Source organism: Streptomyces sp. NPDC008163 (assembly GCF_042956885.1).
In the GTDB taxonomy this organism is placed as follows: domain Bacteria; phylum Actinomycetota; class Actinomycetes; order Streptomycetales; family Streptomycetaceae; genus Streptomyces; species Streptomyces drozdowiczii_A.
In genome coordinates, this window is record NZ_JBIBHG010000003.1 from 520 (window position 1) to 56,020 (window position 55,501).

Annotated in this window: 50 protein-coding genes, 1 tRNA gene, 1 pseudogene and 1 riboswitch (1 of these 53 cut by a window edge); of the genes and pseudogenes, 21 read left to right on the forward strand and 31 right to left on the reverse strand. The window is 72.4% G+C overall.

The window, feature by feature from the left end:
- Nucleotides 1-275: 275 nt before the first annotated feature.
- On the reverse strand, nt 276-800 hold the full coding sequence (locus ACFZAT_RS07910; RefSeq protein ID WP_391261736.1) for a DoxX family membrane protein: 525 nt from the start codon (nt 798-800) through the stop codon (nt 276-278).
- Between the two features lie 236 nt (nt 801-1,036).
- On the opposite strand from ACFZAT_RS07910, the gene ACFZAT_RS07915 reads away from it, so the two are divergent.
- Both ACFZAT_RS07915 and ACFZAT_RS07920 read left to right on the forward strand, forming a co-directional pair.
- Nucleotides 1,037-3,052 (forward strand): FAD-dependent oxidoreductase, encoded by a 2,016-nt coding sequence (locus tag ACFZAT_RS07915; RefSeq protein ID WP_391261742.1) that lies wholly within the window; start codon nt 1,037-1,039, stop codon nt 3,050-3,052.
- Between the two features lie 43 nt (nt 3,053-3,095).
- Nucleotides 3,096-3,632, forward strand: a complete 537-nt coding sequence (locus ACFZAT_RS07920) for a helix-turn-helix transcriptional regulator (protein ID WP_391261745.1) — start codon at nt 3,096-3,098, stop codon at nt 3,630-3,632.
- Between the two features lie 43 nt (nt 3,633-3,675).
- Here the strand turns inward: ACFZAT_RS07920 and ACFZAT_RS07925 are convergent, their stop codons facing one another.
- On the reverse strand, nt 3,676-4,611 hold the full coding sequence (locus ACFZAT_RS07925) for a hypothetical protein (protein WP_391261747.1): 936 nt from the start codon (nt 4,609-4,611) through the stop codon (nt 3,676-3,678).
- Complete coding sequence (locus tag ACFZAT_RS07930) at nt 4,608-5,423, reverse strand: phosphatase PAP2 family protein (protein ID WP_391261750.1); 816 nt, start codon at nt 5,421-5,423, stop codon at nt 4,608-4,610. The genes ACFZAT_RS07925 and ACFZAT_RS07930 overlap by 4 nt, the downstream gene beginning before the upstream one ends.
- Before the next feature lie 148 nt (nt 5,424-5,571).
- Between ACFZAT_RS07930 and ACFZAT_RS07935 the strand changes: the two genes are divergently transcribed.
- The 6 genes from ACFZAT_RS07935 (at nt 5,572) to ACFZAT_RS07960 (ending at nt 10,942) form a co-directional block, all read left to right on the forward strand.
- Nucleotides 5,572-6,201, forward strand: coding sequence for a TetR/AcrR family transcriptional regulator C-terminal ligand-binding domain-containing protein (locus tag ACFZAT_RS07935; protein WP_391261753.1), 630 nt, complete (start codon nt 5,572-5,574; stop codon nt 6,199-6,201).
- A gap of 208 nt (nt 6,202-6,409) precedes the next feature.
- Entirely contained in the window at nt 6,410-7,417 is a 1,008-nt protein-coding gene (locus ACFZAT_RS07940) for an SPFH domain-containing protein (protein ID WP_391261756.1), read from the forward strand.
- Nucleotides 7,414-8,313 carry a hypothetical protein gene (locus tag ACFZAT_RS07945; RefSeq protein WP_391261759.1) on the forward strand — a complete coding sequence of 300 codons (900 nt, stop codon included), beginning with the start codon at nt 7,414-7,416 and terminating at the stop codon, nt 8,311-8,313. Before ACFZAT_RS07940 ends, ACFZAT_RS07945 begins: the two co-directional genes overlap by 4 nt.
- A 67-nt stretch (nt 8,314-8,380) precedes the next feature.
- A complete protein-coding gene (locus tag ACFZAT_RS07950) occupies nt 8,381-8,887 on the forward strand; it encodes an NUDIX domain-containing protein (protein ID WP_391261762.1) in 507 nt (168 codons plus the stop codon).
- 50 nt (nt 8,888-8,937) lie between these two features.
- Complete coding sequence (locus tag ACFZAT_RS07955) at nt 8,938-9,432, forward strand: FBP domain-containing protein (protein ID WP_391261765.1); 495 nt, start codon at nt 8,938-8,940, stop codon at nt 9,430-9,432.
- A 43-nt stretch (nt 9,433-9,475) separates the two neighbouring features.
- Nucleotides 9,476-9,569, forward strand: a riboswitch (TPP riboswitch).
- The gene (locus ACFZAT_RS07960; protein ID WP_391261768.1) at nt 9,560-10,942 is read left to right on the forward strand and encodes a cytosine permease; all 1,383 of its coding nucleotides are present in this window, start codon (nt 9,560-9,562) and stop codon (nt 10,940-10,942) included. (Overlaps the previous riboswitch by 10 nt.)
- Nucleotides 10,943-11,141: 199 nt before the next feature.
- On the opposite strand, the gene ACFZAT_RS07965 is transcribed toward ACFZAT_RS07960, so the two are convergent.
- The 4 genes from ACFZAT_RS07965 to ACFZAT_RS07980 form a co-directional block, all read right to left on the reverse strand.
- Nucleotides 11,142-12,068, reverse strand: a complete 927-nt coding sequence (locus ACFZAT_RS07965) for a helix-turn-helix domain-containing protein (protein WP_391261771.1) — start codon at nt 12,066-12,068, stop codon at nt 11,142-11,144.
- Between the two features lie 460 nt (nt 12,069-12,528).
- Complete coding sequence (locus ACFZAT_RS07970) at nt 12,529-12,657, reverse strand: LPFR motif small protein (RefSeq protein WP_391261774.1); 129 nt, start codon at nt 12,655-12,657, stop codon at nt 12,529-12,531.
- A 167-nt stretch (nt 12,658-12,824) separates the two neighbouring features.
- Nucleotides 12,825-12,898: transfer RNA gene (locus ACFZAT_RS07975), tRNA-Pro, on the reverse strand.
- 50 nt (nt 12,899-12,948) lie between these two features.
- Nucleotides 12,949-15,582 (reverse strand): AAA family ATPase, encoded by a 2,634-nt coding sequence (locus tag ACFZAT_RS07980; protein WP_391261777.1) that lies wholly within the window; start codon nt 15,580-15,582, stop codon nt 12,949-12,951.
- Between the two features lie 110 nt (nt 15,583-15,692).
- On the opposite strand from ACFZAT_RS07980, the gene ACFZAT_RS07985 reads away from it, so the two are divergent.
- Entirely contained in the window at nt 15,693-16,223 is a 531-nt protein-coding gene (locus ACFZAT_RS07985) for a DUF309 domain-containing protein (protein WP_391261780.1), read from the forward strand.
- Between the two features lie 43 nt (nt 16,224-16,266).
- A complete protein-coding gene (locus ACFZAT_RS07990) occupies nt 16,267-16,638 on the forward strand; it encodes a hypothetical protein (RefSeq protein ID WP_391261781.1) in 372 nt (123 codons plus the stop codon).
- A 12-nt stretch (nt 16,639-16,650) separates the two neighbouring features.
- On the opposite strand, the gene ACFZAT_RS07995 is transcribed toward ACFZAT_RS07990, so the two are convergent.
- From ACFZAT_RS07995 to ACFZAT_RS08005, 3 genes are read right to left on the reverse strand one after another with little or no spacing between them, the layout of a single operon-like run.
- Nucleotides 16,651-17,862, reverse strand: coding sequence for an FAD-dependent oxidoreductase (locus tag ACFZAT_RS07995; protein ID WP_391261784.1), 1,212 nt, complete (start codon nt 17,860-17,862; stop codon nt 16,651-16,653).
- On the reverse strand, nt 17,859-19,283 hold the full coding sequence (locus tag ACFZAT_RS08000; RefSeq protein ID WP_391261787.1) for an FAD-dependent oxidoreductase: 1,425 nt from the start codon (nt 19,281-19,283) through the stop codon (nt 17,859-17,861). The genes ACFZAT_RS07995 and ACFZAT_RS08000 overlap by 4 nt, the downstream gene beginning before the upstream one ends.
- A 28-nt stretch (nt 19,284-19,311) precedes the next feature.
- The gene (locus ACFZAT_RS08005; RefSeq protein ID WP_391261790.1) at nt 19,312-20,745 is read right to left on the reverse strand and encodes an FGGY family carbohydrate kinase; all 1,434 of its coding nucleotides are present in this window, start codon (nt 20,743-20,745) and stop codon (nt 19,312-19,314) included.
- A 329-nt stretch (nt 20,746-21,074) separates the two neighbouring features.
- On the opposite strand from ACFZAT_RS08005, the gene ACFZAT_RS08010 reads away from it, so the two are divergent.
- Together ACFZAT_RS08010 and ACFZAT_RS08015 are read left to right on the forward strand one after the other, a co-directional pair.
- Nucleotides 21,075-22,061 carry a hypothetical protein gene (locus tag ACFZAT_RS08010; protein WP_391261794.1) on the forward strand — a complete coding sequence of 329 codons (987 nt, stop codon included), beginning with the start codon at nt 21,075-21,077 and terminating at the stop codon, nt 22,059-22,061.
- A 56-nt stretch (nt 22,062-22,117) separates the two neighbouring features.
- Complete coding sequence (locus ACFZAT_RS08015; RefSeq protein WP_391261797.1) at nt 22,118-23,647, forward strand: amino acid permease; 1,530 nt, start codon at nt 22,118-22,120, stop codon at nt 23,645-23,647.
- A 69-nt stretch (nt 23,648-23,716) separates the two neighbouring features.
- Here the strand turns inward: ACFZAT_RS08015 and ACFZAT_RS08020 are convergent, their stop codons facing one another.
- The 8 genes from ACFZAT_RS08020 to ACFZAT_RS08055 all read right to left on the reverse strand — a co-directional run bounded on the left by ACFZAT_RS08020 (nt 23,717) and on the right by ACFZAT_RS08055 (nt 30,859).
- Nucleotides 23,717-24,484: a TSUP family transporter gene (locus tag ACFZAT_RS08020; RefSeq protein WP_391261800.1), complete on the reverse strand. Its 768-nt coding sequence runs from the start codon at nt 24,482-24,484 to the stop codon at nt 23,717-23,719.
- A gap of 37 nt (nt 24,485-24,521) precedes the next feature.
- Nucleotides 24,522-25,154: an LUD domain-containing protein gene (locus ACFZAT_RS08025; RefSeq protein ID WP_391261802.1), complete on the reverse strand. Its 633-nt coding sequence runs from the start codon at nt 25,152-25,154 to the stop codon at nt 24,522-24,524.
- The gene (locus ACFZAT_RS08030; protein ID WP_391261805.1) at nt 25,151-26,689 is read right to left on the reverse strand and encodes a LutB/LldF family L-lactate oxidation iron-sulfur protein; all 1,539 of its coding nucleotides are present in this window, start codon (nt 26,687-26,689) and stop codon (nt 25,151-25,153) included. The genes ACFZAT_RS08025 and ACFZAT_RS08030 overlap by 4 nt, the downstream gene beginning before the upstream one ends.
- Nucleotides 26,686-27,453 carry a heterodisulfide reductase-related iron-sulfur binding cluster gene (locus ACFZAT_RS08035; protein WP_391261808.1) on the reverse strand — a complete coding sequence of 256 codons (768 nt, stop codon included), beginning with the start codon at nt 27,451-27,453 and terminating at the stop codon, nt 26,686-26,688. Before ACFZAT_RS08035 ends, ACFZAT_RS08030 begins: the two co-directional genes overlap by 4 nt.
- Before the next feature lie 345 nt (nt 27,454-27,798).
- Nucleotides 27,799-28,533: an FCD domain-containing protein gene (locus tag ACFZAT_RS08040; protein ID WP_391261811.1), complete on the reverse strand. Its 735-nt coding sequence runs from the start codon at nt 28,531-28,533 to the stop codon at nt 27,799-27,801.
- An 80-nt stretch (nt 28,534-28,613) separates the two neighbouring features.
- Complete coding sequence (locus ACFZAT_RS08045) at nt 28,614-29,657, reverse strand: LD-carboxypeptidase (protein WP_391261814.1); 1,044 nt, start codon at nt 29,655-29,657, stop codon at nt 28,614-28,616.
- Nucleotides 29,658-29,666: 9 nt separating this feature from the next.
- On the reverse strand, nt 29,667-30,086 hold the full coding sequence (locus tag ACFZAT_RS08050; protein WP_391261817.1) for a DUF4440 domain-containing protein: 420 nt from the start codon (nt 30,084-30,086) through the stop codon (nt 29,667-29,669).
- Nucleotides 30,087-30,097: 11 nt separating this feature from the next.
- Nucleotides 30,098-30,859 (reverse strand): methyltransferase domain-containing protein, encoded by a 762-nt coding sequence (locus ACFZAT_RS08055; RefSeq protein ID WP_391261820.1) that lies wholly within the window; start codon nt 30,857-30,859, stop codon nt 30,098-30,100.
- 173 nt (nt 30,860-31,032) lie between these two features.
- Between ACFZAT_RS08055 and ACFZAT_RS08060 the strand changes: the two genes are divergently transcribed.
- The 3 genes from ACFZAT_RS08060 (at nt 31,033) to fusA (ending at nt 34,749) form a co-directional block, all read left to right on the forward strand.
- On the forward strand, nt 31,033-31,950 hold the full coding sequence (locus ACFZAT_RS08060) for a DUF2510 domain-containing protein (RefSeq protein ID WP_391261823.1): 918 nt from the start codon (nt 31,033-31,035) through the stop codon (nt 31,948-31,950).
- 103 nt (nt 31,951-32,053) lie between these two features.
- On the forward strand, nt 32,054-32,353 hold the full coding sequence (locus ACFZAT_RS08065) for a hypothetical protein (RefSeq protein WP_391261826.1): 300 nt from the start codon (nt 32,054-32,056) through the stop codon (nt 32,351-32,353).
- A gap of 302 nt (nt 32,354-32,655) precedes the next feature.
- On the forward strand, nt 32,656-34,749 hold the full coding sequence (gene fusA, locus ACFZAT_RS08070) for an elongation factor G (protein ID WP_391261829.1): 2,094 nt from the start codon (nt 32,656-32,658) through the stop codon (nt 34,747-34,749).
- Nucleotides 34,750-34,806: 57 nt separating this feature from the next.
- On the opposite strand, the gene ACFZAT_RS08075 is transcribed toward fusA, so the two are convergent.
- Both ACFZAT_RS08075 and ACFZAT_RS08080 read right to left on the reverse strand, forming a co-directional pair.
- Nucleotides 34,807-36,252 (reverse strand): glyceraldehyde-3-phosphate dehydrogenase, encoded by a 1,446-nt coding sequence (locus tag ACFZAT_RS08075; protein WP_391261832.1) that lies wholly within the window; start codon nt 36,250-36,252, stop codon nt 34,807-34,809.
- Between the two features lie 81 nt (nt 36,253-36,333).
- Nucleotides 36,334-37,323, reverse strand: a complete 990-nt coding sequence (locus tag ACFZAT_RS08080; protein ID WP_391261835.1) for a Gfo/Idh/MocA family oxidoreductase — start codon at nt 37,321-37,323, stop codon at nt 36,334-36,336.
- Nucleotides 37,324-37,498: 175 nt separating this feature from the next.
- On the opposite strand from ACFZAT_RS08080, the gene ACFZAT_RS08085 reads away from it, so the two are divergent.
- Nucleotides 37,499-38,248, forward strand: a complete 750-nt coding sequence (locus ACFZAT_RS08085) for a UTRA domain-containing protein (RefSeq protein WP_391262730.1) — start codon at nt 37,499-37,501, stop codon at nt 38,246-38,248.
- Nucleotides 38,249-38,408: 160 nt separating this feature from the next.
- Nucleotides 38,409-40,115, forward strand: a complete 1,707-nt coding sequence (locus ACFZAT_RS08090) for an RICIN domain-containing protein (RefSeq protein ID WP_391261836.1) — start codon at nt 38,409-38,411, stop codon at nt 40,113-40,115.
- 59 nt (nt 40,116-40,174) lie between these two features.
- Here ACFZAT_RS08090 and ACFZAT_RS08095 read toward each other — a convergent pair whose 3' ends face one another.
- From ACFZAT_RS08095 to ACFZAT_RS08110, 4 genes are all read right to left on the reverse strand, one after another.
- Nucleotides 40,175-42,001, reverse strand: coding sequence for a sugar-binding domain-containing protein (locus ACFZAT_RS08095; RefSeq protein WP_391261839.1), 1,827 nt, complete (start codon nt 41,999-42,001; stop codon nt 40,175-40,177).
- 71 nt (nt 42,002-42,072) lie between these two features.
- Complete coding sequence (locus ACFZAT_RS08100) at nt 42,073-42,969, reverse strand: ABC transporter permease subunit (RefSeq protein ID WP_391261842.1); 897 nt, start codon at nt 42,967-42,969, stop codon at nt 42,073-42,075.
- Nucleotides 42,970-42,971: 2 nt separating this feature from the next.
- Nucleotides 42,972-43,907 carry a carbohydrate ABC transporter permease gene (locus tag ACFZAT_RS08105; RefSeq protein WP_073965642.1) on the reverse strand — a complete coding sequence of 312 codons (936 nt, stop codon included), beginning with the start codon at nt 43,905-43,907 and terminating at the stop codon, nt 42,972-42,974.
- A 22-nt stretch (nt 43,908-43,929) separates the two neighbouring features.
- Nucleotides 43,930-45,303 carry an extracellular solute-binding protein gene (locus ACFZAT_RS08110; protein WP_391261844.1) on the reverse strand — a complete coding sequence of 458 codons (1,374 nt, stop codon included), beginning with the start codon at nt 45,301-45,303 and terminating at the stop codon, nt 43,930-43,932.
- Nucleotides 45,304-45,554: 251 nt separating this feature from the next.
- Between ACFZAT_RS08110 and ACFZAT_RS08115 the strand changes: the two genes are divergently transcribed.
- Nucleotides 45,555-46,616, forward strand: coding sequence for a substrate-binding domain-containing protein (locus ACFZAT_RS08115; protein ID WP_391261847.1), 1,062 nt, complete (start codon nt 45,555-45,557; stop codon nt 46,614-46,616).
- An 8-nt stretch (nt 46,617-46,624) separates the two neighbouring features.
- On the opposite strand, the gene ACFZAT_RS08120 is transcribed toward ACFZAT_RS08115, so the two are convergent.
- On the reverse strand, nt 46,625-47,227 hold the full coding sequence (locus tag ACFZAT_RS08120) for an HAD-IA family hydrolase (RefSeq protein WP_391261850.1): 603 nt from the start codon (nt 47,225-47,227) through the stop codon (nt 46,625-46,627).
- 272 nt (nt 47,228-47,499) lie between these two features.
- Between ACFZAT_RS08120 and ACFZAT_RS08125 the strand changes: the two genes are divergently transcribed.
- A complete protein-coding gene (locus ACFZAT_RS08125; protein WP_391261853.1) occupies nt 47,500-48,846 on the forward strand; it encodes a ricin-type beta-trefoil lectin domain protein in 1,347 nt (448 codons plus the stop codon).
- 367 nt (nt 48,847-49,213) lie between these two features.
- On the opposite strand, the gene ACFZAT_RS08130 is transcribed toward ACFZAT_RS08125, so the two are convergent.
- The 6 genes from ACFZAT_RS08130 to ACFZAT_RS08155 all read right to left on the reverse strand — a co-directional run bounded on the left by ACFZAT_RS08130 (nt 49,214) and on the right by ACFZAT_RS08155 (nt 53,246).
- Nucleotides 49,214-49,438, reverse strand: a complete 225-nt coding sequence (locus tag ACFZAT_RS08130; protein ID WP_391261856.1) for a hypothetical protein — start codon at nt 49,436-49,438, stop codon at nt 49,214-49,216.
- A gap of 791 nt (nt 49,439-50,229) precedes the next feature.
- Nucleotides 50,230-50,643: a transposase gene (locus tag ACFZAT_RS08135; protein WP_391261858.1), complete on the reverse strand. Its 414-nt coding sequence runs from the start codon at nt 50,641-50,643 to the stop codon at nt 50,230-50,232.
- A 47-nt stretch (nt 50,644-50,690) separates the two neighbouring features.
- Complete coding sequence (locus tag ACFZAT_RS08140; RefSeq protein ID WP_391261861.1) at nt 50,691-51,512, reverse strand: DUF317 domain-containing protein; 822 nt, start codon at nt 51,510-51,512, stop codon at nt 50,691-50,693.
- 14 nt (nt 51,513-51,526) lie between these two features.
- Nucleotides 51,527-51,817 carry a hypothetical protein gene (locus ACFZAT_RS08145; protein WP_391261863.1) on the reverse strand — a complete coding sequence of 97 codons (291 nt, stop codon included), beginning with the start codon at nt 51,815-51,817 and terminating at the stop codon, nt 51,527-51,529.
- A gap of 100 nt (nt 51,818-51,917) precedes the next feature.
- A complete protein-coding gene (locus tag ACFZAT_RS08150; RefSeq protein WP_391261864.1) occupies nt 51,918-52,271 on the reverse strand; it encodes a DUF317 domain-containing protein in 354 nt (117 codons plus the stop codon).
- A 591-nt stretch (nt 52,272-52,862) separates the two neighbouring features.
- Nucleotides 52,863-53,246 carry a metalloregulator ArsR/SmtB family transcription factor gene (locus ACFZAT_RS08155; protein ID WP_391261867.1) on the reverse strand — a complete coding sequence of 128 codons (384 nt, stop codon included), beginning with the start codon at nt 53,244-53,246 and terminating at the stop codon, nt 52,863-52,865.
- 95 nt (nt 53,247-53,341) lie between these two features.
- Between ACFZAT_RS08155 and ACFZAT_RS08160 the strand changes: the two are divergent.
- Nucleotides 53,342-55,319, forward strand: a pseudogene (locus tag ACFZAT_RS08160) (heavy metal translocating P-type ATPase).
- Nucleotides 55,320-55,357: 38 nt separating this feature from the next.
- On the forward strand, nt 55,358-55,501 hold the start of the coding sequence (locus ACFZAT_RS08165) for a (2Fe-2S) ferredoxin domain-containing protein (RefSeq protein ID WP_391261870.1). 243 nt of this gene lie beyond the right edge of the window; only the first 144 of its 387 coding nucleotides appear in the window; it begins with the start codon at nt 55,358-55,360; its stop codon lies off the right edge, out of view.

Sequence of the window (55,501 nt, forward strand, 5' to 3'; positions counted from 1 at the left end):
GCCTCATCCGGCAACCCGGGCGCGGAGGCCCGGGCGGACGCCCTCGCGCGGGCCAAGGCCCGAACGCAGACGCCCGAACGCCGACGCGGGCCCCCGACTCGACGGAGCCCCGCCTCATCCGGCAACCCGGGCGCGGAGGCCCGGGCGGACGCCCTCGCGCGGGCCAAGGCCCGAACGCAGACGCCCGAACGCCGACGCGGGCCCCCGGATCGACGGAGCCCCGACTTTCCGGGCCCGGGACACGCCGACCGCTCGCCCGGGCCCAACGGGCCCCCTCAGAACTCCTCAGCCTCCGGCACCCGGGCCCGGGCCCGCCTGCCGACCACCGCCGCGGCCGCCGCCGCGCTGCCGGCGAAGGCCAGGGCGACCATCCACGGCTGGTCGAACACGTGGCCGGTCGCGTGGTCGACGGAGTAGCGGCCGGGGCCGGTCAGGCCGATCGCGGCGGCGGTGAAGCCGAGGAACGCCGGGTACTCGTAGCCACCGCCCTGCGCGAAGAAGCCCGCAGGGGCGTGGACGGCCACCGCGCCCGCCATAGCCCCGGCAGCCGCCGCACCGGCGGCCGGCGTGGCCAGGCCCAGGGCGAGCAGCGCGCCGCCGCCCGCCTCGCCGAGCCCGGCGGCGAGCGCGCTGTGCTTCGGCGGATGGAAGCCCATCGCCTCCATCGCGGCGGTGGTCCCCTCGACTCCCCCGCCGCCGAACCAGCCGAAGAGTTTCTGGGCGCCGTGCGCGGCGAGCACCGCGCCGGTGCCGGCGCGCAGGACGAGCAGACCGAGGTCGTGACGGTTGACGCAGCCCATGAGGGTCTCCGGTGGGTTGTTCCGGGCCCCGCCCGGACGACGCGGGCCCCTCGATTCCGTACGTCACCACTCTCCGCGCCCCACGGAGCACCCGGACCGTGGTGTTACTCCATTCGGGCGACTCACCTCGGGACGTGAGCCGTGACACAGTGCGACGAACGCCATTGTGCAACTTGTTGCACAATGGCGCGGCGCTGGTCTAGAACTGGGGCGACGCCACAGCGAGGAGCCGCCGCATGAGCCCGTATCCGCACCTTCTGAGCCCGCTCGACCTCGGGTTCACCACCCTGCCGAACAGGGTTCTGATGGGGTCGATGCACGTCGGCCTGGAGGAGGTCGAGAACGGCTTCGCACGCATGGCCGCCTTCTACGCCGAGCGCGCCCGGGGCGGCGTCGGCCTCATGGTCACCGGCGGCATCGCGCCCAACGAGCGCGGCTGCTCGTTCCCCGGCGGGGCGAAGATGACCACCGAGGCGGAGGCGGCCGAGCACGCCCGGGTGACCTCGGCGGTGCACGAGGCGGGCGGCCGGATCGCCATGCAGATCCTGCATTTCGGCCGGTACGCGCACCACCCGGACCTGGTGGCGCCAAGTGCGCTCCAGGCGCCGATCAGCGCGTTCGCCCCGCACGCGCTGACCGACGACGAGGTCGAGGCGACGATCGAGGACTTCGCGACGGCGGCGTCGCTGGCCCGGAGCGCGGGGTACGACGGCGTCGAGATCATGGGCTCCGAGGGCTATCTGATCAACGAGTTCATCGCCTCGGCGACCAACCACCGCGAGGACCGCTGGGGCGGCTCGTACGAGAACCGCATCCGCTTCCCCGTCGAGATCGTGCGCCGGGTCCGCGAGCGGGTCGGCGACGACTTCATCATCATCTACCGGCTGTCGATGCTGGACCTGGTGCCCGGCGGGTCGTCCCTGGAGGAGGTCGTGCACCTCGCCCGGGAGATCGAGGCGGCCGGCGCGACGATCATCAACACCGGCATCGGCTGGCACGAGGCCCGCATCCCCACCATCGCGACCTCGGTGCCCCGGGCCGCGTTCACCTGGGTCACCGAGAAGGTGCGCGGCGCCGTCTCCGTGCCGCTCGTGACGAGCAACCGCATCAACACGCCCGAGGTGGCCGAGCAGGTCCTCGCCTCGGGCCGTGCGGACATGGTGTCGATGGCCCGGCCGTTCCTCGCAGACCCGGACTTCGTCGCGAAGGCGGCGGCGGGCCGCGCGGACGCGATCAACACCTGCATCGGCTGCAACCAGGCGTGCCTGGACCACATCTTCAGCGGCAAGGTCACCTCCTGCCTGGTCAATCCGCGCGCCTGCCACGAGACGGAACTCGTCCTGTCGCCGACCCGCACCCGCAAGCGCGTCGCCGTCGTCGGCGCCGGTCCCGCCGGGCTCGCCTGCGCGGTCACGGCCGCCGAGCGCGGCCACGAGGTGACGCTCTTCGACGCGGCCGAGGAGATCGGCGGGCAGCTGAACGTGGCCCGCCGGGTGCCCGGCAAGGAGGAGTTCAACGAGACGCTGCGCTACTTCCGCACCCGGCTCACGGAGGAGGAGGTCGCTCTGCGGCTCGGCACCCCGGTCGGCGCCGGGGATCTCGACGGCTACGACGAGGTCGTGCTGGCCACCGGGGTCACGCCCCGCACGCCCGCCATCCCCGGCGTCGACCACCCGAGCGTCGTCAGCTACCTGGACGTGCTGCGCCACGGCGTGCCCGTCGGCGACAGGGTCGCGCTCGTCGGGGCGGGCGGGATCGGCTTCGACGTGGCGGAGTTCCTGACGGACGGCGGCGAGGAGGCGAGCCTGGACCCGGAGGTGTTCTTCCGGCAGTGGGGTGTCGACACCGGCTACCGCGAGCGCGGCGGCCTCGCGGCCCCGGAGCGCCCGAAGACCGCGCGCACCGTCCATCTGCTCCAGCGCAAGACCAGCAAGGTCGGCGCGGGCCTCGGCAAGACGACCGGCTGGATCCACCGCACCGAGCTGCGCCACCGCGGGGTCTCGATGACGGCGGGCGTCACGTACGACCGGATCGACGACGAGGGCCTGCACATCACGGTGGGCGAGGAGCGGCACGTACTGCCGGTCGACACGATCGTGCTGTGCGCCGGACAGGACCCGCGCCGCGACCTGTACGAGGAGTTGCTCGCCGCCGGCCGCGGAGCGCACCTGATCGGCGGCGCCGACGTCGCGGCCGAGCTGGACGCCAAGCGCGCGATCCGGCAGGGCACGGAGCTCGCCGCCGCCCTCTGAACCGGACGGCCGGGCCCGCCCGGCCGTCCCTAGGATGCACCCCATGTCACTGCCGCACGCGATCCTCACCGCCCTGCTGGAGAAACCGTCGTCGGGCCTTGAGCTGACCCGCAGGTTCGACCGGTCGATCGGTTACTTCTGGTCGGCGACGCACCAGCAGATCTACCGCGAGCTGGGCAAGCTGGAGCAGGCCGGGCAGATCAGGGCGCTGGAGCCCGCGCAGCCTGCTCGGGGGCAGAAGAAGGAGTACGAGGTGCTCCCGGCGGGCCGCGAGGCGCTGTCCGCGTGGGTCGCCCGGCAGGAGGACCCCAGGCAGGTCCGCGATCCGCTGCTGCTCCGCATGCGGGCGGCGGCCGTCGTGGGAGCGCCCGGCCTCGACGCGGAGCTGCGCCGCCATCTGGAACTGCACCGGCGGCAGCTGGCGGAGTACGAGGCGATCGAGGTCCGGGACTTCCCGCCGGAGCGGGACACGCCCGGGGACCGGCTGCGGCACCTGGTGCTGCGGGGCGGCATCGACCTGGAGAACTTCTGGATCGGGTGGATCACCCGCGCGCTGGAGGACGGTCCGGGGCCGGCGTAGGCGGTACGGCTCCGGGCCCCCGTGACTCGTGCAGCGTACGGAGTCAGTCGCGCCCGGCGCCGACCCGGCGACGCTGTTCGCGGCGCGCGACACGCGGGCTGCTGATGACCACCCTCGACGGGGCGGGCGGCGCGGCACCGGCCACCGCCGGCGCCGTCTGCGCCTGGGCGCGGGTCAGCAGGATCACGCCCCGGACCGCCGCCACCGTGCCGAGCAGCGCCGGGACGAGTCCGGCCGGACCGCCCTGGAACCGCTCCCCCAGCAGCGCCAGGCCGATCGCCGCGGCGGCCACCGGGTTGGCGAGGGTGACGACGGCCAGCGGGGCCCCGAGCCCGCCCCGATAGGCGGTCTGGGAGAGCAGCAGCCCGCTCATCGCGAAGGCGGAGACCAGGACGGCGACGATCACCAGGCGCGCGCTGAGCAGCGGTCCGGTGTGGTCGGTCACCGCGACGGTCAGGGTCTGGGTGAGGGCGGACGCGACGCCGGACGTGATGCCGGAGGCCGCCGCGTGCCGCAGCCCGGGGCGGGCGCCGGGGCGGCTGAGCCCGGCGACGAGCGCCATGGTCCCGGCGCCCACGGCCAGCGCCTCGGTCATGGTCAGGGTCTCGTGCGGGGCGGCGCCGCCCGCCGTCGGGAGCAGGGCGCCGAGACCGAGCAGGGTCAGCAGGGTGCCGCGCCACTCGGTGGCCGTGACCCGGCGGCCCGCGGCCCGGGCGCCGAGCGGGACGGCCGCGACCAGGGTCAGCGCACCCAGCGGCTGGACCAGGGTGAGCGGCCCGTACTTCAGCGCGGCCACGTGCAGCAGCGCGCCGCCCGCGTTGAGGCCGACCGCGCACCACCAGGCGCCGCGCCCGAGGAGCCGGAGCGTGCCGGTGCCGGGCGCGATGCGGCCGGCCAGCCGGGCCTGGGCGACCGCCGCGGCGGCGTAGGCGGCGGCGGAGACGAGGGAGAGCGCGACGGCGATCAGGGTGGCGTTCACCGGTGCGCCCCGGAGGCGGCGTACGCGGCGGCGTGCTCCCGCTGCCGCACGACGGACGGCCACGGCTGCGGCGCGCGCACCGGTTCGGCGCGCGGGAGGCGGAGCGCGGCGAGCGACACGGAGAGCAGCGCGGCCACCACGATCGAGTCGAGCCAGTAGTGATTGGCGGTCCCGACGATGACGAACAGGGTGATCGCCGGGTGCAGCAGCCACAGCCAGCGCCACCGGGAACGGGTGGCGACGACCAGGCCGACGCCGACCATGACGGCCCAGCCGAAGTGCAGCGAGGGCATCGCGGCGAACTCGTTGGCCATGGAGTCCGTGGCCGGCTGGGCTCCGTAGACCGAGGGCCCGTACACCCGGCCGGTGTCCACGAGGTGAGTGGCGGCGAGCAGGCGCGGCGGGGCCAGCGGGAAGAGCAGGTGCAGGGCGAGCGCGGCGCCGGTGAGCGCGGCCAGGACACGGCGCGCCCAGACGTAATGGCGGGGGCTGCGCCAGTAGAGCCAGGCCAGGAAGAGCAGCGTGGCCGGGAAGTGCACGGCCGCGTAGTAGGTGTTCGCCAGGTGGATCAGCGTCTCGTTGTGCAGCAGCAGGCCCTGGACGGCGCCCTCGCCGGGCAGATGCGCGGCGCGCTCGGCGTCCCAGACGTGGCCCGCGTTGCGGAACGCCTCGTCCACATGGCCGTTCGCGGCCTGGCGGCCGAGCTTGTAGATCAGGAAGAGCCCGACGACGAGAAGAAGCTCGCGGACCAGGGGCGGGCGGGCGAAGGTGTCCGGCTTCCGATCGGCGGGCTTGGTGCCGGCGTAATTCACCCGGTGCCCCTTTGCTGATGCGCTTCGGCGGACGTCCGCCCTTATCGATACGCCAGTGTACCGATACGGAGGCGTATCGGTACACACGCGTATCGGTACACTGGCGTATCGATGGACCTCGTCGCAGAGTCGCAGAGAGGGAAGGCACATGTCGCCGCAGCAGACCGAGCAGGAGCAGCCCCCCGCGCAGCGCCGCTCGAAGATCACGCCGGAGCGGGCCCAGGAGCTCTACGCCGCCGTGCTCGACATGCTGAGGGAGAACGGCTACGAGTCGCTGACCATGGAGGGGGTCGCCGCCCGGTCCCGCTGCGGCAAGTCGACGCTCTACCGCCAGTGGGGCTCGAAGCCCGAGCTGGTGGTGGCCGCCCTGCACGGCACCCGGCGCGGCGCCCTGCGGAAGATCGACACCGGTTCACTGGCGGGTGACCTGCTGGAGGCGGCGCGGGCCATAGGCGAGGGCGCGGGCCGGGACACCCCGCTGATGCTGGCACTGAGCCATGCGGCGCTGCAGAGCCCGGAGTTGCTGTGCGCCCTGCGCGAGTCGCTGATCCTGCCGGAGATGGCGGCGGTCGACGCGCTCGTACGGCGCGGAGTGGAGCGCGGCGAGGTGGCGCCGGACAATCCGGCGGCGGAGTTCGTCTCCGCACAGCTGCTCGGGGTGATGCGGGCCCGCCCGATGCTGGCCGGCACCCACGCGGACGAGACCTACCTCGTCCGCTTCGTGGAGGGCGCGGTCCTTCCCGCACTCGGCCTGGACGCCCCGGCGTCCGGGTCCTGACAGACGTGGGCCGTCGTCCGAGCGGATGACGGCGGCCCGCCCGCGCCGCACCGTGGGGACGGGGGCGGCGCGCACCCGGCCGGCCGGTGACTTCTCAGAAGTCACCGGCCGTTCGCGTATCCGGCCACCCCCCTTATTCGTCCTCTTGACGATAAGGCGGGATTCTGCTTATCGTCGTCATGACGAAAACGACATCAGGGGGGTCCCCATGGCCGACATCACCCGCCGCTTCGGCTGGCGCCATCTCCGCTCGGCGCCCACCGCGCACATCCGGCACCACAAGCGCGGCACACTGGCCCACGACGGGACGGGGCTGAGCTTCTGGTACCGGTCGCTGAGCGCCGCGCTCTCCGAGGTGCCGGTCAACGACCGCGAGCTGGCCATGGCGTTCCACGCGCGCACCTCCGACTTCCAGGACGTCACGGTCCAGGCCACCGTCACCTACCGGATCAGTGACCCGGCGGAGGCGGCCGCCCGCCTCGACTTCTCCGTCGACCCGGACACCGGTGCCTGGCGCGGCGCCCCCCTCGAACAGATCGCCACCCTCCTCACCGAGACCGCCCAGCAGCACACCCTGGACGTGCTGGCCCGCACCCCGCTGGCCGGCGCCCTGGTCGACGGGGTCGCCGCCGTCCGCGAGCGGGTGGCGGCCGGTCTCGCCGCCGAGCCGAGGCTCCCCGCCACCGGCATCGACGTGGTGGCCGTCCGCGTCGTCGCCATCCGCCCCGAGGCCGAGGTGGAGCGCGCCCTGCGCACCCCCGCCCGCGAGCAGATCCAGCAGGAGGCCGACCGGGCCACCTACGAGCGGCGCGCCGTGGCCGTCGAGCGCGAGCGGACCATCGCGGAGAACGAGCTGGCCAGCCAGATCGAGCTGGCCCGCCGCGAGGAACAACTGGTCGAGCAGCGCGGCACCAACGCCCGCCGGGAGGCCGAGGAGAGCGCCGCCGCCGACGGGGTGCGCGCCGAGGCGGAGGCCGCCCGCACCGTGCGGCTCGCGGGGGCCGAGGCCGAGGCGGCGCGCCAGGTGGGCGCGGCGCGGGCGGAGGCCCAGGCGGCCTGGCTGCGGGCGCACGGCGAGGTGGAGGCGGCGACGCTGCACGCACTGGCGGCCACCCGGCTCGCCGAGAACCTGCCGCAGATCGACAGTCTCACCCTGTCGCCCGACGTGCTCACGGGTCTGCTCAGCAAGCTGGCCCGGCCGGAGGCGGGGGCGTGAGCCTGGCCCCGCGGGCGGTCCTGGTCCACCGCACCACGGAGTACGAGGAACTGCTCGCCCGCCACGGCACGCACGGCCAGGCCGCGTTCGTCCTGGGCGCGCGGGGCCGGTCCATCGAGGAGGTGGCCCGCCGGCACGAGCGGACCCGGCAGGCCCTGGCGGACGTGGCGGCGGCCGTTCCGCTCACCTGGCGGCACTGCCGGGTGGAGCGGGCCGACCTGGACCGGTTCCTGTTCGCGCCCGAGGACGTGGTGGTGGTCGTCGGGCAGGACGGCCTGGTCGCCAACGCCGCGAAGTACCTCTCCGGCCAGCCGGTCATCGGCATCGACACCGATCCGGGACGCAACCCCGGCGTCCTGGTCCGCCACCGCCCGGCCGACGCGGCGGCGCTGATGCGGGCGGCCGTGGCGCCGGGCGGGCGGGCCGACGCGCTGACGATGGTGGAGGCGGTGGCCGACGACACGCAGCGGCTGCTCGCCCTCAACGAGGTCTACCTCGGCCCGCCCGGCCACCAGACGGCCCGCTACCGGCTCGGACCCGACACGGCGGACTCCCCCGCCGAGCCGCAGGCATCCTCCGGCGTCCTGGTCGGCACCGGCACCGGGGCGACCGGCTGGCTCCGCTCGCTCTGGCAGGAGCGCCACAGCACCCTGCCGCTGCCCGGGCCCGCCGACCCCCGGCTGCTCTGGTTCGTCCGGGAGGCGTGGCCCTCGCCGTCGACCGGCACGTCGTTCGTCTCGGGCGAGCTGGGGCCCGGGCAGGGACTGCGGCTGACCGTGGAGTCGGACCGGGTGGTGGTGTTCGGCGACGGGATGGAGGCGGACGCGCTGGAGCTGACGTGGGGGCAGAGCGTACGGCTCGGGGTCTCGGAGATCTCGTTGCGGCTGACGGTGTGAGGCGGGGGCGGACGCGGCATCGCCGTAGGCTCGACGCCCACCGCCCGCCCCCCATCAGAGGAGCAGCATGGCCACCGAGAACCCCCACACCCCGTCCCGTAACAGCCGGCCGCCCGAGGCCCAGGCCGCGCTGGGGGTCGGGGTGATCGTGCAGGACGCGCGGGGCCGGATCCTGCTCGGACGGCACCACAGCGGCACCTGGGAGCTGCCCGGCGGCAAGGTCGACCCGGTGCCGGAGTCCGTCGTGGCGGCGGCCGTGCGGGAACTGCGCGAGGAGACCGGGCTGACGGTCCCGGAGGAGGAGGTCACCGTCTTCGCGATGCTGCACGACGCCCTCGGCGGGATCAACCGCGTGACGATGGCCGCGCTGGTGCGCGTGGACACCGGCACCGCGCGGGTGACCGAGCCGCATCTGATCAGCACCTGGGAGTGGACCCCGCTCGACGCGCTCCCCTCGCCGCTCTTCGACCCGTCCGCGCAGATCCTCGCGACCTGGCGCCCGGATCTCGGCATCCCGCATCCACCCGTGCACCGGCTCACCCTCGCGCCCGAAGTGCCCCAGGTGAGCCCCTAACTGAATTAATCGTTTGCCTAGGGGCCATAGGCAGAGTTAGCTTCGTGGTCATGAAGGCCCTGACCGAGCAGGACATCCGCTCATCGTTCGTGAATTGCTCCAAGGGGGAAGCCAAGCGTCTGCCGCTCCCCCGCGATTTCGAGGAGCTGCCGTGGGACGACCTCGACTTCCTCGGCTGGCGCGACCTGTCCGCGCCGGGACGCAGCTACATCGTCACCGAGCACGGGGGCGAGCCCGCCGGCATCTCGCTGCGCTTCCCCTCCCAGCAGCGCGGCTTCCTGCACCGGAGCATGTGCTCGCTCTGCCTGACCACGCACCCGGGCAGCGGGGTCTCCCTGATGACCGCCCGCAAGACCGGCCCCGCCGGGCGCGACGGCAATTCGGTCGGCCTGTACATGTGCACGGATCTGGCCTGCTCGCTGTATGTGCGCGGCAAGAAGAAGGTGGACTCCGGGGCCCGGTTCAAGGAGAGCCTGACCACGGAGGAGCAGATCGCCCGCACCGTCGGCAACCTCCACGCGTTCGTGACGAAGCTCTTCAGCTGACCCTCGCGACGACATCGGACGGACCGGCGCTATCCTGGCCGCCACACCGGACACGGGGTGCCCCGCACGGGGCTGAGATCACACCCGTCGAACCTGAACCAGTTAGCACTGGCGGAGGGATGTCTCCATGTCGTTGCCGTATGCCCAGGACGAGCGCGCCGCTTTCGGCGGGCGCATGCCCACCGCCCCGGGCGACCTGCGCATCGAGGCGCACGGGATAGCCCCGGTCCCCGAGGACCGGCGTTACGGCGGGGCGGGCCGGCTGTTCACCGTCTGGTTCGCGCCCAATCTGACCATGACCGGCGTCTTCACCGGCACCGTCGGCATCGCGCTCGGCCTGGACTTCGCGACCGCGCTCGCCGCCGTCGTGCTCGGCACTCTCGTCGGCGCCGCGCCGACCGCGTATCTCGGCACCTGGGGCAGCCGTACCGGCTCCGGCCAACTGCCGCTCGCCCAACTGGCGTTCGGACCGGGTGTGGTGCTGCCGGGCGCCCTGCAATGGCTGTCGTCCATCGCCTGGGACGCCCTGATCGGCCTCTTCGGCGGGGACGCGCTGGCGCAGCTGTGCGGCTGGCCGTTCTGGCTCGGGGTGCTGGTCATGATGGCCGCGCAGGGCGCGCTAGGGGTGCTGGGTTACGAGGTGATCCACCGGCTCCAGACCGTCATGACGTTCGCCCTGGCAGCCGCCTTCGCCGTGCTCGCCACGAAGCTCCTGCGCGGGGTGGACCCGGTGACCGCCTCGACCGTGCACGGCGCGGACCGGGCCGGGGCGTTCGTCCTGACCTGCACCATCGCCCTGAGCCTCGCGCTGTCCTGGGCACCGTACGCGAGCGACTTCAGCCGCTATCTGCCGCGCGGAACGTCCCGGACGCGCATGTTCTGGTGCACGCTCGGCGGGATCAGCGCCTCGTTCGCGGCGGTCCAGACGATCGGGCTGTGGGGTGCCTCGGTCTTCACGGACCAGACCGCACGCGGTATCGACTCCCTGCTCGGCGGGGGTGTGCTCGGGGCGTTCGGGCTGCTCGCGGTGGCGCTGGCCGCGCTGTGCAGCAACGCGATGAACGACTACAGCGGTTCGCTGGCGTTGCAGACCATGGGGGTGCGCCTGCCGCGCCCGGTGGCCGCCGCGCTCGCCGCCGCCCTGGGGTTCCCGCTGGTGCTGTGGATGCACGCGGCCGACACGACGGCCCGGTTCCAGAACGTGCTGCTTCTCGTCGGCTACTGGATCCCAGGCTTCGTGGCGATCGTGTCCGTGGACTGGCTGGTCCGCGCCCGGGCCCGGCGCGGCGCCCCCGTCGACCTCGCGGCCGAGCACGCCCGGCCGCGCCCGTGGTGGCCGGCGCTCGCCGCGTTCGCCGTTGCCTTCGCGGCGGCGGTGCCGTTCATGAGCACCGGCCTGTACGTGGGCCCGGTGGCCGAGGCGCTGCACGGGGCGGACCTGGCGTACGGGGTGGCGTTCCTCGTGGCGCTCGCGGTGTACGCCCCGCTGCGGATGCGCCGGGCCCGCTGACTCACCCTTCGGACGAGGGCGGTGTACCGGTCGTCGCGGTAGGCGCCGCTCGTGGAAAGCGTCCCGGGAGACGAAGCCGGGCGTGGGTGCGTGGGCAGCGTACAAAGATCTGCCGGAGGGCGCACCACCGCATCACCGCGCACCCGTTTCAACGGGCGCCGGGACCGGCGGCAGCGCACCGGTCCCGGCGCCCGGTCAGTCAGGGCATCCTGGCCGTTCCCGTCGGCGCGCACTGCATCTGCTTCTCGGACGGAATCTCCCCGCACACGCTCATGGAGTCGAGCGGCGCCTCCTTGGAGACGCCGAGCATCTTGGTGTACGAGTCGTGCTCGAAGCGGATGAGGGCGTCCAGCTCCATCCCCCGGGCGTCCTTGATGATCACCTTGTCGCCGACGGCCCCGCCCTCGATCCGGCCCCAGACCGCCTGGCAGGCGGCGCTGTAGCGCAGTTCGATCTGCATGCCGCGCAGATAGGTGCTCCTGGCGGTCTTCGCGTCCCACTGGCACTCCATGGCCTGGGGATCGTTGCGCCAGCAGGTGTCCGACGCGCACTTGACCTTGATGTCGCCCGCGCCGGGCACCAGGTCCGCGCCCTGCCCGCTCGCCTTCTTGCCCTCGGTACGGGTCGTGGCGTCGTCCGGGCCCCGGTCCGCTCCCGCGAGGTACGGGGAGAGCAGCCCCGTCGCCACCGAGCCCATCAGGGCACCGGCCGCGATGTATCCGATCACCGCACAGCGCCGCCGCCACGAGACACCCGGCCGCTCGCCCGGCGTCCGACCCTCGGCGGCCGCGTCACCGGCGACGGTGGGCGACCCCGCAGCCCTGCCGGGCGCGGCCGGCGCCGGCTCCGTGACCTCTGTTCCGGCCCTGGCCAGCAGGTCGAGCAACGGCTCCGGCGGAGTGCCGGCCACGGCGGCCAGCTGCTCGACCGCCACGGGGGTCGGCAACTGCTTGCCGTTGAGGAACCTCTCCCACGAGGAGCGGCTGTAGTGCGTGCGTCCGGCCAGCCCGCCGAAGCTGAGCTGCGCCCCCTCCTTGATCCTCCGCATCTCCGCGCCCAGTTGTGCGCGTGCCGTTGCCGTGACATTTGGTGCCGGGTTCTTCGGATCCGACTTCGCGTTCGACATGCAAGACCCCCCTCGTCATGTGCGCCCACGCGTCGGCTCCTCCCCCGGACCCGACGCGGCGCGAGGGACACAATAGATCGGGCCTGCGACAGCCCCGCAGCAGCTCAAGCGCGTGGCGCGGCGCGGACCCGGGCCTGCGGCTCCCCCAGGCCACCGAGTGCTTCCGGGCACCCGCGAAGGTCTGCGCGGGTTGCCAGGAAAGGGTGCACGCGATGCCAAGTCCGCTCAGTCGCGCGGCCGGTCGGGGAGGCCGTCGATCCAGCGGGTGACGTCGGGCAGGGAGCGGACGGTCAGCGCGCCGCGGACGATCGGCGGGAAGAAGTCACTCACCCCGGCGCCCCGGCCCGGGCGAAGCTCTGAACAATGATTCGTTACTTCATGACCCCCCGGACATGCCGAAGGGCGGCTCCGGATCTCTCCGGAGCTGCCCTTCGGGTGCCCTTGCGGGGTGCCGGCGCGCTCAGTGGTGGCCGTTGGCGGTGCTCGACGCGCCGCTGAAGAGCCGGGCGACGGCCCGGAAGGGAAGCGTGACCACCGTCGCGATGGCGCCGCCGATGGAACGGAACACATCTGCAATCGCCTTCAGCATGGCTACTCCTCTGTTCGGTCGCACCCCTGCTCCGGAGTGTCGTGGTGCTCTGTAGGCGACCGCGTACCCGGGCTTCCGGCGGAAAAACACCGCGGTGGAGGCCGGACAAAGGCCGAGGGCCGGCTTCGGTGATTCCGAAACCGGCCCTCGTCTGCGACTGCATCCAGTCGGGACGACAGGATTTGAACCTGCGACCCCTTGACCCCCAGTCAAGTGCGCTACCAAGCTGCGCCACGTCCCGCTGTCGCCTGCCCGGTCTCGCCGGGTGGCGGCTGCAGGGAAAACATTACCTCACTCGGTGGACCGGATCGACGCGCGTGCCTGCTGGGCGCGGGCGGCCAGTCCTTCCGCGCCGCAGGCGGTGGCCAGTTTGTGGGCGCGGGCCAGTTCGCGGGGCGAGCGGGCGGCGACTCCGTAGTCGTAGAGGGACTGCGCGAACTCGTAGCCGGAGGGGGACGCCTCCAGGTGGCGGACCGCCTCGCCGAGGAGGTGCACGGACTCCTCCGGGCGCGCGAAGAGGGCCACGCAGCGCAGGGCCTCGCCGATGGCGGTCTCCGTGCCGAACCGCTCCGCGTGGACCCGGGCCGTGTTGGCGAGCTGGGCGGCGCGGCCGGGGTCCTCATCGGCGAGGGCGCGGGCCAGGTCACCGGCCCACGGACCCCAGATGCCGTTGAACCTGCCGCGCGGCTCGAGGGAGCGCCCGGCCGCCTCCAGCTCGGTCACCGCTTCCTTCGTACGGCCTTCGGCCAGCAGCAGGCGGCCCCGGACGCACGGCGCGTCCGGCAGCACCATGGCGCTCGGGTAGGGCAGACCGAAGTCGTACTGGTCGGCGACCTTGCGGGCATCGGGGACCCGGCCCCGGGCGAGCAGGGTGTCGATGAGCAGGCAGGCCGCGTCCCAGTGGACGGGGAGCCCGCTGCCGACGCGGTCCGCGAGGCGCAGTCCCTCGCGCAGGAAGGCCTCCGCTTCGGCGAGGCGGCCCCGGCGGCGGTGGACCAGGCCGAGCAGGGTGTGTGCGAAGGCCAGGTGGGCACCGCTCCAGCCGGAGATCTCGAACGCCCGGACGGCCTCGCCGAACAGTTCCTCGGCCCGGTCGAGCCGGTCCGTGAAGGCGTAGGTGATCCCGACCATGGCGGGGAGCTCGAAGCCCCACTCGGAATCGGTCCAGCCGAGTCCGCGTGCGGGGTGGCCGTCCACGAGGGCGCGCTCGCAGAAGTCGACGATGACCTCGGCGTTCTCGCCGCGCAGCATGGCGTCGAAGGCGCGGAGGGTGAGCAGGGCGCGTTCGGCGTTGTCCCGGCCCTTGAGGTGGTCGGCGTTGGCGGCGAGCCGACGCGAGCGGCCCGGGCCGTCCTCCTCGGTGGCCTGCATGCCCTCCCAGAGGAAGTGGGCGGCCTGGAGCCGCATCAGGCCGGGTCCGGGTGCCGTGCGTTCGGCCTCGGCCGCGAGGGCCAGGGCCGCCTCCTTGAGCTGGTTGTTGTGGGAGAGCGCGGCGGCGAGCCGGAACGTGGCGTCGACCCGCAGCTCGTCCACGAGGCCGGGCATGTCCAGGGCGGCCCGCAGGTGCTGCACGGTGGTGGCCGGGGAGCTGAGCAGCGTCGCACAGCCCAGCTCGTACAGCAGGGTGGCGCGTACGTCGTGGCGCGGCGGCTCTTCGAGCGCGCGCTCCAGGCAGCGCCGGGCGGCCTCCGGGGCGCCGACGGCGAGGTGCTGTTCGGCGGCGGCCCGCAGCTGCGCGACGAGTTCCTGGTCGTCGTCCGGGTGGACTTCGAGCAGGTGACGGGAGGCCGCGGCGGGGCCGAGCCCGGCGTTGGTGATGGCCCAGGCGGCCCTGCCGTGCATCGCGGTGCGGGTGGCGGGCGGGATGGAGCGGTAGACGGCCGAGGCGATCAGCGGGTGCACGAACTCCAGCGGGTCGAAGCCGGTGACGATACGGGCCTCGCGCAGCCGGGCGGTGCAGTCCGCGGCCTCGGCGGAGCTCATCCCGGCCAGCGACGCGGCGACGTCCTGGGAGATCTCGGTGCCGAGGACGGCGGCCGCCCAGGCGAACCGGTTGGCGTTGGTGCCGAGCCGTTCGAGGCGGGCGACGAGGCCGCTGCCCCGGGCGGAGGCGCCGAGTTCGCGCAGGAGCCCGGCGGACTCCTCCAGCGGGACCAGCTCCTTGTCCTGGACCTTGGCGACGAGCTCGACCGCCTCGTACGGGTTGCCGCCGGTGACGGCCCAGACCTCGCGGCAGAACGGGTCGTCGGCGTGCTCGCCGAGGGTGGCGCGGACCAGTTCGGCGGTGGCGTCCGGGGTGAGGGCGCGCAGGGCGACACGGATCTGCGCGGGGTGGCCGTCGGCCGCGCTGCGCGCGGCCTCGCGGGCGGCCAGCTCCTCGGGGCGGTGGGCCTGGACGACCAGCACGCGCAGGTCGCCGAGGCGGGCGGTGAACGAGGCGAGCCAGGCGAGGGATTCGCCGTCCGCCCAGTGGGCGTCGTCGATGATCAGGAGCAGCGGGCGGTGGCTGAGCCGGGAGGCGAGCCGCCGCACGACGTAGTCGAGGCCGTCGCGCACACCCTGCGGATCGGGCTGCGGGCCGGAGGGCTCGGCCAGCCCCAGGGCCGGGGCGGCGCTGTCGAACCAGGGGCCGAACAGGGCCCTCATGTCGTCGGGCGGGAACTGGCCCAGGGCGGGCTGGAGCAGCTGCCGTACGACGTGGAACGGCACCGAGGTGACCGTCTCACCGCCGCGGGCCGACCAGATGGTGCACCGGTCGGCCGCCATGGCCTGGATCTCCTCCAGGAGCGCGGTCTTGCCGATGCCTGCCTCGCCGCTGTAGATCAGCAGCCCGCCGGTGGCCTGTGCCCCGCAGAGCGAGTCGATGGCTTGTGCGGCAGCGGCGAGTTCCGGTTCGCGCTCATAAAGCGGCCGGGACGGCTTCATGCCTACCCTCCCCCAAAGTGGTGACCATGGTGGTCGAGCCTAGTCGCGCGCGGGGTCCCACGGACAGTGGTTCGGACAGTTCGCCGCAGGTGCGGGGCACAATCGGGGGCGTGAACGAGACACGCAGGGACCGGGATTCCGCGGGACGGGCGCACAACGCGCGCCCCCGTGACGGGCTGGGACGCCCGCTGCCGTACGGGGCTCCGGGGGTGGAACGCCAGCCGGAGGGTGTCGAACGCACCGCCGGTGAGACCGTCCGGGAGGCGCAGCGGCTGCTGGACGCGGGCATGCCGTTCCACGCGCACGAGGTCTTCGAGGACGCCTGGAAGTCGGGCCCCGAGACGGAACGGGAGTTGTGGCGCGGGCTCGCCCAGCTGGCCGTGGGCCTGACCCATGCCGCCCGGGGCAACGCGACCGGCGGGGCGCGGCTGCTGCGGCGCGGCGCGGCGGCACTGGAGGCGTACGGGGCAGGCGAGGCGCACGGGATGGGGCTGGGGGAGCTGACCGGCTGGGCGCGGGAGCTGGCGGTGCGGGTGGAGCGTACGGGCGCGGGGCCGGTGGACGCGCGGGCGGCGGCACCCAGGCTCCGCGAGGAGCAGCCCCGAGGCACAACTCGGCCGGGTTTCGACGGTGTTGGTTGACAACGGCGAACAGGCCGGGGTGGAGCCATTACGATCCCGCCTCATGAGCACTTCTGACCAGGACCGAGCCGTGGACGCCCCGATAGCCGAGGACACCGCCGAGGACGCCGCGGACGACCTTCCGGACGACCTCGCGGAGGGCGAGGACGCCGGCGGGCGCCGGCTGACCCCGCGGCAGGCCAGACGGCTGCGCATCGTGCTCTCCTCGGTCGGCATGGTGGCGATGGCGGTGGTGCTCGGGCTGCGGCTCGCGAGCCGCGCGTCCGTCCTGGTGGTCGGGGTGTACGGGCTGGCGCTGATCCTCTGCGGGATCGTGATCGAGCTGAGCCGCAACGGGCGTACTCGGCTGGGCAGTTGGCTGCTGGCCGTCGGGCTGGCCGCCGCGATCGGCGCGGACTGGCTGCTGATTCCCTGAGCGGTGCGGGGGTCAGGCGGTCCGGATGTGCACCGTGCCGCCGTGGGGGTCGACGCGTCGCAGCCAGTCGGCGGCGAGGGTGAAGGTGCGGCCCGGCGCGACGGACCGCGCCAGGCGTCTACGGTGCAGCAGCGCCCCGTCCTGGCTGACGACGAGCAGGGGTACGGCCAGCCGGCGGCCGGTCCGCAGCAGGAGGCGGCGGCCGCCGGGCCCGGTGAGGTTGGGGGCGATCCACTCCAGCGGGGCGGCGACGGCGAGGGGCGGCCCGCTCACCGGCCAGGCCCCGCCGGCGAGGTGGGCGAGCACCGGGCCCGTGACGGCCCGGCCCTCGCGGGCGGCGGTGGCCGCGCTCTCCCCGCCGCGCAGGAGGTTCCCGACGGCGAAGACCCCCGGCTGTCCGGTGCGGTAGGCGGGGTCGTGCGCGGGTCCCCTGGTGCCGGGGTCCAGCGGGATGCCGCCGCGCCGGGCGAGTTCGTGGTCGGGGATCCAGTCGGCGGTGAAGACCACGGTGTCGCAGGCCAGGGTGGCGGTCCGCCCGTCCGCGTGGCGCACGCGGACGCCGGTGAGGCGGGGGCGGCCGGTCAGGGCGGTGACGGTGGTGCGGGTGAGCAGGGGTGCGCCGCCGGCCGGGCGGACGGCCGCGAAGGGGCGGGGCGGGTGCTCCGTGACGCGGGCGACGAGGTGGACCCCGGCGGTGCGCAGGGTGTCGGCCGCGGCGAGGCTGACGGGTTCGTCGCCGATGACCACCGCGCGGGTGCCGATGCGCTGGTGGTGGAGGTGGACGGACTGCTGGAGTTCACCGGTGGTGTAGACGCCGGCCGGGCGGGTGCCGGGGACGAGCCGGGCGGCGCGGGGGCGTTCGCGGGCGCCGGTGGCGAGGACGACGGCGCGGGCGGTGATGCGTTCCAGGCCGTCCGGGCCCGTGGTGTCGAGGGTACGGGGCCCGGCCCAGCCGGTGACCGTGATGCCGGTGCGGAGCGTGGCGCCGGCCGCGCGTGCCTCGGCCGCACAGCGCAGGGCGTACACGGGACCGGTGAGGTCGCCGCTCGCGCGCGTACCGAATCCGCCGTGGACGCAGTGCCTGGGGATGCCGCCCGGTGCCTGGTCGCGTTCCAGGACCTCGACGCGCCGCACCCCGGCGGCGGCGAGACCGGCCGCCGCCGCGAGGCCGGCCGGTCCGGCGCCGACGACCAGCACGTCGACGAGGTGTTCGCGGCGGGTCATGGGCGGGCCCCCTCGATCCGGGCGCGGAGCTCGGCCCCGCAGTGGAAGCCCTGGCAGCGTCCGTTGCCGGCCCGGGTCCTGCGGGCGAGCCCCGCGGAGGAGCGCGGCGGGAGCGTCGAGGTGAGGGCGTCGCGGATCTCGCCCTCGGTGACGCGCTCGCAGTGGCAGACGACCGTGCCGTAGGCGGGGTCGCGCGCGATCAGGCCGGCGTCGAGGTAGGGGCGGACGTTCCCTTCGCCGAGGTCGGGCAGGGTGGGCGGGGCCGGTTCCGCGGGCTCCCCCGGGTCGAGTCCGGCGCCGGGGAGCAGGGAGACGACGTGCTCGGCGATGGCCATGGAGGCGGTGAGCCCGGTGGAGCGGATGCCGCCGACGGTGATGAGCGCCCGGTCCGGGTGGGCGGTGATCCGGTAGTCCTCCTGGCCGGTGGCGGCTCGCAGTCCGGCGTAGACGGCGGTGACCTCTTCTTCGAGGAGCCGGGGCAGGATGCGACGCCCCTTCTCGCGCAGCAGGGCGAGTCCTTCGGCGGTGGACTCGGTGGCCTCCTTGTCGTCCAGGTCCTCGGCGGTGGGGCCGAGCAGGACGTTGCCGAAGACGGTCGGTGCGACGAGGACGCCCTTGCCGGCGGCGGTGGGGACGGGCAGCAGGATGTGGTGGACCAGGTCGCGGGCGAGCTTGTCGAAGACGATGAGCTGGCCCCGGCGCGGGCGCACGGTGAAGGTGTCGAGGCCCAGCAGCAGGTCGATGGCGTCGGCGTGCAGCCCGGCGGCGTTGATCAGCAGGCGGGTGCGCAGGGTGCCGCGGGCGGTGGTGAGGGTGTGCAGGCCCCCGGTGTACGCGATGTCCTGGACGGGGCAGTCCAGGTGGAGGTGGACCCCGGCCCGGACGGCCTCGGTGGCGTAGGCGAGCGGGGTGGTCCAGGGGCAGATGACGGATTCGTCGGGGATCTCCAGGGCGCCGAGCGCGCCGGGCCCGAGGTGCGGTTCGCGCGCCGCGGTCTCCTCGGCGTCCAGCAGCCGGGCCGCCCGGTATCCGTTGCGTTCGGCCTTGGCCGACAAGGCGGGCAGCGCTTGGAGTTGTTCCCGGTCCCAGGCGACGAGGAGGGCGCCGACGCGTGCGACGGGGATGCCCGTGCGGGCGGCGTACGCGGAGAGCAGGCGCTGCCCCTCGCGGACGAGGCGGGCCTCCAGGGTGCCGGGGGCGGCGTCGAACCCGGTGTGCAGGATGGCGGTGTTGGCCTTGGAGGTGCCGTTGGCGATGTCGTCCGTGGCCTCGACGAGGGCGGTACGCAGAGGGTGATGGCCCAGTGCGCGGGCGATGGCGGTGCCGACGACTCCGGCGCCGATGACGGTGACGTCGTACGACGGGCCGTCGGGGAGCGGGTCTCCGGCGCGGGTGACGGTGGGCGGTTTCGCGGCTACCACGTCGGGCCTGTCCGGTGGGTCCGCGTGCTCACGACCGCTCCAGCAGCGCGCGCACCGCCGCGCGGAAGACGCCGAGGCGTTCGGCCGCCTCGTCCGGGCCGATGCGTGGTGCGTAGACCGCGGCCGGTTTCCAGTCGGGGACGGCCCGGGCGAGCGGGAGCGTGGGGTCGGCGCCCATGCGGGCCACCGCGCCGACGCCGAGCGCGGTGACATCGGGGAGCGCGGACACCTCGACCGGGCGTTGCAGCAGGTCGGCCTGGGTCTGCATGAGGAGGGCGGAGCGGGTGAGGCCGCCGTCGACGCGCAGGACGGACAGCGGTGTGCCCCGGTCGGCGGTGACCGCGGCGGCCAGCTCGACCACCTGGGCGGCGATCCCCTCGCACAGGGCGCGCACCAGGTGCCCGGCCGAGGTGTCCAGGCCGAGCCCGGTGACCGAGCCGCGCAGGTCGCTCCGCCACCAGGGGGCGGCGAGGCCGGCGAGTGCGGGGACGAAGGTGACGCCGCCGGAGTCGGGGACGGTGGCGCCGACCGGGTCGAGGTCGGCGGCGCCGGCGATGACTCCGAGCTCGGTGAGCCAGCGGACCGCGGAGGCCGCCGTGTAGACCTGGCCGTCCAGGCAGTAGCTGGTGCGCCCGGCGAGTCGCCAGGCCACGCAGCCGACCAGCCCGCCGGTGCTGCGGCGCGGGGTGGTGCCGGTCCCGGCGAGGAGGAACGCGCCTGTCCCGTAGGTGCACTTGGCGACGGACGGGTCGGAAGCGCTCTGGGCGAGCAGGGCCGCCTGCTGGTCGACCAGGAGCCCGGTGAGCGGGAGTTCGCCGCCGAACACCCCCGTCGTACCGAAGGCTCCGGCGGCGTCGGTCACGGCGGGCAGCCGCTCGTCGCCGAGCCCGTAGGCGTCCAGGGCGGCCGGTGACCAGGCGACGCGGTCCAGGTCGAGGAGCTGGGTGCGTCCGGCGGTGGCGGCGTCCGTGACGAAGGCGCCCGTGAGCTGGTGGACGAGCCACGCGTCGCTGGTGGTGACGACGCCCTCGCGGGTCCGTTCGCGGCGAATCCAGGCCATCTTCGGGGCGGCGAAGTAGGGGTCGAGAGGGAGTCCGGTGAGTTGTCGCAACTCTTCGCCGCGGGGCGCGAGTTCCGCGCAGATCCCCGCGGCGCGGCGGTCCTGCCAGACGATCGCCTCGGTGAGCGGCCGCCCGGTGTCCGGGTCCCAGGCGAGGACCGTCTCGCCCTGGTTGGCGAGCCCGACGGCTTGGACGGCGCAGCCCGACTCGGCGAGGGCCTGCCGGCCGGCGGCGACGACCGATGCGAGTAATTCGGCCGGGTCCGTCTCGACGGCTCCGCCGGGGCCGTACCGGGGCCGCACGGCGGCGGAACCGGAGCCGGTCACGCCGCGCTCGGGACAGATCACCAGTGCTTTCGTTCCCGATGTGCCCTGGTCGATTGCCAGCACCGGGCCTGTCATCGGTTCTCCAGCGGTACGCGGGCCGGGGCCCGAACGGAATCGTGATCTTCGGTCGCGGCCACCCAGAGTGGTGCAGCCCAGCGGCTACGTCAAGCACGCTCCGGCCGTATGTCCGGAACCGGTCGAGGGTGGCGCGGAGCTGCCAACACGAGTAAACGGTAAGCGACTTGGGTGGAATCAATGATTCGTTCGGGAGTCCCGCGCAAAGGGCTCTACACTCACCGCCGAGCAGCAACCGGAAGCCCAAAAGCGGTTCGTTCTTCAACTGTTTCTACGCCGCAATAATCCCTGAGGATCGATGAATTCAGCACCCCGTCCCGAGCGCGTCCATGGCCCACGGTGAATTCCGGCCGGTTTACCATCCGGCCGGCCACGACAATGAACTCCGAGCGGCGTTACAGGACTTACGCACCGGTCGCTGGATCGCCATGCGCGATCTGCTGGCGCGCACCCCGGACTGGACGCTGTGGACCCAGCGCACCCAGGTCCTCGGCGCGGTCGCGGCGGGAACGGACGCGATACGGACCTGGCTGACCGAGGAGCCGGAGAGCACCGCGGCGGCCGTGATGAGCGCCCGGGTCGCCGTGGAGCGGGCGGTCCGGGCCAACCGCTCGGGCCACCCCAGCGGCCGGGAGCTCTGGCAGGAGGCGTGGCAGGCGTGCCGTTCGGCGGCGCACGCCGCGCCGGCCGACCCCGTGCCCTGGGTGTGCCTGCTGGCGCTGTCCCAGCTGGACGACGGCCAGCGCCTCGCCGAGCACCGGCTCCCGCCGCCCGGGCCCATGCTCTTCCCGGGTCCGTGGGGGCTGCTGGCCGAGGCCGACCGGCGCGACCCGCACAACCGCGAGGCGTACCACCGGATGCTCCAGTTCGTGTACGCGCGCAGGGCCGGCGGCGCGCTCGTCGAGGCGGTGAACTTCGTTCAGTGGGCGTCGTCCACGGCGCCCGAGGGCTCGGCCCTCCATGTGCTGCCGCTGTACGTCCGGGTCGAGCGCTACCGCCGGGAGCACGACCACGACAAGGCCCTGGACCTGCACTGGGTCACCGAGGACGCCGAGCGCGAGGCGGTGCGCGCGCTGGAGATCTGGTACCGCCGCTCCCCCGCCGCCGGCCGCACCCTGCCCGACCTCAACCATCTGGCGCACGCCCTGTGGGGGGCGCTCCGGTTCGCCGACGCGGCCGTGGTGTTCCGCGAGCTGGGCCCGTACTTCACCTCGCTGCCCTGGGCCTGCCGCTCCCGTACGCCCGACGATCCCGGCGGCGCCGAGGAGGTCTTCGTGCGCGCCCGGGCCCGGGCGCTGGCGGCCGGTTCCGGCTGAGCACCCTCCCCCGTCCCTTTCGCGTTGCCCGTCCACCCCCCACCAGGAGGTCCCCCATGTCCGTGTCCACCTCGCCCCGCAAGGGTGCCGGGACCAGTGCGCCGAAGGACGAGGAGCAACGGCTCCGCGAACTCGGCTACCAACCGGTCCTGGCCCGCCGCATGGGCGGGTTCGGCAACTTCGCCATCAGCTTCTCCGTCATCTCGATCCTGTCCGGGTGCATGACCCTGTACGGCTTCGGCATGTCGACGGGCGGCCCGGCCGTGATGCTCTGGGGCTGGGCCGGGGTCGGCCTCTTCGTGCTGTGCGTCGGGATGGCGCTCGCCGAGGTGACGAGCGCGTATCCCACGTCGGGGGCGCTGTACTACATGGCGGACCGGCTGGGCGGCCGCAAGTGGGGCTGGTACACCGGCTGGCTGAATCTGCTCGGGCTGCTCGGCGCCATCGCGGGCATCGACTACGGCGCCGCGCTGTTCACGGGCGCGCTGATGAAGATCCAGTGGGGCTTCACACCCACTCCGGGGAAGACGATGATCATCTTCGTCTGCATCCTGCTGCTGCACGCCGTCATCAACCTGTTCGGGGTGCGGCTGGTGAGCATCCTCAACTCGGTCAGCGTGTGGTGGCATCTGGTGGGTGTGGCCGTGATCGTCTCCGTACTGGCGATCGTGCCCGCGCACCACCAGTCGCCCTCGTTCGTGTTCACCGAGTTCGTCAATGACACCGGCTGGCACAACCCGTTGTACGTGGCGGCGATCGGGCTGCTGCTCGCGCAGTACACGTTCTGCGGCTACGACGCCTCGGCGCACCTGTCCGAGGAGACCTCGAACGCCTCGGTCTCGGCGGCGCGCGGCATCGTCCGGGCGATCTGGGTGTCGTGGGTGGCCGGTTTCGTCCTGCTGGCCGGGCTCACCTTCGCCATCCAGGACTACGTGGGTACGCAGAAGACCGAGACCGGTGTGCCGCCCGCGCAGATCCTGATCGATTCGCTGGGCACCTCCGGCGCGACGGCGATGCTGCTGATCGTGATCGCCGCGCAGCTGTTCTGCGGGAACGCCGAGGTCGCCGCCGCCAGCCGGATGGTGTTCGCGTTCAGCCGTGACAACGCGCTGCCCGGCTCCTCGTTGTGGCGGAAGGTGAGCGCGCGCACGCAGACGCCGGTGCCGGCGGTGTGGCTGTCGGTCGTCGTCGCCGGGGTGCTGGCCCTGCCGTCGCTGTACTCGGCGACCGCGTACGGCGCGGTGACCGCGATCAACGTCATCGGCATCACGCCCGCGTACGCGATCCCGATCTTCCTGAAACTGCGCGCCGGGGGCCGCTTCCAGCGCGGGCCGTGGCACCTGGGCCGCTGGTCGAAGCCGGTGGGCTGGATCGCGGTGGTGTGGGTGGCGATCGTGACGGTGCTGTTCCTGCTGCCGCAGTCGTCCCCGGTGACGATCGGCTCGATGAACTACGCGTCGGTCGCCCTGGTCGTCGTGCTGGTCCTGGCCACGGTGTGGTGGTTCGTCGCGCGGCGCTCGTACGGCACGCCGTCGGCGTACGGGAACGCGCGCGAGCAGGCGGAGATCGAGGAGGGCATCATCTGACCGGCCCCACCGGTCTGCGCCGCCGGCCCCCGCGGACGCGTGTCCGCGGGGGCCGTCGGCGTGACACCGTCAGGTGAGCAGGAGTTGGAGGCCTCCGACGACGGTGGCGGCCAGGACGATGCGTTCGAAGAGCCGCTGGTCGATGCGGTCCACGCACATCCGGCCGATCCAGGCACCCGGCAGGACGAACACCAGGAGGCAGGCGTCCAGCAGCAGGGAGTGCCCGTCGATCAGCCCGAGGCCCACGCTGAACGGCACCTTCGTGGTGTTGACGATCAGGAAGAACCACGCCGATGTGCCCAGGAAGCCCAGCTTCCGGAATCCGGCCGAGAGCAGGTAGAGCGACATCACTGGGCCGCCCGCGTTGGCGACCATGGTGGTGAAACCGCCGAGCACCCCGTACGAACGTGCCTTGAGCCGTTCACCGGCGGTCGGCGGCCCGTCGTCGGCGCCGGGCTCCGCGACGGCCTCGGCCGTGCGGCGGCGCCAGACGGTGACACCGGCCATGAAGACCAGGATCGCGCCGATCGAGGTCCGCACGGTGGCGTCGTCGGCCCACATCATGAACAGGGTGCCCGCCACCACACCGGCCGCGACGGCCGGAAAGAGCCGCAGCAGGGTCGGCCAGTGCGCGTGGCGCCGGTAGACGAGGACGGCGAGCACATCGCCGGCGATCAGGACGGGGAGCAGCACCCCCGTGGATTCGCGGGCGGGGAGGACCGCCGCGAAGACCGCGAGGCTGATCGTGTTGGCTCCGCTGACGGCCGTCTTGGAGAAGCCGACGAGCGCGGACGCCGCGGCCAGTGCCGCCAGTTGCCAGAGGGTAAGAGTGTCCATGCCAGGCAGAGAGCGTAGTCCCGCCCGGCATGATCACCTAGACGTCCGTGCGAATCACGACCGCGAGTGTGCGCGGGCCGTGGACGCCCTCGACCCGCTCCAGCTCGATGTCGGAGGTGGCGGAGGGCCCGCTGATCAGCGTGGTCGGGCGCTCCGGCACCAGCCGCGCCACCGCCTCCGGCACACCCACCTCCACGGTCGACAGGTCGACCACGCACACGTGGAGGTCGGGGACGAGGGACAGTGCCCGTCGCCCCTGGTCGGGTGAGCCGTCCAGGAAGATGGTTCCGGTCTCGGCGCAGCTGACGGCGGATGCGGTGACCACCCCGTCGAGGACGTCCAGGCGCGGTGCCGGGATGTCCGCGGAGTCCTGCCGGACCTCGCCGTCGTACGCGGCCAGCCACCCGGTGTCGAGCCCCGGGGGCACTCCGACGCGCGCGGCGCCCCGCTCCCGCAGCACTCCGGCGATCACCTCGGCGGTCCGGTCGGCGGTGCAGGGGTGGACCAGCGCCTTGTAGTCGACCAGCCGGTCGGTGAAGAGGGCGAGGCGTTCCCCGTCGGGGAGGGTGCGTCCGGTGCGGTAGGCGCGCGGGACGGCGGTCTCCCCGGCGGGTGCGAGGGCGAGCGCGTCCCGGACACGGCCGAGCACGGTGTCACGGGCGGTCGTCATGCGCCGTCCTCCTGCTGCTGGTTGCGGGTGTGTTCGGCGGACGCCTCACGCATGGCGGCCTCGCCCTCGGCCGAGGCCAGCCAGGCGCGGAAGGTCTGCTTCGGCGGGGCGGGGGTGTCGCGGCTGTCGCTCCAGCCGTTGAGCGGGGGCGGCAGCGCCGGGAGCCTGCCGTCCCGGGCCACGGCGCGGCCGAGCCGCGACGCCTTCTGCGCGGCGGTGTACACCTTGGGCCGGCTCATCACGGCGCCGGCCGCCTTCATGGCCAGCTTCTCGGCGGTGCTCCCGGACTGCTCGGTGTGCTGGTGGCGCAGTTCGACCAGCAGGGAAGGGATGTCGATCTTGACGGGGCAGGCGTCGAAGCAGGCCCCGCAGAGGCTGGAGGCATACGGCAGCGAGCTGTTCGGGTCGTCCTTGGCGGCGTGCATCCCGGCGAGCTGCGGGGTCAGGACCGCACCGATCGGCCCGGGGTAGGTCGAGCCGTAGGCGTGCCCGCCGGCCCGTTCGTACACCGGGCAGACGTTGAGGCAGGCCGAGCAGCGGATGCAGTTCAGCGCCTCGCGGCCGATGCGGTCCGCGAGGGCCGCGGTCCGGCCGTTGTCGAGCAGGACCAGGTGGAAGGCCTGCGGTCCGTCCCCGGGGGTGACACCGGTCCACATCGAGGTGTACGGGTTCATCCGCTCGCCCGTGGAGGAGCGCGGCAGGAGCTGGAGGAAGACCTCCAGGTCCTGGTAGCGCGGAAGGACCTTCTCGATGCCCATGACGGTGATCAGGGTGTCGGGGAGGGTCAGGCACATGCGGCCGTTGCCCTCGGACTCGACGACGGAGAGGGTGCCGGTCTCGGCGATACCGAAGTTGGCCCCGGAGACGGCCACCTTGGTGGTCATGAACTTCTCGCGCAGATAGGCGCGGGCGGCGCCGGCCAGGTGTGCGGGAACGTTGTCCAGGGCCGGGTCGACGCCGGGGATCTCCTTGAGGAAGATCTGCCGGATCTCGTCCCGGTTGCGGTGGATGGCGGGGACGAGGATGTGCGAGGGCTTGTCGTGGGCGAGTTGGACGATGAGTTCGGCGAGGTCGGTCTCGTGCGCGGTGATGCCGAGGGATTCGAGGTGTTCGTTGAGGCCGATCTCCTGGGTGGCCATCGACTTGACCTTGATGACCTCGTCGCTGCCCGCCTCCTGGACCAGCCGGGCGACGATCCCGTTGGCCTCGACGCCGTCGCGCGCCCAGTGGACGGTGCCGCCGCGCGCCGTGACGTTGCGTTCCAGCTCCTCCAGGAGTTCGGGGAGCCGGTTCATGGTGTCGGTCTTGATGGCCGACCCGGCGTCGCGCAGCTCCTCCCAGTCGGGCAGTTCGCCGGTGACGTGGAGGCGTTTGGCGCGGATGGTGTGAGTGGCGCGGCCGAGGTTGCGGCGCAGTTGCTCGTTGCGCAGCTCGTCGTGGGCGGCGGCGGGGAACTTCCGGTCCCCGCGCAGATTGCCCGTGCCGTACGGGGAGCGGGGCGGGGTCGCGGGCATGCCGAGAAACGTCGTGCTCATCGGGCGGCCTCCGTCAGGACGTGCGGCGAGGTGCGGGTGGAGGACAGGATCTGGGCGAGGTGCAGGGTCTGCGTTCCGGCCTTGACACGGGAGAGCCCGCCGCCGATGTGCATCAGGCAGGAGGAGTCACCGGCGGTGCACACGTCGGCTCCGGTGGCGGTGACGTTGCGCATCTTGTCCTGGAGCATCGCCGTCGAGGTGTCGGCGTTCTTCACGGCGAAGGTGCCGCCGAACCCGCAGCAGGCGTCGGCCTCGCCGAGCTCGACCAGGTCGATCCCGTCGACGGCACGCAGCAGCCGCAACGGCTTGTCGCCGACCCTGAGCATGCGCAGCGAGTGGCAGGTGGGGTGGTACGTGACCCGGTGCGGGAAGTACGCGCCGACATCGGTCACGCCCAGCACGTCCACCAGGAGTTCGGACAGCTCGTACGTCTTCGCCTTGACGGTGGCGACACCCGCGCGCAGCGCCGCGTCCCCGTACCGCTCGGCGACGATCTCGTGCTGGTGGCGGACCGATCCGGCGCAGGAGCCGGACGGCATGACGACGGCATCGATGGAGCTGTCGCCGAACTGGGCGGCGAAGTTGCGGACCAGCGGGACGGGCTCGCGCTGGTAGCCGGTGTTGACGTGCATCTGGCCGCAGCAGGTCTGGCCCGGCGGGAACACCACCTCGTGGCCCAGGCGGGCCAGCAGCACCGCGGTGGATTTCACCGCCTCGGGGAAGAGCGTGTCTCCCAGACAGGTGGCGAAGAGTCCGATACGCATGGGTCTCCCGATCATGGCTCCGGGTGGGCGGGCGCCGCACGTCGCCGCTTATGGTCCGACCATACTACGCTCACGCCTAAGGAGCTCCGTGGGTACGCGAAAGAGCCGTGGGGGGGCCCCCCCCGGGGGGGGGGGGGGGCGCCGGCGGGAGGGGGGTGGGGGCGGGAGGGGGGGCGGGGTGGGACCGCGCGGGCGCGCGCCCCCCCCGGGGGGGGGGGGCCCCGGCGTCTGCTTGTCGCCGCCCAACACCCCCACCCCCCCCCCTCGCGGGGGGGGGGGGGCCCCGCCCCCCCCCCCCCCCCCCCGGGGGGGGGGGGGCCCCCCCCACGGCTCTTTCGCGTACGGTCAGGCGTCGGTGAACGGTTCGTCCACGAGGGTCCCGTGCAGCCCCCTGATGTGGGTCTCGACCAGGTCCGCAGCCCGCGCCCCGTCCCCCGCGCGGAGTAGTCGCAGCAGCTCGGCGTGGTCCGCGTTGAGCGCGGCGGCGGTGGCCGGCCAGTCGGGCTCGGCCTCCAGCGCGCGCAGGATCAGCGGCCGGACTGACTCGCGGACGGCGGAGGTGAGCGTCGAGGTCAGCGCGTTGCCGGAACTCCGGGCGATCCGGACGTGGAACCGGGTGTCCAGGTCGTTGAACTCCGGCACCCCGATGTCCGGTGCGCCCATGCGTGCGACCAGTTCCTCGGCCGCGTCCAGATCGGCCGGCTCGGCGTGCAGCGCGGCCGCCTCGAAGCTGGAACGCTCCAGCACGACCCGGGCCTCCAGCATGTCCCCGAGGCTGTAGCTGCCGAGGGCGAAGTGGAGCCGGAGCAGCCGGCCGAGCGCGTCGTCGGGGTTGCGGACGATGCGGGCGCCCGCGTCGGGCCCGCGGCCCGGCTGGGCGACCAGTACACCGATGGTCTCCAGCACCCGCAGCGCCTCGCGGAGCGCCGACCGGCTCACGCCGAGGACCGGGGCGAGTTCCCGTTCGGGCGGCAGACGGTCACCGGCCTTGAGCTCGCCGGCGAACACCCGCTGCTCGATGCTCCGGAGCACCAACTCGTGTGTGCGCGACTGCCGTACGGGCTCCCAGTCGACAGGCATGGACCATCCTCTGTTCCGGTCGGAACATCCCACTATGTCACACACCGTGTGTGGTCGGACCACAAACCCGGGGCGGCCCGTCAGTACGTCACGAAGATGCGCCGGGCCGGTCCGTCCACCCGGACCGTGCCACCGAACGGGATGATGACCTGGGGGTCCGTGTGCCCGCAGTCCACGTCGAAGACCGCCATGGTGTCGGGGGCGTACTCCGCGAGGGCGCGCAGCACCGCCTCCCGCTGCTCCCGGCGGTACAGCGCAGCGGCTTCCGCGTCGAGCGGCTTGTCGAAGGACCAGTTCTTGGCGCGCCCCATCAGCAGGGCGGGGAAGCGCCGCAGGAGGCCCCGTTCCCCCATGTTGCGCAGGATGCGGTACACCTCGTCGGCGCCGGGCAGCTCCTCGGAGGTTTCGAGGAACAGCACCCGGCCCTCGTAGGCCTCCGGGGGCTGGATCTCCCGGTCGGCCATCAGCATCCAGGCCAGGATCTCCAGGTTGCCGCCCCAGCTCGCCCCTTCGACCACCCGGTCCGCGTGGTGCCAGGTCCAGCCGTCGGCGGGTCGCAGCTCGGGCTCGTCGTCGAAGGTGCGCGGGTCCCTCCAGTCCCGGTTGACGCTGCCGCTCTCCTTCGCGGGCGTCAGCTCGTACGCGCCACGGGTGAAGAGCGCGGCCCGCAGCGACTCGGCCGTCTGCGGGTGGAGCGCGCCGGGCCGGCCGAACTCGACCATGACCGAGCCGCCGTGGTACCCGACGATGCCGAGGCTGTCGAGGAACACGAGCAGATTGGTGTTGTCGCTGTAGCCGAAGAACGGCTTGGGGCTGGCCCGCAGCAGTTCGCGGTCCAGGTGCGGCAGCACGGTGATCTGGTCGTCGCCGCCGATGCTGGCTATGACCGCCTTGATCTCCGGGTCGGCGAACGCGGCGTGCAGGTCGGCGGCGCGCTCCTGCGGGGTGGAGCCCATCTTCCGGGTGGAGGGATACTCCACCGGTTCCAGGCCGAAGTCCTCACGGAGTCTGCGCAGGCCGAGTTCGTGCGGCAGCGGGAGGATGCCGGGCAGTCCGGACGAGGGCGAGAGCACGGCGACGCGGTCGCCGGGCCGGGGCTTGGAGGGGTAGCGCGCTGATGTCATCCGGTGAGCTTATGCAGCGCCTCCCGGGCTGTCCGCCGGATATGCGCGGGCGGCCCCCTCCGGTCCGGCCGGGGTGCCCTGGTGGAAGTACATCCGCCACTGCCCACCGGTCCTGCGCCACAGCGAACTGCGCCGGAACAACGAGCCGTTGCGCTCGGTGACGTACGTCAGGTGGACGAGGTCCGGGGCGAGCAGGGTGCCGGACAGCTCGGAGACGTCCGGGCCGGGGTCGTCGTCCTCGACGGCGGAGGTGACGGCGAGAATCGAGGCGCGGTCGTAGCGGCGTCCGGACGCGCCGAACTCGGTGAACTCCGGGTCGAGCAGTTCCGTCACCGCCTCGGGCGATGCCCGCACCGCCGGGTCGAGCAGCCGCAGTTCGCCCGCCATGGCGGCCCGTACGGCCCGCCCTTCCTCGTCGCTGAGCTTCATACGGACCGACCTTACGTCGGCCGGGCCCGAGGTCGGACCAGGACCAGCAGGTCCATCCAGCTCACGGCGGGCCGGTCCGGTTCCTGTTCGGCCGCGGTACGCAGCCGGCGCATCCCGCGCTCGAACTCCTCGTCGGCCAGGTTCCGCAGCTTCGCGTCGGTGTCCCGCCTGATCCGGTCGGCGAACGCGGCGAGGCTCGGCGCGCTCTCCTGCGGCACCGCGTGCAGGGCGACGCGGGTGAAGCCGGCCCCGGCGAACGCGGCGCACGTCTGCTCCACCGTGGGGTAGCCGTCCACGACGCGTTCGGCGCCGGGGAAGAAACGCACCCGGAGGTCCCGTGCGCACCGGCCCGGGAAGGAGTTGCGGATGAGCACGGGGGCGCCGGGCTTGAGGGCTCTGCGCAACTCCCGGGCGGCGGCGGGGAGATCGCCGATGTGGTGGACGACCGAGCCCAGCCAGGCCGCGTCCGCGCAGCCGTCCGGCACCGGCAGCGCCTCGGCCCGCCCGTCCAGCGCCTCGATCAGCCCGCTCCGGGGGATCAGCGCCCGCATGGCGGCGGCCGGTTCCACGGCCAGGACCCGGACGCCGAACCAGTCGGCGAATGCGGAGGCGAAGGAGCCGGTGCCCGCGCCCACGTCCAGAACGGTCGCGCCCGGTGCGAGTTCCACCTCGGCGGCGACGGCGGCGCGCCATGCGGTCAGCCCGTCGCGCGGTATCTCCCGGGCGAGGCGGTAGTCCTCGGCGAAACGACGGTCGGGGGCGGTCGCTTCCATGGGGCCCTCACTTCTGGGCGCGGTCAGGCGGGTCCGCCGCGCCTCGTCGGGCGGATGCTAGCGACGCCCCCTCCACTTGTCTAGACCAAGGAGGCGGGCGGATGCGGGCGGCCCGGCCGGGATCACCCACCCAGTTCATAGGATTCTCAGGCAGTCCGGTTACCGTGTCGGGCGTGACCCAGACGAGCCCGCCCGGCTGGCATCCAGACCCCGGGTATTCAGGATTTGGCCCCCGCCACGAGCGCTGGTGGGACGGCACCCAGTGGACCGACCATCTGCGCGTACCGCCGGCGGCCGTCCGCAGCCGGCGCATACGCGTCGGGGCAGGCATCACCGCCGCCGTGGTGGTGCTCGCCGCCATCGGGGGCGGTGTCTATCTGCTGACGGACGACTCGGACGGCAAGAGCGACACCGCCGCCCCCGCCCCGTCCGCCTCTCCCTCCCCCGGACCGGACCGGCAGCGCGGCGGCGGCCCGGGCGGTGGCGGCGGCAGCGGGGACGAGCGCGGCGACGGCGGCAACGGCAGCAGCGAGTCGCCGGAGCAAGGCGGGCCGCAGATCGAGGACGGCTACGCGACGGACCTCGCCAGCGGCATCAGCATCCCGGTCCCCGACGGCTGGAAGGGTGAGTCCGGCATGGGCGCCGGGGTGACCACCGGGTCCTACGCCTGCCCCGGTGACACCGAGCAGACGTGTGTGCGCGGCGGGGTGTTCTCCGCCCCCGCCGAGGCGCTGAAGCTGACCACCAAGACGGCGAAGGCCACCGCCGAGAAGGACATCGAGACCAACGCCGACGAGTCCTACGGCGAGAAGATCTACGGCGGCATCACCTCGCACGAGGAGCTGAAGTCCGAGGCGGTCACGGTGGCCGGGCAGCAGGGCTACCGGGTGCGCTGGAAGGTCGTGACGAAGAACGGCGACGACGGCTACGTCGAGTCGCTGGCCTTCCCGTCCCCGCTGGCCAAGAACAGGCTGGTGGTGATCCGCTCCGGCTTCGACATCAGCAGCAAGGCACCTTCGCTGTCCGTCCTGGACACGATCACCAAGGGCGTCAAGGCGGCGTCCGGCGGGGGTTCCGGCACCAACGCCTGAGCGTCCGGCGGGGCGCACCGCACGGCCCGGCTGAGTATCCGGGCCGTGCGGTCTGAGTACGTCCCCCGATCCGGGACCGGGGCGCCGCCGCTGAAATGGGGTCATGGCTCCCGACCCCCAGCGCCTCCGCATCCGGCACGTCACCAGCGCCGGCACCTCTCTGGCCCTGTCGCTCGCCCCGCTCGTCATCGGTGTGCTGCTCGCGCGCACCATGGCCCTGGACCCGCACACCCCGGTGAACGCCCTGATCACCCGGGGCGGCCGGGGTGTGGGGCCGTCGCCCGCCGAGTGGCGCGGCTGCGGCCGGAACGCCCTGCGCCGGTGCCGCAGCGCCTGCCGGCCGCTGGGTCCGGGACCCACCCGGCCGAAAAACCGGTTCCCCCGCGCGCCCCGCCTTCCCTAGACTCGCCGCACACCGCGCGCCGGCCCTTCGCCGGCGCGTCCGCCGTGACCGTTGAGGGGAGACCGCCGTGCGCCACCGCACCGCCGCCGTCGTCCCCCCGTCGCGGTTCGAGGTGATCCTGGTGTCTCGCGCCGCCCGGAGCCGGCTGCGCGGCCGGCCCCGGACCCCGTGACGAACACCCGGGACCCGCACCACTTCTGACGTGCGGTCATGTCAGTGGGTCCTTCGGGCCCGGATCCGGGCCGCTTCGTCCGGGGGTATCGCGCCGTCTTCTTCCGGATCATCCCGAAAGGCCACCGGCCGTGCGTACCCACCAGCACCGTTCTCCCGTCACCGCTCTCACCACCGTCCGCAACCTGGGCATCCTCGCCCATGTCGACGCCGGCAAGACCACCGTGACCGAGCGGATCCTCTACACCACCGGCACCACGCACAAGCGCGGTGAGGTCCACGACGGCACGACCATCACGGACTTCGACTCCCAGGAGCGCGACCGGGGCATCACCATCTTCGCCGCGGCCGTCAGCTGCACCTGGGACGGTCACCGGATCAACCTCATCGACACCCCCGGGCACGTCGACTTCGCCGACGAGGTCGAGCGTGCGCTGCGGGTGCTCGACGGCGCGATCGCGGTGTTCGACGCGGTGGCCGGGGTGGAGCCGCAGAGCGAGTCGGTGTGGCACCAGGCGGACCGCCACTGTATCCCGCGTATCGCCTTCGTCAACAAGCTGGACCGGGCCGGGGCGGACCTGGACGCCGCGGTCGCCTCGATCAGGGACCGGCTGCACACCGTCCCGCTCGTGGTGCAGTTGCCCATCGGGGCGGAGGACGCCTTCCGCGGGGTGGTCGACCTGGTCCGCATGCGCGCCCTGGTGTGGGCGGACGGCGCCGACGCGTACGAGGAGGACGAGGTGCCCGAGGAGCTGCGCGAGGAGGCGGCCCGGCGCCGGCGGCTCCTGGAGGAAGCGGTCGCGGAGCTGCATCCGGCGGCCCTGGAGGAGTTCTGCGTACGCTCCGAGCTCTCGGAGGAGACGCTGACCGGGGCGCTGCGGGATCTGACGCGGACCGGTGAGGGAGTCGTGGTGCTGTGCGGTTCGGCGTACCGGAACCGGGGTGTCGAACCGTTGCTGGAGGCGGTCGTCGCGTATCTGCCCTCCCCGCTCGATGTGCCGCCGGTACGGGGCATGTTCGACGGTGCGGTGCAGGAGCGGGCGGCCGATCCTCAAGGTCCTTTCGCCGCACTGGCGTTCAAGGTGAACGCGACGGCGACGGGACGGCTGACGTATCTGCGCGTGTACGCGGGAACGATCCGGAAGGGGGAGACGGTGCTGGACGCGACCACCCGGCGCAGTGAGCGCGTCGGGCGCATCCTGCGGGTCCAGGCGGACCGGCATGTGGACGTGGACGCGGCGGTGGCCGGGGACATCGTCGCGGTCATCGGCCCGAAGGCCGTCCGCCCGGGTGCCACGCTGTGCGCACCCGGTGCCCCGCTCGTCCTGGAACCGCCCACGGTGGCCGACCCGGTCGTGTCGGTGGCGGTGGAGGCGCGGCGGAGCACGGACACCGAGCGGCTGATGGCCGCCCTGGTCCGGCTGGCCGAGGAGGACCCGTCGCTCGTGGTGCGGACGGACCCCGAGACCGGTCAGACCGTTCTCTCGGGCATGGGCGAACTCCATCTGGAGGTGGCCGCGGAGAAGATCCGCCGCGACCACGGTCTGGACGTCCGGGTCGGCCGGCCGCAGGTCGCGCACCGGGAGACGCTGGTGCGCGGGGTGTCCGGGCTGGTCTACCGGCACGTCAAACAGGACGGCGGGGCCGGGCAGTTCGCGCATGTCGTCATCGACGTCGAACCGCTGGAAGCCACCGGCGGGGACGGCGGCGGGGAGGCGGCGGAGTTCGCGTTCGGTTCGACGGTCGTCGGCGGCCGGGTGCCGCAGGAGTACGTGCGGGCGGTCGAGGCGGGCTGCCGGGACGCGCTGGCCGAGGGTCCGCTCGGCGGGCATCCGGTGACCGGGGTGCGGGTGACGCTGACCGATGGCGCGACGCATCCCAAGGACTCCTCGGAGATGGCGTTCCGCACGGCGGGGCGGTTCGCGCTCCGGGAGGCCCTGCGGGCGAGCGCGATGGTGCTGCTGGAACCGGTGGTCGAGGTGACGGTCACCGTTCCCGGTGACGCGGTCGGCGGGGTGCTCGGCGACCTGGCCGCCCGGCGCGGCCGGGTCTCCGGCTCCACCACGCGGGGCGGTGCGGCGGTGGTCACGGCCACGGTGCCGCTGGCCGAGCTGTTCGGTTACGCGACGCGGCTGCGGAGCCGTACGCAGGGCCGGGGCACGTTCACCACCCGGGCCACGGGGTACGCACCCGCGCCCGCCGTCACGGTCTCCGGGACCGGCTGACGGAAAGGTCCCGCCCGCCGTCGCGGCGGGCGGGACCTGTCGTCGTCGGGGCCGGGGTCAGGCGACCGGGACCGGGAAGGTCGGGTACTCGACGCCGGAGACGTACTGCACGACCCGGATGACCTGGCACGAGTAGCCGAACTCGTTGTCGTACCAGAGGTAGAGGATCGCGTTGTCGCCGTCGACCTGGGTGGGTCCCGCGTCCACGATGGAGGCGTGGCGCGAGCCGATGAAGTCGCTCGACACCGCGTCGGGGGCGGTCGTGAAGTCGATCTGCCGCTTGAGCGGGGAGGTCAGCGACACCTCGCGGAGGTAGTCGAGCACCTCGGTGCGGGTGGCCTCGCGGCCCAGCTTCAGGCTGAGGATGGCGATCGAGACGTCCGGTACGGGGACGCGGATCGAGCTGCCCGTGATCGTCGCCTCAAGGTCGGGGAGCGCTTTCGCGACGGCGGAGGCGGCGCCCGTCTCGGTGATGACCATGTTGAGCGGCGCGGAGCGGCCACGGCGGTCGGAGCCGTGGTAGTTGTCCAGCAGGTTCTGGTCGTTGGTGAACGAGTGGATCGTCTCCACGTGTCCGCGCAGCACGCCGTACTCGTCGGCCATCGCCTTCAGCGGCGGCACGATCGCGTTGGTGGTGCAGGAGGCGCAGGAGATGATCTGCTCGTCCGGCTTGATCATGTCGTGGTTGACGCCGTGCACGACGTTGAGGACGTCGCCCTTGCCGGGGGCGGTCAGCACGACCTTGGCGATGCCGGGGCGCAGGTGCTTGGAGAGGCCCTCGCGGTCGCGCCACTTGCCGGTGTTGTCGATGAGGATCGCGTCGTCGATGCCGTGGGCGGTGTAGTCGACGGAGGTCGGGTCGTCCGAGTAGATGATCTGGATCTCGTTGCCGTTGGCGACGATCCGGTTGTTGGCCTCGTCCACGGTGATCGTGCCCTGGAACTGGCCGTGGATGGAGTCGCGGCGCAGCAGCGAGGCGCGCTTGACGATGTCCTGGCCCGCTCCCTTGCGGACCACGATGGCGCGCAGCCGCAGGCCGTTGCCGGAGCCCGCCTTCTCGATGAGCAGCCGGGCCAGCAGGCGGCCGATGCGTCCGAAGCCGTAGAGGACGACGTCGCGCGCCTCGCGGCGCTCGATCTTGTTGTCCCCGGTGGCGCCGGCGACGGCCTCCGCGGTGAACTCCGCCGCGCTGAGGCCGCGGGCGTCGGCCTTGTGGGTGGCGGCGAGCATGCCGATGTCGATCTGGGAGGGACCCAGGTCGAGGGTGGTGAGGGCCTGGAGGAAGGGCAGGGTCTCGGTGACCGAGAGCTCCGCGCCGTCGATCTGCCGGGCGAATCGGTGGGTCTTGAGGATGCTCACCACCGATTTGTTCACCAGCGAACGGCTGTGCAGGAGAACGGTGACATCCCGCTCGCGGTGCAGCTTCCCGATGATCGGAATCATCGATTCCGCGATCTCCTCGCGGTTCTTCCAGTTGGTGAACGCGTCGTCATTGACAGTCACAGGTTTATCTTTCGAGCTAGGCGGCGCTCATATGGTAACCGGACCTTCATTCGAGCACTCACCCGGTCCGGCCGACCGCCGTCACCCCTCGACGCGCACCGGCCGTCCCGTGCGCCGCGAGCGGTCGGCGGCCTCCGCGATCAGCAGGGCGGCCAGGGCGTCGGCCCCGGTGCAGGGGCTCGGCCGCAGCCCGGCCGCGACCTCGGTGAAGGCCGCCATCTCGGCGACGTACGCGTCGTGGAAGCGGCTCAGGAATCCGTCGTACGGGGCGGTCCCGGACGCTTCCCCTCCGGCGGTGGTCCGCAGCGGCGCGCGGTCGCCGTATCCGGTGGCCAGCGTGGCCAGCGAGCCGGCCAGCTCCATGCGCGCGTCGTATCCGGCGCCGTTGTAGCGGGTGGCGGTGCAGCTGACGAGGGTGCCGTCGTCCAGGGTGAGGACGGTGACGGCGGTGTCGACGTCACCGGCCGCCGCGAAGGAGCCGTCACCCCTGTTGGCCCCGGTGGCGCTGACCTCCACGACCTCCCGGCCGGTGACCCAGCGCACGCTGTCGAAGTCGTGTACGGCGCAGTCGCGGAAGATGCCGCCGGACAGCGGCAGGTATCCGGCCGGCGGGGGCGCCGGATCGGCGGTGCACGCCCGTACGGTGTGCAGCCAGCCCAGCTCCCCGGCGGCGGCCGCGTCCCGCAGGGCGGCGTACCCGGCGTCGAAGCGGCGTTGGAAGCCGACCTGGAGCGGCACCCCGGAACCGGCGATACCGGCCAGCAGGGCGCGGGTGGCGTCAAGACCGGCGGCGACCGGCTTCTCGCAGAAGACGGGGACCCCGGCGGCGACCGCCGCGCGGATGAGCGCGTCGTGGACGGCGGTGGGGGCGGCGATCACGACACCGTCCAGGCCGGAGCCGAGCAGCGCGTCCAGGTCCCCCGCCCAGTCGGCGCCCAGCTTCCCGGCCAGTTCGCGGGCCTGCTGCTCGACGGCGTCGTGCAGGACGAGGCGGTCGACGGCGGGCAGGGCTGCGAGGGTGGCGGCGTGGAACGCGCCGATGCGGCCCGTTCCGATGAGTCCGATGCGCATGCGCGGGTGCCTCCGGGGCGGATGGGGGGCCGGCTGGCCGACGCTCCTGATCTTCGTCTTTGTATCGTCGCCGATCGCAGCCGGTCAAGCATTTGTACTGACATATATACGTACTGAGCTGAACGTGGGGTTACGGCATACTGGGTACGTGGCACGACGTTCCGAGGAGCCCGGCATGGAACCGCTCACCAGGCTGATCACCATCGACCGGTCCAGCCCCGTTCCGCTGTACTTCCAGTTCGCGCAGCAGCTCCAACACCTCATCGAGTCCGGCACGTTGGCGCCCGGCGCCCGGCTGGAGAACGAGATCGCGCTCGCGGACCGCTTCGGCCTCTCGCGCCCGACGATGCGTCAGGCCATGCAGCACCTGGTGGACAAGGGACTGCTCTCGCGCAAGCGCGGGGTGGGCACCCAGGTGGTCAACAACCGGGTCCGCCGGCAGGTCGAACTGACCAGCCTGTACGAGGACCTGCAACGCGAGGACCGCCGCCCGCGCACCGAGGTCCTGTCGCTGCGCGTGCGCCCCGTCGAGGGCCGGGTCGCCACCGCCCTCCAGCTCGAACCGGGCATGCAGGCGGTCGAGCTGCGCCGGCTCCGGTACGCGGACGACGAGCCGATGGCGGTCCTGGAGAACCACCTGCCCATGGGCCTCGCGGACCTCACCGAGGAGGACCTGGCTTCGCACGGGCTCTACGCACTGCTCCGGCGGTCCGGCATCGCGCTGCGCTCCGCCGAGCAGACCATCGGCGCCCGCCGGGCCACTGCGGCCGAGGCCCGGCTCCTCACGGAGGGGCGCGGCGGCACCCTGCTCACCGTGGAACGCACGGTGCTGGGCGACGGGGGGCGCCCGGTGGAGTACGGCCGTCATCTGTACCGGGCATCGCGGTACTCGTTCGAGATGACGCTCACGGCGCCCCGAGGCTGACGGCCCCCTTCGTCGGCAACGCCCTTACGCACCTCGGCAGTTGTTGAAGCGGAAGCTGTACGGCCTGTTTACATCGATGTACATCCGGCCCTACTGTTTCGCCGTCAGCAGCCCCGCTCGGCCACCCCCCACGTCTTCGTGCCCCCGAGGAAGGACTCCCGTGCTCTCCTTGCGCCGACCACCCAGACCCGCATCCCACCCCTCCCCCGCGCCGACCGGCCGCCTCGCCCGCTGGGCGGCGCGCGCCGTCGCCCCGGTCCTGGCCGCCGCCCTCGGCCTGTCCTTCGCCCCGGCGTCGGCAGCGCCCTCCGCCGCCCCCTCCGCGCCCGCCGTCGCCACCGCCAACGGCACCCCGCTGGGCAGCGGCACCGGCCTCTACCCGAGGGCGATCCGGCTGGAGCACAGCGGCGCCGCCAACGGCCGGGTGCTCGCGAGCGTCGTCACCTTCAACGGCAACAACGGCATCGGTGCCATCCACGAGAGCACCGACGGCGGAGCCACCTTCCGGCAGGTGGGCGGTGTGGCCGACCCCGAGTCGTCGGGCGGGCAGGGCCTCTGCTGCTCCACCCTGTTCGAACTGCCGCGCCAGGTCGGCTCGCTGGCTCCCGGCACCCTGCTGTGGTCCGCCTCCTCCGGTGCGGACGAGCAGAACCGGCGCATGGCGCTGCGCGTCTGGCGGAGCAACGACGTGGGCCGCACCTGGTCCTACCTTTCCACCTGCGCCACCGCGAACGGCACGGGCGGGCTGTGGGAGCCGGAGTTCTCCGTCGCCGCCGACGGGGCGCTCGTCTGCCACTACGCCGACGAGACGGACCCCGCGCACAACCAGAAGCTCGCGGCCGCCCGCAGTTACGACGGGGTCACCTGGCAGGACCGCCGCAACACGGTCGCCAGTTCCTGGGAGCCGGACCGGCCGGGGATGCCGATGGTGCGCCGGCTGCCGAACGGCACGTACTTCATGAGCTACGAGATCTGCAATCCGGGCGGCCAGTACCAGTGCGTCGTGCACTACCGGACCTCGGCGGACGGCTGGAACTGGGGCGACCCCGCCTCGCTCGGCTACCGCCCGGAGACCGTGGACGGCAAGTACTTCCGCGCCGCGCCCACCATCGCCTGGTCGCCCGCGCCCGGCGGCGGGGCCAACGGTCGGCTCCTCCTGATCGGCCAGCAGCTCCTGAACCGCGACGGCACGCCCGCCGCCGACAGCGGCCGCACGATCCTCGCCAACACGGAGAACGGCACCGGTCCGTGGTACGAGATCGAGGCCCCCGTGAAGGTCGCGGCACCGACGGCCACGTACTGCCCGAACTACAGCTCACCGCTGCTGCCCTCGGCCGACGGGCGGACCGTGCTGGAGATCGCGACGGACTGGGACGGCAATGTCTGCCGCCCGTACGTGGCCACCGGTCCGCTCACCGGCAGCGGTGACGCGGCCGGAGTGGCGGACGGTGCGCGCTACCGGCTGGTCAACGCCAACAGCGGCCAGTGCCTGGACGTCGCCGCCGACTCCCGGGACGCGGGCGGCAACGTACAGCAGTGGACGTGCAACGGCCTCGGCCCGCAGGCGTGGACGCTGCGGGCGCACGGCGACGCGTTCACCCTCACCGGCGTCAACAGCGGCTACTGCCTGGACGTGGAGAACGGCTCCGCCACGCCCGGCGCCAACGTACGTCAGTGGTTCTGCAACGCCGCGACCGCGCAGGACTGGCGGCTGCAGAACGCGGGGCGGGGCTACTACCGCCTGGTCGTGAAGTCCTCCGGGCAGTGCCTGGACGTCTCGCAGGGCTCCCGTACGGCCGGGGCCAACGTCCAGCAGTGGACGTGCAACGGCCAGCAGCCGCAGCTCTGGCGCCTCGAACGCGTCTGACGACGACGGATGCCCGCCCCTCCGTGCCGGGAGGGGCGGGCATCCGTCATGTGCGACCGTCAGCCGGCGTCCGGTTCCTCGATCGCGGCGGGCCGCAGCTGGGCCTCCCGGATACGGGCGATGTCCAGCTTGGTGCCCCGGTCGAAGCGGTAGACGCCGTTCTGCTCCTGGAAGACGTCGGTCAGCTGGGTGTAGCAGTAGCCGAACATGTCCGGGTCCGCCAGCAGCGCACCGGTCAGACCGGCGAACCGCTCGTGGAACTCGTCCTCGGTGCGCACCCGGTCGCCGTAGCCCCAGGAGACCGTACGGTCGCTGCCCGACTGCTCCGCGGCGGCCTCCGGGTCCCACCAGATCCCGCCGAACTCGCTGACGAAGTAGGGCTGTCCGCGGTACGGCTGCGAGTACGCGGCGCCGTTCTCGTACGCGTTGACGAACGGCTCCCCCTTGGCGAGCCCGGAGACCAGCTGCCGGAAGGCGGCCGGGTCCTGCTCATAGGTGTGGGAGTCGTAGATGTCGGTCTCCAGGACCCGGTGGGAGTAGCCGGAGGCGTCGATGACCGGGCGGGAGGTGTCCATCGCCTTGGTGGCGAGGAACATCGCACGGGTCACGTCGTCGAGCTGGGTGATCCGGTCGTGGAGCTTCTGGTACGTCTCGTTGAGCGGGCACCAGCCGACGATCGAGGGGTGGGAGTAGTCCCGCTCGACGGCTTCGAGCCACTGGGCGACGAAGGAGGCGTCGGGGCGCTGGTTGTCGCCGGACGAGCCGCCGACCTCGCAGCCCCAGTCGCCGAACTCGCCCCACACCAGGTAGCCGAGCCGGTCGGCGTGGTGGAGGAAGCGCTCCTCGAAGACCTTCTGGTGCAGCCGGGCCCCGTTGAAGCCGGCCTCCATGGCGAGTTCGATGTCGCGGACCAGGGCTTCGTCGGTGGGGGCGGTCATCAGCCCGTCCGGGTACCACCCCTGGTCGAGTACGAGGCGCTGGAAGCGGGGGCGGCCGTTGAGGAGGACGGCCTTGCCCCGGATGGAGACGGAGCGCAGGCCCGCGTAACTCTCCACGGTGTCGACGGATTCGCCTTCGGGGCCCAGGAGTTCGAGGCGCAGTCCGTACAGGTGGGGGTCCTCTGGGCTCCACTCGCGGCGCCGGTCCGCCGGGACGGGCAGGTACAGGCGGGGTGCCAGGTCGAGGTCGGCGCGGGCCTCGGCGCGGCAGACCTCGCCCGCGTCGTCGCTGAGGACGGCGCGCACGCGGTGGCCGGGAAGGTTGGCGGACAGGGGAAGTTCGAGATGGAAGGCGCCCGCGGCCAGGTCGGGGGTGATGCGGGGGCGGCGCAGATGGGCCGCCTCGGGGACCGGCTCGGCCCAGACCGTCTGCCAGATGCCTGTTGTACGGGTGTAGTTGCAGTCGTGGTTGGCGTACTGGATGGCCTGCTTGCCGCGGGCCTGCGGGCCGGACTTCGGGTCGCGGGCGCGGACGGTGATCTCCACCTCGCGTCCGGCCGGGCCGAGTTCGCCGAGGTCGGCGGTGAAGGGGGTGAACCCGCCGCGGTGCCGGACGACTTCGGTGCCGTCCACCCAGACGGTGGTGTCGTGGTCGACGGCGCCGAAGTGCAGCAGCACCCGGCGGCCGGCCCACTCGGCGGGCGGGGTGAACCGGCGTCGGTACCAGACGGCTTCCAGGAAGTCGGTGTCACCGACGCCGGAGAGCTCGGACTCGGGGGCGAAGGGTACGAGGATCTCGCCGGTCAGGTCGCGTTCGAGGAGCCCGCGTTCGAGACCGCTGTCCCCCTGGTCGGTCTCGAACTGCCAGGTCCCGTTGAGGTTGAGCCAGTCACGCCGTACGAACTGCGGGCGCGGGTACTCCGGACGGGGGACGGAGGGGTTGTGCACAGGTACTCCAGGTGGATCGTGGTGGCGGCCGGCCGGAAGACCGGGGCCGGGGCAGGGGCGGTCGGTGGGGGTCAGCCGCCGCCGAGACCGGTGGTGGCGACGGAGTTGACGATGCGCCGCTGGAAGAGCAGGAACATCACGATCAGCGGCAGCGCGGCCAGCAGGGCCGACGCCATGGACTGGGCGTACTGGATGCCGTACGCGTCCTTGACGGTGGCGAGGCCGACCGGGAGCGTCATGAGGTCCGGGTCGTTGGTGACGACGAAGGGCCACATGAAGTTGTTCCACGCGCCGATGAACACGAAGATCGCGACGGCGGCGACGATCGGGCGGGACAGCGGAAGCACGATGGAGGTGAAGACCCGGAGTTCGGAGGCGCCGTCGATGCGGGCGGCGTCCTCCAGCTCGCGGGGTATCGCGTCGAAGAAGCGCTTCAGGATGAAGACCATCATGGGCGCCACCACCTGCGGCAGGATGACCGCCGCGTAGGTGTCGACCAGGTGGAACATCGTCATCTGGTCGAAGAGCGGGACGATCAGCAGCTGCGGCGGAACCATGATCGCTCCGACGGTGACCGCGAGGAGGGCCCGGCGGCCGCGGAAGGTGCCGCGCGAGAAGCCGTACGCGGCGAGCATGGAGACGACCGTGGTGAGCAGGGTGACCAGGACGGAGATGAGCAGACTGTTGAACGCCCAGGTCGGTACGTTGCCCCGCTCCAGGATCTGCCGGTACGCGGAAAGTGTGAAGGCCCCCTTGAACGGCGAGAGGCCCGACTTCATCACGTCCTGCTCGCTCTGCAGCGAAGTGGCGACCGCCCACACGAAGGGCAGCAGCCAGGCGACGGCCAGCACGGCCAGCGCGGTGCCGGCGAGCACCCGGGGCAGCCGTCCGTGGCCGAGCAGCAAGGGCGAGCCGGACTCCTCGCGCGGCCGGCGCGGCCGGCGCACGGGGGTGGAGATGGCGGACACGGTCAGCCCTCCTGACGGAAGAAGCGGAGTTGCAGGACGGAGACGACGATGACGATCGCGAAGAAGATGTAGCTGACCGCGGAGGCGTAGCCCAGCCGGTATCCGGTGAACCCGACGTCGTAGACGTACTCGAGGATCGGGCGGGTCGAGCCGTTGGGGCCGCCCTTGGTCAGGATGTAGATCTGGTCGAACACCTTCAGGGACGCGAGGACTTGGAGCATCGCGACCAGCACCGTGGTGTGCCGCAGCTGCGGCAGGGTGACCGACCACAGCCGCCGCCAGGCGCCCGCGCCGTCGAGCGCGGCGGCCTCGTCGTACGTGGTGGGCAGGGACTGGAGGGCGGCCAGGTAGAGCAGGAAGTTGAAGCCGACGGTCCACCAGACGGTGAGGGCGGCGACCGACCACATCGCCACCGACTCGTCGGAGAGCCAGCCGACGGGCTCCATGCCCAGCGAGGTCAGCAGCTGGTTGCCGAGGCCGATGTCGGGCTGGTAGAGCCACGTCCAGATGAGCGTGACCACGGTGACCGGCAGCAGGTACGGGGCGAAGTAGGCCAGCCGCCACACCCATTGGCCGGCCAGTCCGCTGTGCACGAGGAGCGCCATGCCGAGCGCGACCAGGACGAGCGGCACGCACGAGATGACGGTGAAGAAGACGGTGTTGCCGAGGCTGCTCCAGACGTCCGGGTCCCCGAACGCCTCGGAGTAGTTGGCGAATCCGACGAACTCGGTGCCGCGCAGACTGAGCGAGGCGTCGGTGAGGCTCATCCAGAGGCCCTGGACGATGGGCCAGACCAGGAAGAGCGCGAACACGATCAGGAACGGCAGGACGAACAGCCCGCCGCCCCGGGTCAGCGAGCGGCGGCGCCGGGGCGCGGCCGGTGTCGCGGAGGGTGGCTGCGGGGGCGCCGACGCTCCGGCGGGCGCGGTGGTGGTCACGATGCGGCTCCTTCGGCTGTCGTCAGGCGACCGGGTTGGGCTGGCGCAGCAGCGTGTCCGCCTCACGGACCATCTGCCGTACCGCCTTCTCGGCGGAGGTGTTGCCCAGCAGCGCCGACTGGAGCGGCTGGCACATGCGGTTCTGGAAGTTGCCGCCGGCTCCGGCGAACCAGTTCGGCGGGTCGAGCACGGCGATCTCGCCGGCGGCCGCGTAGGACGACTGGGGGTCGAGCTTGGCGTACTCGGGGCGGGCCTGCACCGGCAGATAGGCGGGGATGTGGCCGGCGCTCGCCCAGGTCAGACTCTGTTTGACGATCTCGGCGATGTACCGGTGGGCCTGGCGGCGGCGGGCGGGGTCGGGGTCGTCCTGGTGCGGCAGGACGAAGCTGTGCGAGTCGGCGTAGACGGCCGGCCGCGCGAAGACCTGCGGGAAGGGCGCGGCGCCCAGGTGCTTGATGCCGGACTTGCGGAAGGTGGGCAGTTCCCACTCCCCCGCCATGATCATGCCGCCGCGGCCGTCCATGAAGGCGGCCATCGCGCCGTTGTAGTCGAGGTTGTTGGGGTTGGTGCGCCCGTCGAAGAGCTGCTTCATGAAGGTGACGACCTTCACCGCGGCATCGATGTCGATCTTCGGCGGCCCGCCGTCGGGCAGCGTGAAGGAGGCCCCGGTCTGGGCGTACAGCGCGGCGAACTGGCGCCAGCTCTGGGCGGTGTCGGTGACGTGGCCGAAGAGCACGCCGGACTCGCCGGTGATCTCGGCGAGCTTCTTGCCGGCGTCGAGGAACGCCTCGGGCGACCCCATCGGCGCCAGGTGGCCGGCAGAGTCCAGCAGTCCGGCCTTGTCGGCGGCGTCCTTGTCGTAGAAGACGATGAAGGGGTGGACGTCGAGCGGGACGGCATAGACGGTGCCCTGGTGCTGGGCGCGCTTCCAGACGGCGGGCGCGAAGTCCTTCTCGCTGACGCCGAATTCGGCGAGGACGTCCAGGTCGAGCGGGTCGAGCAGACCGCCCGGGGCGTATCCGGCCAGCCGTGACAGGTGGAGCACGGCGACGTCGGATGCCCGGCCGCCCGCCGCCGACATGGCGAGTTTCGTGTAGTACGACGGGCCCCAGTCCAGGATCGTGCGGTCCACGTCGAAACCGTCGGCACCCTTCGAGACGGCGGCGATCATCTCGTCCATGAGCATGCCGTCGCCGCCCTGGAAGAGGTCCCAGACCTTCAGCGCGGACGCCCCGCTCGCGCCGGCCGGCGACGCGCACCCCGTGAGCGGGCCCGCCGCGAGGAGCGCGGCCGCCCCGGCCGTCCCGTAACGCAGCAGCTTGCGGCGCCCGATGGCGGGCGGGCGGCCGGGGCCCCAGGCTCCGGGCAGCCCTCGTGCGGGAGGTGCAGAGTTCATCACTGACCTTTCGACGGCCGGACGACGTGCCCGGCCGACGGCATGCGCCATCGGCACGGCAGCCGTCGGCCGCCCGTGCACATCGGGGGTGATCCGCGCCGGTCTCCCGGAGCGGTGCCCTGTTTTTACATCGATGTACATTGGCTGTAAAGAGCTGGGGCATCACCTGTGCCGGAAGCGCCGCCCATCGGTCCGGGGCAGCCGGGGGGTACGGCATAGACTCGGCGCGTACCGAGGGTGGGGAGTCACGGGTGGCACGACCGAGGATCAAGGACGTCGCACGGCACGCGGGGGTGTCGGAGAAAACGGTGTCCAACGTGCTCAACGACTACGTGCACGTGTCCGAACGGACGCGCCGTGTGGTGCAGGAGGCCATCGACCACCTCGGGTACCGCATCAATCTCGCCGGCCGCCATCTGCGCAGCGGACGCACCGGGATCATCGCCCTGGTGGTGCCCGAACTCGACGTCCCGTACTTCGCGGAACTCGCCCAGTACGTCGTCCGGGAGGCCGAAAAACGCTCCCTGACCGTGCTGATCCACCAGTCGGGCGCCGACCGCGAGCGCGAGAAGGCCGCCCTCGCCGGTTTCGGCTCGGACTTCGTGGACGGCGTCATCCTCAGCCCGCTCGCCCTCGCGCCGGACGACCTGCGCGCCCACACCGGGCCGCCGCCGACCGTCCTGCTCGGCGAGCTGCTCAACGAGGGCGCGGACCATGTGGCGATCGACAACGAACGCGCGGCCCGCGAGGCCACCGAGCACCTGCTCGCCCTGGGCCGCCGCCGCATCCTCACGGTGGGCGGCCGGGACGACGGCTGCGTCGGTACGGCCCAGGCCCGCACCCGTGGCTTCCGCCTCGCGCTGTCCGGGGCGGGCCTTCCCTGCGACCCGGCGTCGCTGCTGCCGGTGGAGGCGTTCCACATGAGCGACGGCGCCGAGGCGGTCCGGCGGGTGCTGGCCGCCGGGGTCCGGCCGGACGCCCTGCTCTGCCTGAACGACCAGCTGGCGCTGGGTGCGCTGCGCGCGCTGCACGGTTACGGGGCACGGGTGCCCGAGGACGTGGCGGTGATCGGCTTCGACGATGTGGAGGGCGGCCGCTTCAGCGTGCCGTCCCTGAGCACGGTCGCCCCGGACAAGGAGGCGGTCGCCCGGGTCGCGGTGGACCTGCTGCTGCGGCGCATCGAGGAGGCCACGCGCCGCCCGGACGAGACGGACGCCGCGGCCGCGGAGCACCCGCAGGACCGGGTGGTGGCGCACCGCCTGGTCCTGCGCGAGTCCACGGAGGGGGCGGCCGGGCGCGACGGGGTGTGGTGAGCGGGGGCTCAGCCCGTGAGCAGCCGCTCCAAGGTGCGCCGGAGCGCCGCCCCGCCCTCGAAGAGCTCAGCGGTCAGGCCGAGTTCGCGGGCGGCCCGGACATTGGCCTCCCGGTCGTCCACGAAGAACGCCTCACCGGCGGTGGCCCCGAGCAGCCCGAGCGCTCCCGTGAAGGCGTCCTCGGCCGGTTTGGTCGCACCGAGCGCGCACGAGAACGCGAGCACGTCGAAGCGCTCGTCCACCTCGGGCAGCCGCTCGGGCAGCCCGGCGCGCAGCAACGCGTCGTTGTCCGTGAACAGGGCCGTCGGCCGGTCCCGAACGAGGCCGGCCGCGGCCAGAACCTCGGGGTCGGGCTCGAACGCCCCGCACCAGATGCGGCGCAGTTCCCCGGCCGTACCCGGGAAACCGAGGCGCCGCCGGATCTCCCGCTCCACGTCGTCGGCGCCGCCCTTCCCCCGGTCCCAGGCCGCGATCAGCCCGGAGTCGTAGAGCTCCGACTCGACGCGCCGCGCGGAGACCCCGCAGGCGGCGCCGAGGCGTTCCAGCCGCCGCTCACGGTGAAAGCGGCAGACGACACCACCGAGATCGAAGAGAAACACCTGAGGCTTCATGCGAGGCAACCTAGCTCAGGAGTCCTCCGGATCCAGCACGGTTTCCCGTCCGATGACAGGGCGATGACCAGGCTGCAGGCTGCCGGTCCCGACACCTTGCCGAACAATCACCTGGGTCGACATTCTGTGTCCATGACATGTTTCGCTGCCGCCCCGATCCTTCAGGACGGGATCGACGCATGGCGACACCCATGTCAGTGATGACTCGTCAGAGGCGGTTCAGAGACAGGCGAAAGCGTGCCTCTCCGCCCACCCCCACGGAGGTCGGACGCATGCGATTGAGTTGGCCAGTACGACGGCGCAGCGGGTGGAGGAGAACCCTCGGGCTGCTCCCTGTCGTCGCCGTCACGGTGGCGACCACCCTCGTCGGTTCGTCGAACGTCGCCCAGGCGGCGATCCCGGCTCCCCCGGCGGGCTTCACTCTCACCTGGAGCGACGACTTCAACGGCGCCTCCGGCACCGGCATCGACCAGGGACTGTGGAAGTACGACACCGGGCCGGGCAGTTCGTTCGGCACCGGTGAGATCGAGACGATGACCAACAGCACGTCCAACGTCTACTACGACGGCCAGAGCCATCTCGTGCTCCGAGCCCTGCACTCCGGCTCCGACCCCAGAAGCGGCTGGACGTCCGGACGCGTGGAGACCCAGGCGGCGACCTTCGGCGCGCCGGCGGGCGGAGTCGTCCGGATGGAGTCCGTACTCCAGCAGCCGAACGTCAACACCTCCAACGGGGCAGGCTACTGGCCCGCGTTCTGGATGCTCGGCGCGCCCCTGCGCTCCGGTGTCTCCTGGCCGAGGTCGGGCGAGATCGACATCCTGGAGAACATCAACGGCCGCAACTCCCACTTCAGCACCATCCACTGCGGTGTGAACCCGGGCGGCCCGTGCAACGAGTCGACCGGCATCGGCTCCGGCGAACGCGCGTGCTCGGGCTGCCAGACCGGCTTCCACGACTACGCGGTGGAGATCGACCGCTCGGTCTCGCCGGAACAGGTCCGGTTCTACCTCGACGGGAGCAACTTCTACACCGTCAAGGCCAACCAGGTCGACGCGAGCACCTGGGCCGACGCGATCGACCACCCCTTCTTCATCATCTACGACCTGGCGATCGGCGGGGGCTTCCCGGACGCGTTCGGCGGCGGTCCGAACGCGGCGACGGTCTCCGGCGGCAAGCTGGTGATCGACTCGGTGGCCGTCTACAACAAGGCACCCGGCTCCGGGGGCGGCACGCCGACCGGCCAGAGGATCACCGGCCCGGGCGGCAAGTGCGTGGACGTGGCGGGCGACGACACCGGCGGCGACGGCACCGCGGTCCAGCTCTGGGACTGTCAGTCGGCGGCGAAGGACCAGCACTGGACCTGGAGCGGCCAGACCCTGCAGACCCTCGGCAAGTGCCTGGACATCGCCGGCGGCAACAGCGCCAACACCACCAAGCTCCAGCTGGCCAACTGCAACGGCGGCGGCTACCAGAACTGGGTTCCGCAGAGCAACGGCGCCCTGAAGAACCCGACCAGCGGCCGCTGCGTGGACTCCCCCTCCGGCGCCACGGCCAACGGCACACGCCTCCAGATCTACGACTGCAACGGCACGGCGGCCCAGAAGTTCACCGTCGGCTGACCGCGCGACCCGGCCGCCCGAAGCCCTGGCCCGGACCGCTCCCGCGATCCGGGCCTGCCGGGCAGCCGCGCTTCGATGACCTCGCAGTATGTACAGACCGAGGCCGAGCGACGCGCTGTCCGGACGGTCTGCGCAGCGCGTCACGCGGTACAGGCGCGCGGCGACATCCTGCGGACTCCGGCACTGCGCGGGCATGTGACAACGCTGTCAGGGCGTTGGTGGGGCGATCCGAGAGTCGGGACGACAGGATGTGAACCTGTGCCCCCTTGACCCCCACAGTGAACGAAACGCAGTCTTCGAAGAATCCGCCTGATCAATCGGCTCGCCTGGGTTCTCGTTACACGCGGGAAGCCGCAGCGATCACGGGCTACGGCTTCCTGGCGTTCAGGCGGCGGGGAGTTCCGGCCACTCCTCGGCGGCCACGCCCCGCAGGAGGCCAGCCATCATCTCCGGCACCCGGGGCCCGCTGCTCCGCCGTCAGTGCCCGGGCGTCCAGCGCCCGGTTCATCGCCTCGAACATGATCTTCGCCTGGACCTCGGCCAGCGTCACCAGACGCTCTTCCACGCCCATGCGGGCCGCGAGGTCGCACATCTTCAGCAGCCGGTCCGCCGGGGAGTGGACGATCCGAGGCGGCTGTGGAAACAATCAAGAGGGGCCCCGAAGGGCCCCTCTGATCTACGACGTTTCCGTCGGGACGACAGGATTTGAACCTGCGACCCCTTGACCCCCAGGAGTGGGGGGTAAGGGTATTTTCAGGATTTTACGGACTTTATCCGTGCGAAAGTTGTGCGTTGAAGTATGTGCCGTGCACCACCGCGCGTAGCGCGTGGTCCCCAATTGGTCCCCACTCGACCCTTTCCCGATGTCCGGCCAAACCCTGCGCGAGCGCCTCAGGCCGCTTCGAGATCTCGCCCCTTGGACCGCCCATGGAGTCATCCGGTTGGCCCCGGCCGGTTCGCGGTCTTGTAGCGGTCCACACCAAGGCGCAAGCTCAGCTCCTCCACCTTCTGCTCCTTGAAGCACTGAGCCACGAGACGCCGCTACCCCTTCCGGACACCGAAACGAAGCTTCGTTGAACCGGCTCAGGACGCCGCTCCGTCACAGAACGTGCTTTCCGGCAACACCGACAGCGCGAGGCACTTACGTGCACGGCGCACTGGTCCCCAGCTTTGGTCCCCAGACCTACGCCACCCGTCAACCGACACAGACGATCGTTGGGAGAAGCACCGGTTTAGCCAACCGACGAGCGTCGCAACCCACGTTCCCGGCCTCGCCGCGCCCGCCGCAATCGCCCCCGGCCTTGCACCGATGACCGCCGCAGAGGAGACCAGGGCCGACATCATGACCACCAGAGCCAGCACGACCCGCCCTCCCGTCGGCACTCAGGCGGCGAAGAAAACCGCCACGACGCGCAGGGCCTCCGCCTGCGGAGAGGAGGCGACGACGGGACGAGCCTCGCCCGCCAGAGTCATCAAGGCGATCAGCCTCGCGTCGGCGCGGTCACTCTTGGGTATCCCTTGTGCCGCGCGGTGGCGAGCGGCACGGGTGGGGTCGACGTGGACAACCTCCAGCCCGGAAGCCGCCAGCGCGCTGGCGAACAGAAGGCCCACGTCCTCGATTCCGGTAACCGTCGCGCGCCACCGGCGTGCCAGCGGGGCGAGGAACTCCCGGTATCGGGCAACAGGGTCCGGGGACTCGGCGTAGACGATCCGGGTTTCCCCGACGAGTGCACCCGTCCGGTCGACTACGGCGACATCGAGCCACCCGTCCGACCAGTCACAACCCGCGAAGAGCAAACACTCACCTCCGAAAGGTAGAAGAAGGAAGAGGACGCGTGTGCGCGCTAGCCGGCCGGGGCCCGCAGCAGCCGGTCCTCGGTAGCTGCGGGCAGCACCCGGCGCAGGACCGGTGCGGTCGAGCTGAGGGAGGCGGCGAAGGCGGCGACGAGATCGTGCGGGACGCTGGCGGCAAACGATGCCGCCCACAGCCACGGTTCGCCGAGCGCGGGCTCGGCCCACGCCTGCCATCCGGCCGGTCCCGCCTCGTCGTACTCGGCCGCGAGAACGCGCGGATCGGAGTCCTGGATGAGCGGTGGAACCTCGCCGAGGCTGATCTGCGAGGTGGCCGTCGGATCCGTCGCTCCGCCTTCAGGCCGGTCGAAGTCGCGGAGCCATCCGTGGGCGGCAACAGCGTCAAGGACCCGCTCGGGTCCGGCGAGCGGCTCGGCGGGCTGGCCGCTCGCGTCGAGCGCGACGAGGAAGTCGACCACCGCCTCGCCGGGGACGTCGCAGGTGAAGTACGCCGACCACTGGGCGAGCGGACTGCTCGGCTCGGCCCGGGCGGAGACCTGCCAGGCGATCGGCAGCCCTCCGAGGAAGAACGGCTCGTCCGCCAGAACCCACTGCGCCCAGCGAAGCGCGTCGGGACTGATGTGCAAGACGGTGCTGCGCACGACCTGACGGTCCTCCGGCGCCTCATCCGGCACCTGCCGGCCGCGGACCACCGTCAGGCTCGTCCAGCCCAGGCCGGAGAGCGTGTCGGCAACGACGTCGTAGAGGCGCCCATCGTCACCAGCCAGGTGTCGCGGGCCGACCCAGAACGCGGGCTGGCCGCCACGCGAAGCGGAGAAGTCGGTCGGAAAGTCGGAGTACAGGGGCGCCTCCAAGGCTCGGTGCGGATTCAGTTGCCGCCGGCACGGCGGCGGGGGCGGCGCGGCGGCGCCTGGACAGGTCCCTGCCACGTCAGGGCAACAGCGACCTCGGTCGGCAGATGGCCGAGCTGGGCGCCCTCGTCCCGCCCTTCGGCGAGATAGACGACGGCCCGACCAGTCTCGTCCACAGACGCCAACACGCTCTCGATGCTGTGAGCCATCGGGAAGAACGGGTTCATGGCCAGACGGACCGGAGCAGTCCGGTCGTGGGCGGACAGCCGATCGATGAGATCGCCAACGGTCATCTCCGAGGACGTCACGAACAGCCTCCTGAGGTAGAGAAACGAGCAGCGGTGATACGGATCGGCCGCCGGCAACAGACCAGCGGCCGATCAGCGATGCCGACGGGAGCCGCCACGGTCACACGCGATGTGAAGTCGCCAGCACGCGGGCCACAGCGGCGGCGACGATGTCAGCCGGCGTCTCGGTGTCGAACGTCATGCGGTAGCCGGGTACGCCGCCGGTTCCCGCGACGGCAATCGCCCATCCCTCACCATCTGTTCCGGAACGGCCATTCGGGAACCGGCCGAGGTAGAAGCGGCCGTCCTTCGAGCTGATGTGCACGTCCGCGCGGTCATCCACGATGAGGTGGAAATCGGCGGCGGAAAACTGATCTGTCACGAGCGTGGGTTGGCCGGGTCCAAGCCGCCAATCGTGCAGCCGGAGGGCGTCGATGGTGGTGGACAAGCCAAGACCGGCAGGAGCCACAGTCAAGGGCAAACACCTCTCTGACCTGCACAGTTATTGCAAGGTCGTCTACGTTGACATGTCCTCACGCACCTTGGCCAGTCTTTCCGCGATCTTTCGTGTCTGCCCCCGGCGAACTACTGTCCTTTGTCTACCAATCGAGGCGTTTGACTGCGGACCCAGCCGATTCAACCTCTTTGAGAATGAATCCAGTCATGACCGGTTAATAAGCTGGAGGTGTCATATTTCGGTAGCGGCTGGGCGGGTAGCGGCATGCCATACGTCGAGCCGTCGCGGCGGAGGGCGTACGTCCTCCGCAGGCGGCCCTGACCGAGACGGGGTGCCGAGTTGGACGACCTGCGGATGGGCGCGCAGCCCGCCCCCGGCTTCCTGGGGGTCGGCGTCGAACAGGCCGGCGCCGCCACAGCCTCCCGTCTCGGACGATGGGAGTTCCACGCGGTCGGCGGAGGCCAGGTTGAGGAGTCTGACTGCGAACACCGAGCAGTTTCGCCTGTGAGCCGTGCGAGGTGAGTGCACCGGGGCGTTGTACAGCCGTTACTGCTGAGGCTGGCGGGCCTGTGCCGAACGCTTTCGCGTCGACCTGGCCGGCGAGATCAGTCAGGGGGCGGCGGCTTCTGGTGCTTCGACCGGTGCGTCGCGGACGCCGAGGCGCAGGTGTTCGACGTGGTAGAGGGCTTGGTCGAGGAGTTCGGCGACGTGGTTGTCGTAGAGCGCGTAGATGATCGACCGCCCGTGGCGCTCGCCGGCGACCAGGCCCAGGTTGCGCAGGAGTCGCAACTGGTGGGAGCAGGCGGAGGCTTCCATGCCGACGGCTTCGGCGAGGTCGCCGACGGAGCAGGGGCCTTCCTGGAGGCGGGCCAGGATGTGCAGTCGCGAGGGGGTGGCGAGGGCCTGGAGGGTGGCGGCGACGTCGGCGGTGCCGACCGCGTCGAGGCGTTCGCGGGCGGTGGCGCTGCTGGTGGTCTCGCTTCCGTGGCCCATGCGTCCATCTTACCGAATACACTTGAAGACCTGTTCACATGTTCCTGTACGGTGGAGGTGTCGCTCCGTCTCAGCCCGTGAAGGGTCATTTCGGCATGTCTTCTGTTCTGGACCAGCGGTCCGCGCTGCCTGATGGCGGCCCGCGCCCTGCTCTGCCTCGGCGCCGTACGCGGGTCCTGGCGCTGCCCGAGGCCCGCTGGGCGCTGGCGGCCTTGGTGCTGTTTCTCCTGGCTCTGCCGGTCTACCTGCTGGGTGGCCCGGTCTGGTTGTGGGGACCGGTGTTCGCCGCGACCTATGTCACCGGCGGGTGGGAGCCGGGGTGGGCGGGCCTGAAGGCGCTGAAGGACAGGACGCTGGATGTGGATCTGCTGATGGTGGTGGCGGCGCTCGGCGCTGCCGCGATCGGGCAGGTTCTGGACGGGGCGCTGCTGATCGTCATCTTCGCCACCTCGGGCGCCGTGGAGGCCGTGGCGACCGCCCGTACGGCGGACTCGGTGCGCGGTCTGCTCGACCTTGCCCCCACCACGGCCACCCGGCTCCTGTCGGACGGCACGGAGGAGAGTGTCTACACCGGGCGTCTCGCGGTCGGGGACATGATCCTGGTGCGCCCGGGGGAGCGGGTCGGCGCCGACGGGCAGGTCCTGGACGGGGCGAGCGACGTCGACCAGGCCACCATCACCGGCGAGCCCCTGCCGGTGGCCAAGCAGGCGGGCGACGAGGTGTTCGCCGGTACGGTGAACGGCACCGGCGCCCTGCGGGTACGGGTCGAGAGCGATCCGGCCGACTCGGTGATCGCCCGGATCGTGAAGATGGTCGAGGAAGCCTCCGAAACGAAGGCCCCGACCCAGCTGTTCATCGAGAAGATCGAGCAGCGGTACTCGATCGGCATGGTCCTCGCGACCCTGGCCGTCTTCGGTATCCCGATGGCCTTCGGCGACACCCTCCAGTCGGCGCTGCTGCGCGCGATGACGTTCATGATCGTCGCCTCGCCCTGCGCGGTGGTCCTGTCTACGATGCCGCCGCTGCTGTCGGCGATCGCCAACGCGGGCCGCCACGGTGTGCTGGCGAAGTCCGCCGTCGTCATGGAACGCCTCGGCCAGGTCGACACCGTCGCCCTGGACAAGACCGGCACCCTGACCGAGGGCACCCCGCGCGTCACCGACGTCCGCCCGGAGCCCGCTTCGGGGCTGGACGAGGACTCGTTGCTGGCGTTGGCGGCAGCGGCCGAGCACCCCAGCGAACACCCCCTGGCCCGCTCCGTGGTCCAGGCCGCCCGCGAACGCGGCCTCGCCCTCGCAGAGGCGACCGACTTCACCTCCGTACCCGGTTCCGGAGTGATCGCCACGATCGCAGGCCGCACCGTCCAGGTCGGATCCCCGGCCCGACTTGCCCCCCGCCGACGGACGGGGAACGGCCGACGAGGTAGGGGTACTCGAAGACGCGGGCCGGACCGCAGTCCTCGTCCTGCGGGATGGCGTACTGGTCGGTGTGCTGGGTGTCGCGGACCGGCTCCGCCCGGACGCGACGGCGACGGTGGCCGCGCTCACCGAACTGACCGGCCGCCCGCCGGTCCTGCTGACCGGCGACAACGAGCGCGCCGCCCGGCACCTGGCCGCCGAGGTCGGCATCACCGACGTCCGGGCCGGGCTGCTCCCGCAGGACAAGGTCGCCGCCGTACGGGAGTGGGAGGCTGCGGGCCGCCGGGTCCTGGTTGTCGGGGATGGTGTCAACGACGCGCCGGCGCTGGCGGCGGCGCATACCGGGATCGCGATGGGCAAGGCCGGCTCCGACCTCGCGCTGGAGACCGCCGACGCCGTGGTCGTCCGCGACGAACTCGCCACGATCCCCGCCGTCGTCGCCCTGTCCCGGACCGCGCGCCGCCTCGTCGTCCAGAACCTGACCATCGCAGGGGTGTTCATCACGGCTCTGGTGGCCTGGGATCTCATCGGCACGCTGCCGCTGCCGCTCGGCGTCGCCGGTCACGAGGGTTCGACCGTCATCGTCGGCCTGAACGGGCTGCGCTTGCTGGGCAAGCACGCCTGGCCCGGCTCCACGGTGAAGGGCATCGCGTGAGCGGTCGGGGCCCCCGCCGTGCGGCCGCTGGGAGCGGGGTGGCCGGTGCTGCCCGGGCCCGCTGCACCGTCACCGTCTGCCGGGGATGCTGCTGCGGCACGGCGGCCGAGGTTCCCCGCCTCGACCACGAAGCCCAGCTCGCGGACCTGCGTACCGCGCTGGCCGGGGTGGCGATGGTCCGG

What these genes read in the sequence shown, in the direction of transcription:
- ACFZAT_RS08045 (WP_391261814.1), bottom strand. Translation starts at nt 29,657, where the DNA reads ATGACATCAGCGCGCTACCCCTCCAAGCCCCGGCCCGGCGACCGCGTC.
- ACFZAT_RS08005 (WP_391261790.1), bottom strand. Translation starts at nt 20,745, where the DNA reads ATGACAGGCCCGGTGCTGGCAATCGACCAGGGCACATCGGGAACGAAA.
- ACFZAT_RS07915 (WP_391261742.1), top strand. Translation starts at nt 1,037, where the DNA reads ATGAGCCCGTATCCGCACCTTCTGAGCCCGCTCGACCTCGGGTTCACC.
- ACFZAT_RS07990 (WP_391261781.1), top strand. Translation starts at nt 16,267, where the DNA reads ATGAGCACTTCTGACCAGGACCGAGCCGTGGACGCCCCGATAGCCGAG.
- ACFZAT_RS07950 (WP_391261762.1), top strand. Translation starts at nt 8,381, where the DNA reads ATGGCCACCGAGAACCCCCACACCCCGTCCCGTAACAGCCGGCCGCCC.
- ACFZAT_RS08085 (WP_391262730.1), top strand. Translation starts at nt 37,499, where the DNA reads ATGGAACCGCTCACCAGGCTGATCACCATCGACCGGTCCAGCCCCGTT.
- ACFZAT_RS07995 (WP_391261784.1), bottom strand. Translation starts at nt 17,862, where the DNA reads ATGACCCGCCGCGAACACCTCGTCGACGTGCTGGTCGTCGGCGCCGGA.
- ACFZAT_RS08155 (WP_391261867.1), bottom strand. Translation starts at nt 53,246, where the DNA reads ATGGGCCACGGAAGCGAGACCACCAGCAGCGCCACCGCCCGCGAACGC.
- ACFZAT_RS08040 (WP_391261811.1), bottom strand. Translation starts at nt 28,533, where the DNA reads ATGCCTGTCGACTGGGAGCCCGTACGGCAGTCGCGCACACACGAGTTG.
- ACFZAT_RS07935 (WP_391261753.1), top strand. Translation starts at nt 5,572, where the DNA reads ATGTCGCCGCAGCAGACCGAGCAGGAGCAGCCCCCCGCGCAGCGCCGC.
- ACFZAT_RS08130 (WP_391261856.1), bottom strand. Translation starts at nt 49,438, where the DNA reads ATGTGCGACCTCGCGGCCCGCATGGGCGTGGAAGAGCGTCTGGTGACG.
- ACFZAT_RS08010 (WP_391261794.1), top strand. Translation starts at nt 21,075, where the DNA reads ATGGCCCACGGTGAATTCCGGCCGGTTTACCATCCGGCCGGCCACGAC.
- ACFZAT_RS08080 (WP_391261835.1), bottom strand. Translation starts at nt 37,323, where the DNA reads ATGCGCATCGGACTCATCGGAACGGGCCGCATCGGCGCGTTCCACGCC.
- ACFZAT_RS08110 (WP_391261844.1), bottom strand. Translation starts at nt 45,303, where the DNA reads ATGAACTCTGCACCTCCCGCACGAGGGCTGCCCGGAGCCTGGGGCCCC.
- ACFZAT_RS08025 (WP_391261802.1), bottom strand. Translation starts at nt 25,154, where the DNA reads ATGACGACCGCCCGTGACACCGTGCTCGGCCGTGTCCGGGACGCGCTC.
- ACFZAT_RS08030 (WP_391261805.1), bottom strand. Translation starts at nt 26,689, where the DNA reads ATGAGCACGACGTTTCTCGGCATGCCCGCGACCCCGCCCCGCTCCCCG.
- ACFZAT_RS07910 (WP_391261736.1), bottom strand. Translation starts at nt 800, where the DNA reads ATGGGCTGCGTCAACCGTCACGACCTCGGTCTGCTCGTCCTGCGCGCC.
- ACFZAT_RS08035 (WP_391261808.1), bottom strand. Translation starts at nt 27,453, where the DNA reads ATGCGTATCGGACTCTTCGCCACCTGTCTGGGAGACACGCTCTTCCCC.
- ACFZAT_RS07955 (WP_391261765.1), top strand. Translation starts at nt 8,938, where the DNA reads ATGAAGGCCCTGACCGAGCAGGACATCCGCTCATCGTTCGTGAATTGC.
- ACFZAT_RS07980 (WP_391261777.1), bottom strand. Translation starts at nt 15,582, where the DNA reads ATGAAGCCGTCCCGGCCGCTTTATGAGCGCGAACCGGAACTCGCCGCT.
- ACFZAT_RS07920 (WP_391261745.1), top strand. Translation starts at nt 3,096, where the DNA reads ATGTCACTGCCGCACGCGATCCTCACCGCCCTGCTGGAGAAACCGTCG.
- ACFZAT_RS08055 (WP_391261820.1), bottom strand. Translation starts at nt 30,859, where the DNA reads ATGGAAGCGACCGCCCCCGACCGTCGTTTCGCCGAGGACTACCGCCTC.
- ACFZAT_RS08065 (WP_391261826.1), top strand. Translation starts at nt 32,054, where the DNA reads ATGGCTCCCGACCCCCAGCGCCTCCGCATCCGGCACGTCACCAGCGCC.
- ACFZAT_RS07965 (WP_391261771.1), bottom strand. Translation starts at nt 12,068, where the DNA reads ATGTCGAACGCGAAGTCGGATCCGAAGAACCCGGCACCAAATGTCACG.
- ACFZAT_RS08015 (WP_391261797.1), top strand. Translation starts at nt 22,118, where the DNA reads ATGTCCGTGTCCACCTCGCCCCGCAAGGGTGCCGGGACCAGTGCGCCG.
- ACFZAT_RS08050 (WP_391261817.1), bottom strand. Translation starts at nt 30,086, where the DNA reads ATGAAGCTCAGCGACGAGGAAGGGCGGGCCGTACGGGCCGCCATGGCG.
- ACFZAT_RS07960 (WP_391261768.1), top strand. Translation starts at nt 9,560, where the DNA reads ATGTCGTTGCCGTATGCCCAGGACGAGCGCGCCGCTTTCGGCGGGCGC.
- ACFZAT_RS08020 (WP_391261800.1), bottom strand. Translation starts at nt 24,484, where the DNA reads ATGGACACTCTTACCCTCTGGCAACTGGCGGCACTGGCCGCGGCGTCC.
- ACFZAT_RS08120 (WP_391261850.1), bottom strand. Translation starts at nt 47,227, where the DNA reads ATGAAGCCTCAGGTGTTTCTCTTCGATCTCGGTGGTGTCGTCTGCCGC.
- ACFZAT_RS08125 (WP_391261853.1), top strand. Translation starts at nt 47,500, where the DNA reads ATGCGATTGAGTTGGCCAGTACGACGGCGCAGCGGGTGGAGGAGAACC.
- ACFZAT_RS07940 (WP_391261756.1), top strand. Translation starts at nt 6,410, where the DNA reads ATGGCCGACATCACCCGCCGCTTCGGCTGGCGCCATCTCCGCTCGGCG.
- ACFZAT_RS07970 (WP_391261774.1), bottom strand. Translation starts at nt 12,657, where the DNA reads ATGCTGAAGGCGATTGCAGATGTGTTCCGTTCCATCGGCGGCGCCATC.